Source organism: Rahnella sp. AA, assembly GCF_002834385.1.
Taxonomy (GTDB): domain Bacteria; phylum Pseudomonadota; class Gammaproteobacteria; order Enterobacterales; family Enterobacteriaceae; genus Rahnella.
Genome location: NZ_PITQ01000007.1, coordinates 288,358 through 340,835 on the forward strand (window position 1 = coordinate 288,358; position 52,478 = coordinate 340,835).

At 51.8% G+C, this 52,478-nt stretch carries 60 protein-coding genes, 4 tRNA genes and 1 other annotated feature (1 of these 65 running past the window's edge); of the genes, 33 read left to right on the top strand and 31 right to left on the bottom strand.

All coding sequences use genetic code 11. From position 1 onward, the window contains the following. From ftsB to rpoS, 8 genes are all read left to right on the top strand, one after another. Window positions 1-60, top strand: partial view of a cell division protein FtsB gene (ftsB, locus tag CWS43_RS18035; RefSeq protein WP_101078463.1) — the final stretch only. 261 nt of this gene lie to the left of the window's left edge; the window shows 60 of its 321 coding nt (coding positions 262-321); its start codon lies off the left edge, out of view; its stop codon occupies window positions 58-60. Between the two features lie 2 nt (window positions 61-62). Further along, on the top strand, window positions 63-782 hold the full coding sequence (gene ispD, locus CWS43_RS18040; RefSeq protein WP_101078464.1) for a 2-C-methyl-D-erythritol 4-phosphate cytidylyltransferase: 720 nt from the start codon (window positions 63-65) through the stop codon (window positions 780-782). After that, on the top strand, window positions 782-1,255 hold the full coding sequence (ispF, locus tag CWS43_RS18045) for a 2-C-methyl-D-erythritol 2,4-cyclodiphosphate synthase (protein WP_101078465.1): 474 nt from the start codon (window positions 782-784) through the stop codon (window positions 1,253-1,255). Before ispD ends, ispF begins: the two co-directional genes overlap by 1 nt. Before the next feature lie 22 nt (window positions 1,256-1,277). After that, window positions 1,278-2,324: a tRNA pseudouridine(13) synthase TruD gene (truD, locus tag CWS43_RS18050; RefSeq protein ID WP_198555867.1), complete on the top strand. Its 1,047-nt coding sequence runs from the start codon at window positions 1,278-1,280 to the stop codon at window positions 2,322-2,324. Next, a complete protein-coding gene (surE, locus tag CWS43_RS18055) occupies window positions 2,305-3,069 on the top strand; it encodes a 5'/3'-nucleotidase SurE (RefSeq protein WP_101078466.1) in 765 nt (254 codons plus the stop codon). Before truD ends, surE begins: the two co-directional genes overlap by 20 nt. Beyond that, on the top strand, window positions 3,059-3,685 hold the full coding sequence (locus tag CWS43_RS18060; RefSeq protein ID WP_101078467.1) for a protein-L-isoaspartate(D-aspartate) O-methyltransferase: 627 nt from the start codon (window positions 3,059-3,061) through the stop codon (window positions 3,683-3,685). Before surE ends, CWS43_RS18060 begins: the two co-directional genes overlap by 11 nt. A 241-nt stretch (window positions 3,686-3,926) precedes the next feature. Continuing rightward, the gene (gene nlpD / locus CWS43_RS18065; protein WP_101078468.1) at window positions 3,927-4,946 is read left to right on the top strand and encodes a murein hydrolase activator NlpD; all 1,020 of its coding nucleotides are present in this window, start codon (window positions 3,927-3,929) and stop codon (window positions 4,944-4,946) included. A 51-nt stretch (window positions 4,947-4,997) separates the two neighbouring features. Further along, the gene (rpoS, locus tag CWS43_RS18070) at window positions 4,998-5,984 is read left to right on the top strand and encodes an RNA polymerase sigma factor RpoS (RefSeq protein WP_095923512.1); all 987 of its coding nucleotides are present in this window, start codon (window positions 4,998-5,000) and stop codon (window positions 5,982-5,984) included. A gap of 105 nt (window positions 5,985-6,089) precedes the next feature. On the opposite strand, the gene mutS is transcribed toward rpoS, so the two are convergent. After that, a complete protein-coding gene (gene mutS / locus CWS43_RS18075; protein ID WP_101078529.1) occupies window positions 6,090-8,636 on the bottom strand; it encodes a DNA mismatch repair protein MutS in 2,547 nt (848 codons plus the stop codon). A 264-nt stretch (window positions 8,637-8,900) separates the two neighbouring features. Here mutS and mltB point away from each other — a divergent pair, with 264 nt between their 5' ends. The 14 genes from mltB (at window position 8,901) to luxS (ending at window position 20,391) form a co-directional block, all read left to right on the top strand. Further along, window positions 8,901-10,004, top strand: coding sequence for a lytic murein transglycosylase B (gene mltB, locus CWS43_RS18080; RefSeq protein ID WP_101078469.1), 1,104 nt, complete (start codon window positions 8,901-8,903; stop codon window positions 10,002-10,004). 153 nt (window positions 10,005-10,157) lie between these two features. After that, window positions 10,158-10,652: a nicotinamide-nucleotide amidase gene (gene pncC, locus CWS43_RS18085; protein WP_101078470.1), complete on the top strand. Its 495-nt coding sequence runs from the start codon at window positions 10,158-10,160 to the stop codon at window positions 10,650-10,652. A 107-nt stretch (window positions 10,653-10,759) separates the two neighbouring features. After that, entirely contained in the window at window positions 10,760-11,824 is a 1,065-nt protein-coding gene (recA, locus tag CWS43_RS18090) for a recombinase RecA (protein WP_101078471.1), read from the top strand. A 79-nt stretch (window positions 11,825-11,903) separates the two neighbouring features. Further along, window positions 11,904-12,593 carry a recombination regulator RecX gene (recX, locus tag CWS43_RS18095; RefSeq protein ID WP_101078472.1) on the top strand — a complete coding sequence of 230 codons (690 nt, stop codon included), beginning with the start codon at window positions 11,904-11,906 and terminating at the stop codon, window positions 12,591-12,593. A 138-nt stretch (window positions 12,594-12,731) separates the two neighbouring features. Continuing rightward, the gene (gene alaS, locus CWS43_RS18105) at window positions 12,732-15,359 is read left to right on the top strand and encodes an alanine--tRNA ligase (RefSeq protein WP_101078474.1); all 2,628 of its coding nucleotides are present in this window, start codon (window positions 12,732-12,734) and stop codon (window positions 15,357-15,359) included. Between the two features lie 256 nt (window positions 15,360-15,615). Continuing rightward, the gene (csrA, locus tag CWS43_RS18110) at window positions 15,616-15,801 is read left to right on the top strand and encodes a carbon storage regulator CsrA (RefSeq protein ID WP_013574027.1); all 186 of its coding nucleotides are present in this window, start codon (window positions 15,616-15,618) and stop codon (window positions 15,799-15,801) included. 325 nt (window positions 15,802-16,126) lie between these two features. Continuing rightward, a tRNA-Ser gene (locus tag CWS43_RS18115) sits at window positions 16,127-16,219 on the top strand. An 8-nt stretch (window positions 16,220-16,227) separates the two neighbouring features. Further along, window positions 16,228-16,304: transfer RNA gene (locus CWS43_RS18120), tRNA-Arg, on the top strand. Between the two features lie 110 nt (window positions 16,305-16,414). Further along, window positions 16,415-16,491 (top strand) — tRNA-Arg (locus CWS43_RS18125). Window positions 16,492-16,670: 179 nt separating this feature from the next. Next, window positions 16,671-16,747: transfer RNA gene (locus CWS43_RS18130), tRNA-Arg, on the top strand. Between the two features lie 323 nt (window positions 16,748-17,070). Then, complete coding sequence (gene yqaB / locus CWS43_RS18135; RefSeq protein ID WP_101078475.1) at window positions 17,071-17,637, top strand: fructose-1-phosphate/6-phosphogluconate phosphatase; 567 nt, start codon at window positions 17,071-17,073, stop codon at window positions 17,635-17,637. Then, complete coding sequence (locus CWS43_RS18140; RefSeq protein ID WP_101078476.1) at window positions 17,634-18,062, top strand: YqaA family protein; 429 nt, start codon at window positions 17,634-17,636, stop codon at window positions 18,060-18,062. The genes yqaB and CWS43_RS18140 overlap by 4 nt, the downstream gene beginning before the upstream one ends. A gap of 85 nt (window positions 18,063-18,147) precedes the next feature. Further along, window positions 18,148-19,719: a glutamate--cysteine ligase gene (gshA, locus tag CWS43_RS18145; RefSeq protein ID WP_101078530.1), complete on the top strand. Its 1,572-nt coding sequence runs from the start codon at window positions 18,148-18,150 to the stop codon at window positions 19,717-19,719. Window positions 19,720-19,875: 156 nt separating this feature from the next. Then, the gene (luxS, locus tag CWS43_RS18150) at window positions 19,876-20,391 is read left to right on the top strand and encodes an S-ribosylhomocysteine lyase (protein WP_101078477.1); all 516 of its coding nucleotides are present in this window, start codon (window positions 19,876-19,878) and stop codon (window positions 20,389-20,391) included. A gap of 67 nt (window positions 20,392-20,458) precedes the next feature. On the opposite strand, the gene CWS43_RS18155 is transcribed toward luxS, so the two are convergent. Together CWS43_RS18155 and CWS43_RS18160 are read right to left on the bottom strand one after the other, a co-directional pair. Further along, complete coding sequence (locus CWS43_RS18155; RefSeq protein WP_101078478.1) at window positions 20,459-21,748, bottom strand: HlyC/CorC family transporter; 1,290 nt, start codon at window positions 21,746-21,748, stop codon at window positions 20,459-20,461. A gap of 16 nt (window positions 21,749-21,764) precedes the next feature. Continuing rightward, the gene (locus CWS43_RS18160) at window positions 21,765-22,556 is read right to left on the bottom strand and encodes an inner membrane protein YpjD (RefSeq protein WP_101078479.1); all 792 of its coding nucleotides are present in this window, start codon (window positions 22,554-22,556) and stop codon (window positions 21,765-21,767) included. 164 nt (window positions 22,557-22,720) lie between these two features. On the opposite strand from CWS43_RS18160, the gene ffh reads away from it, so the two are divergent. The 5 genes from ffh (at window position 22,721) to rplS (ending at window position 26,313) form a co-directional block, all read left to right on the top strand. After that, window positions 22,721-24,082, top strand: coding sequence for a signal recognition particle protein (gene ffh, locus CWS43_RS18165; protein WP_101078480.1), 1,362 nt, complete (start codon window positions 22,721-22,723; stop codon window positions 24,080-24,082). Between the two features lie 178 nt (window positions 24,083-24,260). Beyond that, window positions 24,261-24,509, top strand: coding sequence for a 30S ribosomal protein S16 (rpsP, locus tag CWS43_RS18170; protein WP_056772785.1), 249 nt, complete (start codon window positions 24,261-24,263; stop codon window positions 24,507-24,509). Between the two features lie 18 nt (window positions 24,510-24,527). Further along, window positions 24,528-25,076: a ribosome maturation factor RimM gene (gene rimM, locus CWS43_RS18175; protein ID WP_101078481.1), complete on the top strand. Its 549-nt coding sequence runs from the start codon at window positions 24,528-24,530 to the stop codon at window positions 25,074-25,076. Between the two features lie 67 nt (window positions 25,077-25,143). Beyond that, complete coding sequence (trmD, locus tag CWS43_RS18180; RefSeq protein ID WP_101078482.1) at window positions 25,144-25,911, top strand: tRNA (guanosine(37)-N1)-methyltransferase TrmD; 768 nt, start codon at window positions 25,144-25,146, stop codon at window positions 25,909-25,911. A 54-nt stretch (window positions 25,912-25,965) separates the two neighbouring features. After that, window positions 25,966-26,313 carry a 50S ribosomal protein L19 gene (rplS, locus tag CWS43_RS18185; protein WP_013574038.1) on the top strand — a complete coding sequence of 116 codons (348 nt, stop codon included), beginning with the start codon at window positions 25,966-25,968 and terminating at the stop codon, window positions 26,311-26,313. Window positions 26,314-26,594: 281 nt separating this feature from the next. On the opposite strand, the gene CWS43_RS18190 is transcribed toward rplS, so the two are convergent. The 24 genes from CWS43_RS18190 to CWS43_RS18300 form a co-directional block, all read right to left on the bottom strand. Next, on the bottom strand, window positions 26,595-26,987 hold the full coding sequence (locus CWS43_RS18190) for a tail fiber assembly protein (protein ID WP_101078483.1): 393 nt from the start codon (window positions 26,985-26,987) through the stop codon (window positions 26,595-26,597). A gap of 8 nt (window positions 26,988-26,995) precedes the next feature. After that, complete coding sequence (locus CWS43_RS27555; protein WP_232777045.1) at window positions 26,996-27,994, bottom strand: phage tail protein; 999 nt, start codon at window positions 27,992-27,994, stop codon at window positions 26,996-26,998. Then, a complete protein-coding gene (locus CWS43_RS18200; RefSeq protein ID WP_101078484.1) occupies window positions 27,991-28,599 on the bottom strand; it encodes a phage tail protein I in 609 nt (202 codons plus the stop codon). The genes CWS43_RS27555 and CWS43_RS18200 overlap by 4 nt, the downstream gene beginning before the upstream one ends. Then, on the bottom strand, window positions 28,592-29,500 hold the full coding sequence (locus CWS43_RS18205) for a baseplate assembly protein (RefSeq protein ID WP_101078485.1): 909 nt from the start codon (window positions 29,498-29,500) through the stop codon (window positions 28,592-28,594). The genes CWS43_RS18200 and CWS43_RS18205 overlap by 8 nt, the downstream gene beginning before the upstream one ends. Before the next feature lie 2 nt (window positions 29,501-29,502). After that, window positions 29,503-29,706, bottom strand: a complete 204-nt coding sequence (locus CWS43_RS18210; protein ID WP_101078486.1) for an ogr/Delta-like zinc finger family protein — start codon at window positions 29,704-29,706, stop codon at window positions 29,503-29,505. Window positions 29,707-29,777: 71 nt separating this feature from the next. Continuing rightward, a complete protein-coding gene (locus tag CWS43_RS18215) occupies window positions 29,778-30,827 on the bottom strand; it encodes a contractile injection system protein, VgrG/Pvc8 family (protein ID WP_232777047.1) in 1,050 nt (349 codons plus the stop codon). Window positions 30,828-30,874: 47 nt separating this feature from the next. Then, on the bottom strand, window positions 30,875-31,345 hold the full coding sequence (locus tag CWS43_RS18220) for a phage tail protein (RefSeq protein WP_101078488.1): 471 nt from the start codon (window positions 31,343-31,345) through the stop codon (window positions 30,875-30,877). Then, window positions 31,342-32,988, bottom strand: a complete 1,647-nt coding sequence (locus tag CWS43_RS18225) for a phage tail tape measure protein (protein WP_101078489.1) — start codon at window positions 32,986-32,988, stop codon at window positions 31,342-31,344. Before CWS43_RS18225 ends, CWS43_RS18220 begins: the two co-directional genes overlap by 4 nt. Next, window positions 32,981-33,115 (bottom strand): GpE family phage tail protein, encoded by a 135-nt coding sequence (locus CWS43_RS18230; RefSeq protein WP_101078490.1) that lies wholly within the window; start codon window positions 33,113-33,115, stop codon window positions 32,981-32,983. The genes CWS43_RS18225 and CWS43_RS18230 overlap by 8 nt, the downstream gene beginning before the upstream one ends. 20 nt (window positions 33,116-33,135) lie before the next feature. Further along, window positions 33,136-33,423, bottom strand: coding sequence for a phage tail assembly protein (locus CWS43_RS18235; RefSeq protein WP_101078491.1), 288 nt, complete (start codon window positions 33,421-33,423; stop codon window positions 33,136-33,138). A gap of 59 nt (window positions 33,424-33,482) precedes the next feature. Beyond that, window positions 33,483-33,992, bottom strand: a complete 510-nt coding sequence (locus tag CWS43_RS18240) for a phage major tail tube protein (protein WP_101078492.1) — start codon at window positions 33,990-33,992, stop codon at window positions 33,483-33,485. A 14-nt stretch (window positions 33,993-34,006) separates the two neighbouring features. Then, a complete protein-coding gene (locus tag CWS43_RS18245) occupies window positions 34,007-35,176 on the bottom strand; it encodes a phage tail sheath protein (RefSeq protein WP_101078493.1) in 1,170 nt (389 codons plus the stop codon). Between the two features lie 142 nt (window positions 35,177-35,318). Then, window positions 35,319-35,669, bottom strand: coding sequence for a GPW/gp25 family protein (locus CWS43_RS18250; RefSeq protein WP_101078494.1), 351 nt, complete (start codon window positions 35,667-35,669; stop codon window positions 35,319-35,321). Further along, the gene (locus tag CWS43_RS18255; RefSeq protein WP_101078531.1) at window positions 35,666-36,307 is read right to left on the bottom strand and encodes a phage baseplate assembly protein V; all 642 of its coding nucleotides are present in this window, start codon (window positions 36,305-36,307) and stop codon (window positions 35,666-35,668) included. The genes CWS43_RS18250 and CWS43_RS18255 overlap by 4 nt, the downstream gene beginning before the upstream one ends. A 70-nt stretch (window positions 36,308-36,377) precedes the next feature. Beyond that, complete coding sequence (locus CWS43_RS18260) at window positions 36,378-36,842, bottom strand: phage tail protein (protein ID WP_101078495.1); 465 nt, start codon at window positions 36,840-36,842, stop codon at window positions 36,378-36,380. Next, the gene (gene lysC, locus CWS43_RS27560) at window positions 36,805-37,053 is read right to left on the bottom strand and encodes an Rz1-like lysis system protein LysC (RefSeq protein ID WP_232777057.1); all 249 of its coding nucleotides are present in this window, start codon (window positions 37,051-37,053) and stop codon (window positions 36,805-36,807) included. The genes CWS43_RS18260 and lysC overlap by 38 nt, the downstream gene beginning before the upstream one ends. Next, window positions 36,938-37,363: an Rz-like lysis system protein LysB gene (gene lysB, locus CWS43_RS18265; RefSeq protein ID WP_101078496.1), complete on the bottom strand. Its 426-nt coding sequence runs from the start codon at window positions 37,361-37,363 to the stop codon at window positions 36,938-36,940. The genes lysC and lysB overlap by 116 nt, the downstream gene beginning before the upstream one ends. Then, complete coding sequence (locus tag CWS43_RS18270; protein WP_101078497.1) at window positions 37,364-37,873, bottom strand: lysozyme; 510 nt, start codon at window positions 37,871-37,873, stop codon at window positions 37,364-37,366. It lies immediately after the preceding gene. Next, window positions 37,854-38,075 (bottom strand): HP1 family phage holin, encoded by a 222-nt coding sequence (locus CWS43_RS18275; protein ID WP_101078498.1) that lies wholly within the window; start codon window positions 38,073-38,075, stop codon window positions 37,854-37,856. The genes CWS43_RS18270 and CWS43_RS18275 overlap by 20 nt, the downstream gene beginning before the upstream one ends. Beyond that, window positions 38,066-38,269 (bottom strand): tail protein X, encoded by a 204-nt coding sequence (locus CWS43_RS18280; RefSeq protein WP_101078499.1) that lies wholly within the window; start codon window positions 38,267-38,269, stop codon window positions 38,066-38,068. Before CWS43_RS18280 ends, CWS43_RS18275 begins: the two co-directional genes overlap by 10 nt. 211 nt (window positions 38,270-38,480) lie before the next feature. Next, entirely contained in the window at window positions 38,481-38,675 is a 195-nt protein-coding gene (locus tag CWS43_RS18285; RefSeq protein ID WP_101078500.1) for a hypothetical protein, read from the bottom strand. A 98-nt stretch (window positions 38,676-38,773) separates the two neighbouring features. Continuing rightward, a complete protein-coding gene (locus tag CWS43_RS18290) occupies window positions 38,774-40,717 on the bottom strand; it encodes a replication endonuclease (RefSeq protein WP_101078501.1) in 1,944 nt (647 codons plus the stop codon). Between the two features lie 91 nt (window positions 40,718-40,808). Then, entirely contained in the window at window positions 40,809-41,030 is a 222-nt protein-coding gene (locus CWS43_RS18295; protein WP_101078502.1) for a TraR/DksA C4-type zinc finger protein, read from the bottom strand. Further along, a complete protein-coding gene (locus CWS43_RS18300) occupies window positions 41,030-41,305 on the bottom strand; it encodes a DUF5347 family protein (RefSeq protein ID WP_101078503.1) in 276 nt (91 codons plus the stop codon). The genes CWS43_RS18295 and CWS43_RS18300 overlap by 1 nt, the downstream gene beginning before the upstream one ends. A 171-nt stretch (window positions 41,306-41,476) precedes the next feature. On the opposite strand from CWS43_RS18300, the gene CWS43_RS18305 reads away from it, so the two are divergent. From CWS43_RS18305 to tyrA, 3 genes are all read left to right on the top strand, one after another. After that, entirely contained in the window at window positions 41,477-42,067 is a 591-nt protein-coding gene (locus tag CWS43_RS18305; protein WP_101078504.1) for a phage repressor protein CI, read from the top strand. Between the two features lie 284 nt (window positions 42,068-42,351). Next, entirely contained in the window at window positions 42,352-43,428 is a 1,077-nt protein-coding gene (locus CWS43_RS18310) for a 3-deoxy-7-phosphoheptulonate synthase (protein WP_101078505.1), read from the top strand. 6 nt (window positions 43,429-43,434) lie between these two features. Next, window positions 43,435-44,556, top strand: a complete 1,122-nt coding sequence (gene tyrA / locus CWS43_RS18315) for a bifunctional chorismate mutase/prephenate dehydrogenase (protein WP_101078506.1) — start codon at window positions 43,435-43,437, stop codon at window positions 44,554-44,556. A gap of 72 nt (window positions 44,557-44,628) precedes the next feature. Here tyrA and pheA read toward each other — a convergent pair whose 3' ends face one another. The 4 genes from pheA to bamD all read right to left on the bottom strand — a co-directional run bounded on the left by pheA (window position 44,629) and on the right by bamD (window position 47,488). Next, window positions 44,629-45,783 carry a bifunctional chorismate mutase/prephenate dehydratase gene (gene pheA / locus CWS43_RS18320; protein ID WP_101078507.1) on the bottom strand — a complete coding sequence of 385 codons (1,155 nt, stop codon included), beginning with the start codon at window positions 45,781-45,783 and terminating at the stop codon, window positions 44,629-44,631. Window positions 45,784-45,837: 54 nt separating this feature from the next. Next, window positions 45,838-45,962: a sequence feature (Phe leader region), on the bottom strand. Continuing rightward, on the bottom strand, window positions 45,914-45,961 hold the full coding sequence (locus CWS43_RS27800) for a hypothetical protein (protein WP_369794779.1): 48 nt from the start codon (window positions 45,959-45,961) through the stop codon (window positions 45,914-45,916). (Overlaps the previous feature by 48 nt.) A 135-nt stretch (window positions 45,963-46,097) precedes the next feature. After that, window positions 46,098-46,439 carry a ribosome-associated translation inhibitor RaiA gene (gene raiA / locus CWS43_RS18325; RefSeq protein ID WP_101078508.1) on the bottom strand — a complete coding sequence of 114 codons (342 nt, stop codon included), beginning with the start codon at window positions 46,437-46,439 and terminating at the stop codon, window positions 46,098-46,100. Between the two features lie 314 nt (window positions 46,440-46,753). Continuing rightward, window positions 46,754-47,488, bottom strand: a complete 735-nt coding sequence (gene bamD, locus CWS43_RS18330) for an outer membrane protein assembly factor BamD (RefSeq protein WP_101078509.1) — start codon at window positions 47,486-47,488, stop codon at window positions 46,754-46,756. Window positions 47,489-47,618: 130 nt separating this feature from the next. Here bamD and rluD point away from each other — a divergent pair, with 130 nt between their 5' ends. The 3 genes from rluD (at window position 47,619) to clpB (ending at window position 52,037) form a co-directional block, all read left to right on the top strand. Then, window positions 47,619-48,596: a 23S rRNA pseudouridine(1911/1915/1917) synthase RluD gene (gene rluD / locus CWS43_RS18340; RefSeq protein WP_101078510.1), complete on the top strand. Its 978-nt coding sequence runs from the start codon at window positions 47,619-47,621 to the stop codon at window positions 48,594-48,596. Continuing rightward, a complete protein-coding gene (gene yfiH / locus CWS43_RS18345; protein ID WP_101078511.1) occupies window positions 48,596-49,333 on the top strand; it encodes a purine nucleoside phosphorylase YfiH in 738 nt (245 codons plus the stop codon). The genes rluD and yfiH overlap by 1 nt, the downstream gene beginning before the upstream one ends. A 130-nt stretch (window positions 49,334-49,463) precedes the next feature. Beyond that, a complete protein-coding gene (gene clpB / locus CWS43_RS18350) occupies window positions 49,464-52,037 on the top strand; it encodes an ATP-dependent chaperone ClpB (RefSeq protein ID WP_101078512.1) in 2,574 nt (857 codons plus the stop codon). The last annotated feature ends 441 nt before the right edge of the window (window positions 52,038-52,478 follow it).

A 52,478-nucleotide genomic window follows, 5' to 3' on the forward strand; every position in this document is an offset into this window, starting at 1 on the left:
GTGCCTGACAACAAACGTGCGCCGGGCAGCACCGTTTCGCAAAGTAACCTGAATCAATAGCCATGAGCCATACTGCAGTTTCCCTTCCAGAGGTCATTGCCGTGCTACCGGCTGCCGGAATCGGCAGCCGTATGCAGGCAGAATGCCCCAAGCAATATCTGACCATCGGCGGTAAAACGCTGATAGAACACTCGATCCGCGCCTTATTGCACAGCCGCTGCATCACCAAAGTTATTGTGGCGCTCAGCCCGCATGACACACAGTTCCGGCAGTTACCCGTCGCCAGTGATCCGCGGATCCAACTGGTTACCGGCGGAAATGAACGCGCCGAATCTGTGATGGCAGGCCTTGATGCCGCAGGCGATCGCGGCTGGGTACTGGTGCATGATGCTGCGCGTCCTTGCCTGCACCCTGATGATCTCAATAACCTTCTGGCGATTTCTGCGATCAGCAAGATTGGCGGGATCCTCGCCGCCCCGGTTCGCGACACCATGAAACGCGGTGAGCCCGGAGCCCACGCGATCGCCCATACGGTAGATCGTCAGGAACTCTGGCATGCGCTGACGCCGCAATTCTTCCCTCTCGAATTATTGAAAACCTGCCTGCGCCGCGCACTGAACGAAGGCGCTGTGGTCACTGATGAGGCTTCTGCAATGGAATATTGCGGTTTTCATCCTATGCTGATCCCGGCGCGGGCCGATAATATTAAAGTCACCAGACCAGAAGATCTGGCGCTGGCTGAATTCTACTTAACCCGCTTGTATCAGGAGGAGAACGCATAATGCGTATCGGTCACGGTTTTGATGTACATAAGTTTGGCGGCGAAGGCCCGCTGGTGATCGGTGGTGTGCGTATTCCTTATCCGCAGGGGTTGCTGGCGCATTCCGACGGCGACGTTGCACTGCATGCCGCCACCGACGCGCTGCTGGGCGCTGCGGCATTGGGTGATATCGGTAAGCTTTTCCCGGACACTGACCCGGCCTACAAAGGTGCGGACAGCCGTGAACTTCTGCGTGAAGCCTATCGTCGCATTCGTGCGAAAGGCTACAAACTGGGCAACCTTGATATCACGATTATCGCTCAGGCACCGAAAATGGCACCACATATCCCGCAGATGCGCGTATTCCTGGCCGAAGATTTGCAGTGCCATATGGACGACGTCAACGTCAAAGCGACCACAACCGAACAGTTGGGCTTCACCGGCCGTGGCGAAGGTATCGCCTGCGAAGCCGTTGCGCTGCTCATTAAGGAATGATGTTGTGGAAGATTACCGCATGATCGATATGTCCCGTCTCACCTGGTTGCTGGGTGAACCTGCCGCAACCGGCCTGCTGAAAGCCAATCCGGAAGACTTTATCGTCGAAGAGGATTTGGGGTTTGAACCGGATGGTGAGGGTGAGCATCTGTTAGTGCGGATCCGCAAAAATGGCTGCAACACGCAGTTTGTTGCCGAACAGCTGGCGCGTTTTGCCAAAGTGCATCCGCGCGACGTCAGCTACGCCGGGCTTAAAGACCGGCACGCGGTGACAGAACAGTGGTTTTGCCTGCATCTGCCCGGCAAGGCAGATCCTGATTTGAATCAGTTCAATCTTGAAGGTTGCGAAGTGATCCGCGCCTCGCGTCATCGTAAGAAAATGCGCATCGGGACTTTGAAAGGCAATGAATTTACGCTGGTTCTGCGTCAGATAAGCGATATCGACAGTGTGGAGGAACGCCTGGCGAAAATTGTTGCGCAGGGTGTACCGAATTACTTCGGCACGCAGCGCTTTGGCCGTGGCGGCAATAATCTGGTGCAGGCGAAACGCTGGGCAACCAATGAGGCCCGCCCGAAAGAACGCGCCAAACGTAGTTTCTATTTATCCGCCAGCCGCAGTGCGATGTTTAACATCGTCGCCAGCCAGCGTCTGGCAGAAGGCACCGTTCGTCAGGTAATGCTGGGTGATGCGTTACAACTTAGCGGACGCGGCAGCTGGTTTGTGGCGAAAGCAGAAGAGTTTGAATCGCTGCAGCCGCGTGTTGAAAGCGCCGAGCTGCTGGTGACTGCGCCATTACCGGGAGACGGGCCGTTAGGCACGTCAGAAGAGGCCGAAGCCTTTGAGCAGGCTTGTCTGACCGGGCAGGAAGATTTACTTTCGTTGCTAAAACGCGAACGCGTGGAACCTGCGCGTCGTGCCATTATGCTCCAGCCTTTGCAGATGAAATGGCAGCGCTGGGATGACGTCACTCTGGAACTTAAATTCTGGCTACCGGCAGGCAGTTATGCCACCAGCGTAGTGCGTGAACTGATGCATCTGGATGAAATGAATGCGGATATTACTGAGTAACGACGACGGCGTACTGGCTCCCGGCATTCAGGCACTGGCCTGCGCGTTGCGTGAATTTGCGGATGTAAAGCTGGTCGCCCCTGACCGTAACCGCAGCGGGGCGTCAAACGCACTGACGCTGGACGGTCCGTTACGTATTCAGTCCTATCCTAATGGTGATACAGCGGTGATAAACGGCACACCCACCGATTGCGTGTATCTCGGCGTCAATTCACTGATGCGTCCGAAGCCGGATATCGTCGTTTCCGGCATCAATGCAGGCCCGAATCTGGGTGACGATGTGATTTATTCCGGCACCGTCGCTGCAGCAATGGAAGGGCGCCATCTGGGCTTTCCTGCACTGGCGGTTTCACTCGACGGTCATCAGCATTATGACACGGCAGCGGTTATCACCTGCCGGCTGCTCAGGGCGCTGGCGCGTGAACCGCTTCGTACTGGCAAAATTCTGAATGTTAATGTCCCGGACTTACCGCTTTCCGAGATCAAAGGGATCAAGGTGACGCGTTGTGGTAGCCGTCATCCCGCCGAGCAGGTATTTTGTCAGCAGGATCCGCGCGGGCAAGACCTCTACTGGATTGGCCCGCCGGGTGATAAGTTTGATGTCGCACCCGACACCGATTTTGCGGCGGTCGCGCAAGGTTATGTTTCAGTGACGCCACTGCAGGTGGATTTGACCGCCTATGCGGCTCAGGATGTCGTGGTCTCATGGTTAGAGAAAGCCGGAGTGAGCGCGAATGGTGAATAAGCCGATGTATAACCTGCTGGAGCAACTCCGACTGCAGGGCATTCATGATGAAAAACTTTTACATGCCATGGAGTCCGTGCCGCGTGAGCGCTTTGTGGACGAAGCATTTCAGCATAAAGCCTATGAAAACACCGCGTTACCTATTGGCTCTGGTCAGACGATTTCTCAGCCTTATACCGTAGCGAGAATGACCGAATTGCTCTGTCTCACGCCTTCCTCACGGGTTCTGGAGATTGGCACCGGATCGGGTTATCAGACTGCCATTCTGGCGCATCTTGTTGAGCATGTTTTTTCCGTTGAACGCATAAAAGGGTTGCAGTGGCAGGCCAAAAGACGCCTTAAGCAACTTGATTTGCATAACGTCTCTACCCGCCATGGCGATGGCTGGCAGGGTTGGCCTTCGCGCGGCCCGTTTGATGCCATTATTGTCACTGCTGCTCCGCCTGAAATACCTCAAGATTTGCTGCAACAACTCGACGATGGGGGAGTATTAATTCTGCCTGTTGGAGAAGAAAATCAGACACTGCAACGGATCACCCGGCGCGGTGATGAGTTTGTTGCCGAGACTATCGAATCCGTTCGTTTTGTACCGCTGGTGAAAGGCGAACTGGCCTGATTCTTATGGCACGCAGCCACCGCCGGGACTAACCCCTTAAAATTTAAATACAACTGTTATATGGTGCTGTACTGGCGATGTTGATAGCATCCACTACAGTTTTTTATGGCACAGCGCGTTCAGGCGAAGACCTGTATGCATGCGTTGCCTGCCCGCACGGTGTCACCTGACACCAAAAGCGCCAGCTGGCGTGGTGTGCGAGGATAAAGAGTTATTCTGAGATTGCCGTAACGGGGGAAATATGAGCACGGGAAGCCCAATAAAAACACTAAGCCGCATTGCAGTGTGTACATTTATCAGTGCCTGGATGGCGGGTTGTACGAACAATTCAACGACATCTGCACCTATCAGCAGCGTTAATGGCGGTGGAAACAGCGGCAGCAGCAGTCAGAATACTCTGAATTCCCCCCCTCAGATGGCACCTGCCGTGGGGCCCGGCGGGCACATTGTGTACAACCGCAGCTATAACTCGATCCCTAAGGGAAGTTACAGCGGAAGCACCTATCAGGTGAAGCGCGGAGACACCTTATTCTACATTGCGTGGATCACCGGTAATGACTTCCGGGACCTTGCTGCGCGCAATAATATCCCCGCTCCTTACAACCTTGAAGTTGGCCAGACAGTTCAGATAAATAATGTTTCTTCTGTCGCTAGCACGAGCGGTACGACGGCCGTCACAGACGCCACAAATGGCGGTGTTCCTAAAGTCCCAACTGGGGGAATGCTCACAGGTTCAGTGGTTGCATCTCAACCAACTACCACGTATTCTGAATCTTCTGGTAAACAGAATGTAGGCAAGATGTTGCCTTCATCAGGTGCAGTTACCACCACAACACCTGTTGCTGTAGCCAGCGCTCCCGTCGCCACCTCAACAAATAATGGCGGTCCGGTTTCCTCCTGGAAATGGCCGACTGACGGGAAAATTATCGATAATTTCTCAGCTTCTGAAGGGGGAAATAAGGGGATCGATATTGCTGGTTCGCGTGGACAGTCCGTCGTAGCGACCGCCTCAGGGCGCGTAGTTTACGCAGGTAATGCTCTTCGCGGTTACGGTAATCTAATCATCATCAAACACAACGATGATTACCTGAGCGCCTATGCACATAACGATACAATGCTGGTCCGGGAACAACAAGAAGTGCAGGCGGGACAAAAAATAGCGACGATGGGGAGCACCGGAACCAGTTCAGTAAGATTGCATTTTGAAATTCGTTACAAGGGGAAATCCGTAAACCCGCTGCGTTATCTTCCGCAGCGATAAATCGGGGCAGAGCATCGGTTCTGCCCTCGGGACCACGGGTAGGAGCAGCTTATGAGTCAGAATACGCTGAAAGTTAACGAGTTACATGATGATGTAGATTTCGATGAGAACAGCGCTGAAGCCTTTGACGAGAAAGCAATAGTCGAAGAGACTGCCGACAACGACGCTGAAGAAGAGTTGTTGTCGCAGGCTGTAAGCCAACGAGTGCTGGACGCTACTCAACTGTATCTCGGTGAAATCGGTTATTCCCCTCTGCTTACCGCAGAAGAGGAAGTTTATTTTGCACGACGCGCATTGCGGGGAGATGTTCCTTCCCGCCGCCGTATGATTGAAAGTAATCTGCGTTTGGTGGTTAAAATTGCCCGCCGCTACAGTAATCGCGGCCTGGCACTGCTGGATTTGATCGAGGAAGGTAACCTGGGTCTGATCCGTGCGGTTGAAAAATTTGACCCTGAGCGCGGTTTCCGTTTCTCTACCTATGCAACATGGTGGATCCGTCAGACGATTGAACGGGCGATCATGAATCAAACCCGTACAATCCGTTTGCCAATCCACATCGTTAAAGAACTGAACGTTTATCTGCGTACCGCACGCGAACTTGCACATAAACTGGACCATGAACCGAGTGCCGAAGAGATTGCTGAGCAACTCGACAAACCGGTACATGACGTCAGCCGTATGTTACGCCTGAATGAGCGTATTACCTCTGTAGATACCCCGTTGGGCGGTGACTCAGAAAAAGCGCTGTTAGATATTCTGGCGGATGAAAAAGACAACGGCCCGGAAGACACCACGCAAGACGACGATATGAAACAGAGTATCGTGAAGTGGTTATTCGAGTTGAATGCAAAACAGCGTGAAGTTCTGGCGCGTCGTTTCGGCCTGTTAGGTTATGAAGCTGCAACGCTGGAAGATGTGGGCCGTGAGATTGGTCTGACACGTGAACGTGTTCGCCAGATTCAGGTAGAAGGTCTGCGTCGCCTGCGTGAAATTCTGCAGGGGCAAGGGCTGAGCATCGAAGCACTGTTCCGCGAGTAACTCTTCGTCGGAGAAAATTGTTCGACGCAAAGACAGTTCGATATCAAATAAAACGGTGGGTTAATCCCCACCGTTTTTCATTTCTGCCGCCAGCTGGCGCGGCTTCTACACCATGTCTTTCAGACGGTAAATCCATTCCAGCGCCTGACGTGGCGACAGAGAATCTGCATCCAGTGATTCCAGCGCTTCAACCGCAGGCGACACTTCTTCTGCCAGCAGCGTCAGTTGCGGGCCATCCACTTTGCTGGCGGCGGCGTTGTTGGACAACGTTTCCAGCTCTTTCAGTTTCTGGCGGGCACGTTTGATGACGTCACGCGGGACACCGGCCAGCGCCGCGACGGCCAGACCGTAACTTTTGCTGGCTGCGCCATCCTGCACGCTATGCATAAAGGCAATGGTGTCGCCGTGTTCAATAGCATCAAGGTGAACGTTGACCGTGCCTTCCATTTTTTCCGGGAGCGTCGTCAGCTCGAAATAATGGGTGGCGAACAGGGTCATCGCTTTAATACGGCTGGCCAGATTTTCGGCGCACGCCCAGGCGAGGGACAAACCGTCGTAAGTGGATGTACCGCGCCCGATTTCATCCATCAGTACCAGGCTGTTTTCCGTGGCGTTGTGCAGGATGTTCGCAGTTTCGGTCATTTCCACCATAAAGGTTGAACGGCCTGACGCCAGATCATCAGCCGCGCCGACGCGGGTGAAAATGCGGTCTACCGGGCCGATTACCGCAGTATCCGCAGGAACATAGCTGCCGATATGCGCCATCAGGACAATCAGTGCTGCCTGACGCATATAGGTACTTTTACCGCCCATGTTCGGACCGGTAATGATCAGCATCCGGCGTACCGGAGACATATTCAGCGGGTTAGAAATAAACGGCTCTTTTAGTACCTGTTCAACCACCGGATGGCGGCCACCGGTAATGTTGATGCCGGGTTTCTCGCTCATCGTCGGGCAGGTGTAACTGAGCGTGTACGCACGTTCTGCCAGATTGCTCAGAACATCCAGCTCGGCCAGCGCGCTGGCACTTTGCTGTAAATCCGACAGATGCGGTATCAGCAAATCGAACAGCTCTTCGTACAGCGCTTTCTCCAGCGACAGGGCTTTGCCTTTGGAAGTCAGAACCTTATCTTCATACTCTTTCAGTTCAGGAATGATGTAGCGCTCAGCGTTTTTCAGCGTCTGGCGGCGGACGTAGTGGATCGGCACCAGGTGGCTCTGGCCACGACTGACCTGAATGTAATAACCGTGAACACCGTTGAAACCGACCTTCAGCGTATCCAGCCCGAGTTTTTCACGTTCACGGATCTCTAAACGATCCAGATAATCTGTTGCGCCATCGGCCAGCGCACGCCACTCATCCAGCTCCGCGTTGTAGCCTGGCGCAATGACGCCACCATCACGCACCAGCACTGGCGGGCTTTCAATGACGGCGCGTTCGAGCAACTCCACCAGTTCCGTAAAATCGCCGGTTTGCTCCACCAGCGTACTGACGTGCGCGGCGTCGTTATCTTGCAAAACTGCGTGGATTTCCGGCAGTTGCTGTAACGCATGGCGCATGCGGGCGAGATCGCGTGGCCGCGCACTGCGCAGGGCAAGGCGCGCAAGAATGCGTTCGAGATCGCCGACCTGACGCAGAACTGGCTGCAAATCTGCCGTCAGATCCTGCAACGCGCCAATCGCCTGCTGGCGATGAGTCAGCATTTTGATGTCACGGCTTGGCATGTGGATCCAGCGTTTGAGCATGCGACTGCCCATTGGTGTCACGGCCTGATCCAATACTGCCGCCAGCGTGTTTTCTACCCCCCCGGCCAGATTTTGTGTCAGCTCCAGATTACGGCGCGTCGCCGCATCCATAATGATGCCATCTTGCTGGCGTTCCATAGTGACGCCGCGAATATGCGGCAGGGCGGTGCGCTGGGTATCCTTCACATATTGCAGCAGGCAACCCGCAGCACGCAGTGCCTGGGCAGCTTGTTCCACACCAAACCCGCTGAGGTCACGAGTGCCAAACTGAAGATTCAGCTGTTGCTTTGCCGTTTCGAGTTCAAACTCCCACATCGGGCGGCGGCGCAGGCCACGACGGGAAGCGATAAGCGGCATGGCTTCAAAACTTTCCGGATACAGGAGTTCTGCCGGATTTGTCCGTTGCAGTTCGGCGGCCATCGTTTCGAGATCGTCAGGCTGGGCGACACGGAAACGACCGGAGCTGATATCCAGCGTCGCGTAACCGAAACCGCGCCCGTCTTGCCAGATGGCAGCCAGCAGGTTGTCATGGCGTTCACTCAGCAAAGCTTCATCACTGACCGTGCCGGGCGTCACGATACGTACAACCTTGCGCTCAACCGGCCCTTTACTCAGCGCCGGGTCGCCAATCTGTTCAGCAATGGCGACGGATTCGCCCAGTTGCACCAGCTTTGCCAGATAACCTTCAACGGCATGATAAGGCACGCCGGCCATTGGGATGGGCTCGCCTGCGGAAGCGCCGCGTTTGGTCAGGGAAATATCCATCAACTGAGACGCACGTTTTGCATCGTCATAGAACAGTTCGTAGAAGTCGCCCATTCGATAGAACAGCAGAACTTCCGGGTTCTCCGCCTTCAGACGCAAATACTGTTGCATCATTGGGGTGTGGGCATCCAGCCCGGTCATATTGTTTTGTTTTTCATTGATTTGATTCAATTTTAAATCATCCTGTTGGCTCATATCGCCTGGGGAAACGACTTTACAACGGATCCTAACGTGAGTAGAGGTAAAAAACCACGCAGTGTTATGTTCTTGCGTAACGTCGCGCAAATTGACGGGAAATTAACCCCCATGCGGCATCCTTGTAAAGACGGTGATTTTCAGTTTTTTCGGTTCCGATAATGCTCTACCATATCAGCACCTCTTTTATTGCATGGTTACGGATATCCGATGCGCCTCGTGGCAGTCATTCTTCCTCTGGTTCTTATACTTTCTGCATGTAGCAGTAACAAGCCCGCACCCCAACCCGAAGGCCCGCGCAATCCTTTCTCTGATGGAAGAAATGCCAGCGACAATACGGTACCTGGCGGTGGTTTTCTGCTGCAGCCTGAGCATACCGGTGCCGTTCAGACCGGAGATTTCGCTTATGATCCGGCGATGAACCAGTTCGTTGATAAAATGGTTCGTGAGCATGGTTTTGATCGCCAACAGCTGCACGATGTTTTGGCACAGACTAAGCGTCTGGGGTTTGTATTAAGGTTGATGGATCAACAGGCGCCTTCAGGGCCTCCGTCCACGGTACCGAATGGCGCCTGGAACCGTTATCGCAGCAAATTCATCACGCCTGATAATGTTCAGAATGGCGTAGTGTTCTGGAACCAGTATCAGGATGTATTGCAGCGCGCAGAGCAGGTTTATGGTGTGCCGCCAGAAATCATTGTCGGGATTATCGGCGTTGAAACCCGCTGGGGCCGCGTAATGGGTAAAACCCGCATTATTGATGCCCTGGCGACACTGTCATTTGCTTATCCGCGCCGTGCTGATTATTTCTCTGGCGAGCTGGAAACCTTCCTGCTGATGTCGCGCCGTGAAGGGGATGATCCACTGAGCCTGCGTGGCTCTTTCGCAGGTGCAATGGGCTACGGGCAGTTCATGCCATCTGCTTATAAAGATTATGCCGTAGACTTTAACGGCGACGGCCATGCCAATTTGTGGGATCCGGTGGATGCTATCGGTAGCGTAGCTAACTACTTTAAGGCACATGGATGGACGAAAGGCGCGCCAATTGCCGTACCGGCGGCAGGACAGGCACCGCTACTTGAGAATGGTTTCAAGACGAAATACCCGCTTTATACATTGAAAGCCGCAGGGTTAAGCCCGCTAGGCTCGCTGGGTAATTATCAGGAAGCAAGTTTGCTGCGCCTTGATATGGGGACGAATTATCAGTACTGGTATGGATTGCCGAATTTCTACACCATCACCCGCTACAACCACAGCGTGCATTATGCGATGGCGGTATGGCAGTTGGGAGAAGCGGTGAAAGCAGCACGCTAGCCGAATTATTGCGTCACCCGAAGGGCCAATTATGCGGCCCTTCTTTTTTATTCTAATTCTGAATACATCGCGCAAAACGCTTTGATGAGACTCACAGACCAGAAGAGAAATGCTAACATCAGGTTGAATTCAGCTGACCCGCCAGGATGGAATATGGACGAAAAACGTTTACGTGAATTGAGTGTGGAAATTGGTACAGCGCTTAAAGAACAAGGATTGTGGATCACTTGCGCGGAGTCTTGTACCGGCGGATTAATTGCAAAGTCGATTACGGATATTGCGGGTAGCTCCGCCTGGTTTGATCGCGGCTTTGTTACCTATAGCAACGCTTCCAAACATGAATTGCTGGGTGTCTCTGAGGCAACGCTGGAACAGTACGGCGCAGTAAGCGAGCAGGTCGTACATGAAATGGCACAGGGCGTTTTGCATGCGGCAGGGGCAGATATTGCTGTATCGGTTAGCGGCATTGCCGGGCCTGACGGCGGCTCTGAAGAAAAACCCGTGGGAACCGTCTGGTTTGGTTTTGCCGGAAAAGACGGGCGTGTCGTAACAGCAAAACAACAATTCCCGGGCGACCGTGAAGCCGTACGTTTGCAAGCTGCTGTTTTTTCGCTACAAACGGCACTTAGTGAGTTTCTTAAAAATTAGGCTTGATACTGTATGAGCATACAGTATAATTACTGCCAATTACCTGTACATAAATTATATTCAGTGATGCAGGTGGGATGTTCCCCTGTATCAGACGAGGAGTAAAAATGGCTATTGATGAGAACAAGCAAAAGGCGTTAGCTGCAGCACTGGGCCAGATTGAAAAGCAATTCGGTAAAGGCTCCATCATGCGTTTGGGTGAAGATCGCTCTATGGATGTTGAAACGATCTCTACCGGCTCTTTGTCTCTGGATATTGCATTAGGTGCCGGCGGTTTGCCTATGGGGCGTATCGTTGAGATCTATGGCCCGGAATCTTCCGGTAAAACCACGCTGACCCTTCAGGTTATTGCTGCTGCACAGCGTGAAGGTAAAACCTGTGCGTTCATCGATGCAGAACACGCACTGGACCCTATCTATGCTAAAAAGCTGGGTGTGGATATCGATAACCTGCTGTGTTCTCAGCCGGATACCGGTGAGCAGGCGCTTGAAATTTGTGATGCGCTGACCCGTTCAGGCGCGGTTGACGTCATCATCGTTGACTCCGTGGCGGCACTGACGCCGAAAGCTGAAATCGAAGGCGAAATCGGTGACTCTCACATGGGCCTCGCGGCACGTATGATGAGCCAGGCAATGCGCAAACTTGCGGGTAACCTGAAAAACGCTAACACTTTGCTGATTTTCATCAACCAGATCCGTATGAAAATTGGTGTGATGTTCGGTAACCCGGAAACCACGACCGGCGGTAACGCACTGAAGTTCTACGCATCTGTTCGTCTGGACATCCGCCGTATCGGCGCGATCAAAGAGGGTGATGTGGTTGTCGGCAGCGAAACGCGTGTGAAAGTGGTGAAGAACAAAATCGCTGCGCCGTTCAAACAAGCCGAATTCCAGATCATGTACGGCGAAGGCATCAACATTAACGGCGAGCTTATCGATCTCGGTGTTAAGCACAAGCTGATCGAGAAAGCGGGTGCATGGTACAGCTACAACGGTGAGAAGATTGGTCAGGGTAAAGCGAACTCCTGCAATTTCCTGAAAGAAAATCCGAAAGTGGCGGCTGAGCTGGATAAGAAACTGCGTGAAATGTTGCTGAGCGGTACCGGTGAACTGAGCGTTGCTACGACCGCTGAAGACGCTGACGACAACATGGAAACCAGCGAAGAATTTTAATTTCGCGGTTGCCTGAGTTACAGTCGATAAAATGCCAGCCTGGTTTCAGGCTGGCATTTTGCATATCTGAGGGACCCCAATGTCCAGTGAAAAAGCATCCAGTCAAAAAGTCATCGATCTGAAACGACTCCTTGAAGAAGTTGAGCAAAACAGTGAATCCACGCTGTTTGCGCCTGAGAAAAAAGAGGGTGATACCGCTAAAATTAATGTTCTGATGAATCGCGCGATGCGCTTTTTGTCTCAACGAGATCATGGTGAAGCTGAATTACGCAGGAAGCTGCTGACCCCTCCAGTTCCTTTCGTGAAACCTGCGAATAAAAAAAGTAGCTGGTCAGCACGCCGTAAGCCGGAGCAGAATGATTTTGCTGATGAAGTTATCGAGAAAGCAAAACCAGAACCGCGCCCGGTGCCAGAAGAGATTTCAGAAGAACATGTGCAGGCGGTTATCGATTACTGTTACCAGCATCACTGGCTCGACGATGCAAAATTTGCCAGCAGATATATTTCAGGTCGAAGCAAAAAAGGCTACGGCGCGCAGCGTATCCGTTCAGAATTGATGCAAAAAGGGGTCGATAAAGAAACCATCACGGCAGCACTGGAGGCAACCGAGGTTGACTGGTGTGTTTTGGCTCGTGATATAGCAACCAGAAAATTTGGTGAGAATTTGCCGACGGACTGGAAAGAAAAATCAAAAGTTCTGCGTTATTTGCTTTATCGCGGCTTCTTTCAGGAAGAAATACAGTCTATTTATCGTGATTTTGACGATTGACCGCATACGGTATTTTACTTCCCCGCGCAGAAATTTTATCTTATCCGCACTTTTTCGTTCGTGAGCTGTACAGATTGCTGCCATATGCAGCGTTATCCGGCTCAAGAGCCGTTCTTCCAGCATGATTCCGGGATATTTATGAGCAAGAGCACCGCTGAGATCCGTCAAGCGTTTCTCGATTTCTTCCATAGTAAGGGACACAACATTGTTTCAAGCAGTTCGCTTGTCCCGACAAACGATCCGACACTGTTGTTTACCAATGCCGGGATGAACCAATTTAAAGACGTCTTCCTAGGTCTGGATAAACGTGATTACAACCGTGCGACGACGTCTCAGCGTTGTGTCCGCGCAGGCGGTAAGCACAATGACCTCGAAAACGTGGGTTATACCGCACGTCACCACACTTTCTTCGAAATGCTGGGTAATTTCAGCTTCGGTGATTACTTTAAGCATGATGCAATCAACTACGCCTGGGAATTACTGACTGGCGAAAACTGGTTTAACCTGCCAAAGGAAAAGCTGTGGGTTACGGTCTATGAGACTGATGACGAAGCGTTTGAAATCTGGGAAAAGGAAGTCGGTGTTCCGAAAGAACGCATTATCCGTATCGGCGATAACAAAGGCGGCGCTTTCGCTTCCGATAACTTCTGGCAGATGGGTGACACAGGTCCTTGCGGCCCTTGTACCGAAATTTTCTACGATCATGGCGACCATATCTGGGGCGGTCCTCCGGGGTCTGCTGAAGAAGATGGCGATCGCTATATCGAAATCTGGAACCTCGTGTTCATGCAGTTCAACCGTCAGTCTGACGGCACGATGCTGCCATTGCCGAAACCGTCCGTTGATACCGGGATGGGGCTTGAGCGCATCACCGCTGTTATGCAGCATGTGAACTCAAACTATGACATTGATCTGTTCCAGAAACTGATCGCCGCCGTGGCTGAAGTGACGGGCGCGACTGATCTGACCAGCAAATCTCTGCGCGTTATCGCTGACCATATCCGTTCCTGCGCATTCCTGATTGCAGATGGCGTGATCCCATCGAATGAAAACCGTGGCTACGTGCTGCGTCGTATTATTCGTCGTGCGATCCGCCACGGCAACATGCTGGGCGCGAAGGACACCTTCTTCTACAAACTGGTGGCTCCGTTAATTGACGTAATGGGCCCGGCGGCGGCTGAGCTGAAAGAACAGCAAGCTATGGTTGAGCAGTTACTGAAAACCGAAGAAGAGCAGTTTGCCCGTACTCTGGAGCGCGGTCTGGCGCTGCTGGACGACGAGTTGTCTTCTTTGAAAGGCGATACGCTGGATGGCGAAATTGCTTTCCGCCTGTACGACACCTTTGGTTTCCCTCTGGATCTGACTGCGGACGTGTGCCGTGAACGCAATCTGAAAGTCGATGAAGCCGGTTTTGAAAAAGCGATGGAAGTTCAGCGCCGCCGCGCACGCGAGTCCAGCGGTTTCAGCGCGGACTATAACAGCATGGTGCGTGTTGACGGTGTTACGCAGTTCTCTGGTTATGAGCATCTGCAACGTCATTCCAAAGTCGTGGCGCTGTTTATCAATGGCCAGCCAGTGAATGATATTCAGGCGGGCGATAATGCCATCGTCGTTCTGGACGACACGCCATTTTATGGCGAGTCAGGCGGACAAGTTGGCGATAAAGGTATCCTGAAAACGGCTGCCGGCACTTTTGCTGTTTCTGATACCCAAAAATATGGCAAAGCCATTGGTCATCAGGGCTCGCTGAATGCAGGCAAACTGAGCATCGGTGACAGTGTTGAAGCAGAAGTTGATGTTGCACGCCGCGATCGTATTCGCCTTAACCACTCCGCGACTCACCTGCTGCACGCTGCACTGCGTCAGGTGCTGGGCAAGCACGTTGCTCAGAAAGGCTCGCTGGTTAACGATAACTATCTGCGTTTCGACTTCTCTCATTTCGAGGCAATGAAGCCGGAAGAAATCCGTCAGGTCGAAGATCTGGTGAATGCTCAGATCCGCCGTAACCTGCCAATCCAGACCACGATCATGGATCTGGAAGACGCAAAAGAAAAAGGCGCGATGGCGCTGTTTGGTGAGAAATACGAAGACAGCGTTCGTGTGCTGACCATGGGTGATTTCTCCACCGAGCTGTGTGGTGGTACTCATGCCAGCCGTACCGGTGACATCGGTCTGTTCCGTATTCAGAGTGAGTCGGGTACAGCTGCGGGTGTTCGCCGTATTGAAGGGATCACGGGTGAAAACGCCATTAATGCCCTGCATCAGCAGAGTGATTTACTGCAGGATGTAGCGCATCTGGTTAAAGGCGATGTGAACAGTATTACCGATAAAATCCGGACTTTGATTGAACGTTCACGTGTGCTGGAAAAAGAACTTCAGCAAGTGAAAGGTCAGCAAGCAGCACAAGAAAGTGCTTCCTTATCCAGCCAGACGAAAGAAGTGAAAGGCGTTAAGCTATTGGTTCGTCAACTGGATAACGTAGAGCCTAAAATTCTGCGTACGATGGTTGATGATCTGAAAAACCAACTGGGTTCCGTAATTATTGTTCTGGCGACGATTGCTGATGATAAAGTTAGCCTGATTGCGGGTGTCACGAAAGATTTGACTGATCGTGTTAAAGCCGGTGAGTTGATCGCGTCTGTTGCACAGCAGGTGGGTGGCAAAGGCGGTGGTCGCCCCGATATGGCGCAGGCGGGGGGCAGTGACATACAGGCATTACCTGCAGCTCTGGCCGCTGTCGAAGCCTGGGTCGAATCTAAGCTGTAATAAGAAATAAATAGCTAGTCAGGAAAACGCCATAATCTATTGTGCTGTATGGCGTTTTCAGTCTTAATGGCGGGGTAAGCCTCGCGATAAAAGTCGCGACAATGATGATATCGGCTAAACTTAAAGTACTCATGGCTGAAGTTGCAGGCTGCTTACATTTTATGTAAGGGTCATGGCTTACGTTTTACCCGCTTATGATAGATAATGGCCGGGAAACTGAGAGACCCGACTCTTTTAATTATTCAAGGAGCAAAGAATGCTTATTCTAACTCGCCGAGTTGGTGAAACCCTCATGATTGGCGATGAGGTAACTGTTACCGTTTTAGGCGTTAAAGGTAATCAGGTGCGCATTGGTGTGAATGCGCCGAAAGAGGTCTCTGTTCACCGTGAAGAGATTTATCAGCGCATTCAGGCTGAAAAGTCTCAGCAGACGAGTTACTGATTTACGAGGCGTCTCGTCAATGGCGAGGCGCTGAACTTCCTTTGTGTCCGTTTTTCATTTTTCCTCCCCTGTTTTACCGCTTCCCCGGTTTTTATTTTCTTTTTGTGGCCTCCCCCAAACCTGTCATTTTTTTAAAACTAAGCGTTTTTTCTGACCTTTGAGCCCTGTTTTTGTCTTCAAACTGCTCAGGTTGCGCGTGAAATGTCCAAACGGGTGATTGTTAGGAAAAAAGGGTTTGACTTATAAGGGCCAGAAAGTAATATGTGCGCCACGCAGTGCCGATGAGCTTAAACAAAGTTAGTCAGCACACTCGCAAGAGGCGTATGGTGAGGTGGCCGAGAGGCTGAAGGCGCTCCCCTGCTAAGGGAGTATGCGGTCAAAAGCTGCATCCGGGGTTCGAATCCCCGCCTCACCGCCATTTAAAATGCACCCATAGCTCAGCTGGATAGAGTACTCGGCTACGAACCGAGCGGTCGGAAGTTCGAATCTTCCTGGGTGCACCATACTTTCCAGAGCGTATGTTGACTTGCAATCAAATGAGCGTGACGGGCAAAAGCGAAAGCTGATGTAGTACGGAAAAATGGTCAGGTAAATCTGCAGTAAGAATCAAAATGCACCCATAGCTCAGCTGGATAGAGTACTCGGCTACGAACCGAGCGGTCGGAAGTTCGAATCTTCCTGGGTGCACCATATTTTGTGTATGTTGAAGCGACGAGAATCAAATTAAAGCGCACTTAGCATGCAGTAGCACGAAGGATGATAACGTTGCTTAGCAACGGCCCGTAGGGTGAGGCGATAGCCGAATAATCTTCCTGGGTGCACAATTCTTCCTCTTAGTATTTTCCGAAAAAACTCAGCACGACCCCAATGCACCCATAGCTCAGCTGGATAGAGTACTCGGCTACGAACCGAGCGGTCGGAAGTTCGAATCTTCCTGGGTGCACCATATTCAAAACATGTTGCAGCGATTCTGGTCTTATTAGAGTTCTGCGACATGCAGGTAGTACAAAGGAAGATAACGTTGTTTTAGCAACGACCCGAAGGGCGAGGCTCTGCCGAGTAATCTTCCTGGGTGCACCATATTTAGAAAAACCCGCTTCGGCGGGTTTTTTGCTTTCTGCTTTTCCTCTCTGATTTCCCTCCCTTCTTTTTCATTTCCCTGATTTTTCTGACGTGTTCGGATGTGCTGTAGATGCGGACAAAATGCGACTTTCGGCAGACTTTGCGATAAAGTAGTTTTCCTGTTTTTTCGTGGTCATGGAGCATTCGATGTACGATCGATACGAAGGACTAATATTTGATATGGATGGCACCATATTAGATACTGAACCTACGCACCGTAAGGCATGGCATCAGGTGTTGACCAAATACAGTATGCATTATGATGTCGAATCCATGGTCGCTCTGAATGGTTCTCCAACCTGGCGAATTGCCAAATTTGTTATCGACAGCAATAACGTCGAAATGGATCCCCATCTTCTTGCCGCAGAGAAAACCGCTGCCGTGCAGGAAATGTTGCTTGATACCGTGCGCCCTTTGCCATTAATTGATGTCGTGAAGGCTTATCATGGCCGCCGGCCAATGGCGGTGGGGACGGGCAGTGAGCACTGGATGGCGGATGCGTTGTTGCGTCATTTAGGGCTGCGCGATTGTTTTGATGCGATCGTGGGTGCGAATGATGTGCAAAACCATAAGCCGGCCCCAGACACTTTTTTACGCTGCGCTGAGTTAATCGGCGTGCCTCCCGAAAAATGCGTTGTATTTGAAGACGCCGATTTTGGTATCGAGGCGGCCCGGCGCGCTAACATGGCGTTTGTGGACGTGCGTACGCTGTGAGTAGTGCTGTCGCACTGGTTTCATTATTTGGCAGCAGTTTTCTAAGCGCCACATTATTACCCGGAAATTCAGAAGTCTTAATAGTCGCTTTATTGTCAGCTGGCAGTGCAATGCCGGCGGCATTGGTTTTGTCTGCAACTGTTGGCAATACCTTAGGTGGCATAACCAACGTGATCATCGGACGCTTTCTTCCTCAGCTTAAGCCTCAGCGTGGGTTAAACGTTGCGCAGGGTTGGTTGAAACGATTTGGATCAGCAGCATTATTGCTGAGCTGGTTGCCGGTGATAGGCGATGTGTTGTGCGTTTTAGCAGGTTGGCTGCGAATGCCGTGGGGCCAGGTGGTCTTTTTCATGTTTATTGGAAAAGCCGTGCGTTACATCGTTTTGACTGTTGTGACGTTACAGGGGCTTTCATGGTTCGGTTAGATTGGCATCAGTTATCAATTATGGTCACATCTATGCAGATTCAGTATGCTTGCAAATTAATGGTTTCACCGAGCGGGAGGTCAATTTGATCCCGGATGTATCTCAGGCGCTTTCCTGGCTGGAAGCCCATCCTCAGGCATTAAAAGGTATTCGTCGCGGTATCGAGCGTGAAACACTTCGGGTCAATCCCGATGGTTCATTAGCGACAACCGGGCACCCGGAGTCTTTAGGTGCGGCTCTGACGCATCGCTGGATCACGACCGATTTTGCTGAAGCCTTATTAGAATTTATTACTCCCGTCGATGACAATATTGAGCATCTGATGGCGTTTCTGCGTGACATTCACCGTCACGTCGCCCGTGAACTGGGTGATGAACGCATGTGGCCATTCAGCATGCCGTGCTTTATCGAGTCCGGGCAGGATATCGAACTGGCACAATATGGTTCGTCGAACGTCGGGCGGTTCAAAACCTTATATCGTGAGGGGCTGAAGAATCGTTATGGCGCGCTGATGCAGGTGATTTCCGGCATCCATTATAATTTCTCGTTACCGCTGACTTTCTGGCAGGAACGTTTGGGCGTTACGGATATAGAAAGCGGTAAAGAAGCGATTTCTGCGGGCTACTTCAAGCTTATCCGTAACTATTACCGCTTTGGCTGGGTGATCCCGTACCTGTTTGGTGCGTCGCCTGCGATCTGTAAATCTTTCCTGAAAGGGCGTGAAACAGATCTGCCGTTTGAATATACCGACTCCGGGTTGTGCTATCTGCCGTACGCCACCTCGTTGCGTCTGAGTGATTTGGGCTATACCAACAAATCACAGAGCAATCTGGGGATCACGTTTAACGATCTGGAAACGTACGTTCAGGGCGTGAAGAAAGCGATTCGTACCCCTTCTGCGGAATATGCGGAAATGGGTGTGAAGAAAGACGGTAAATACCTGCAACTGAACACCAATGTGTTACAGATTGAGAACGAACTTTATGCGCCAATCCGTCCAAAGCGGGTCACTAAATCAGGTGAAACCCCTTCGGACGCGCTGATGCGCAGCGGGATCGAATACATTGAAGTCCGTTCGCTGGACGTCAATCCGTTCTCCCCTGTGGGCATTGATGCGACCCAGGCGCGTTTCCTCGATCTGTTTTTGGTATGGTGTGCCTTAGCGGACGCACCGGAAATGAACAGTGATGAGCTGCTTTGTACGCGCAAAAACTGGAACCGCGTCATCCTCGAAGGTCGTAAACCGGGTCAGACGATTGGTATTGGTTGCCACGATGAGCGCAAGCCGCTGGTCAGCGTCGGGAATGCGTTGTTTGCTGATTTGAGCCGGGTGGCACAGGTTATGGACGAGCAGAACGGCGATCACCTTTATCAGGACGTGTGCAAAGAACTGGTTGCTGCGTTTGATGATCCTGAACTGACGTATTCTGCGCGGATCCTTAAAGATCTGAAACAGCAGGGCGTCGGCAATCTCGGGTTAGAACTGGCGGAAAAATATCGTCAGATGCTGGTGAGTGAACCGCTGGAAGTCCTGGATGCCAGCGCATTAATGGCTGAGCAGGATGGTTCATGGCAGCGTCAGCGTTCCCTGGAAGCGGGCGATACGCTAAGCTTTGAAGAGTATCTGGCTGCGAATGCAGGCAGTAGCGTTGAGTAGAAAAGAAAAAGGCCACAATCAATGTGGCCAAATAAACATCTCTGTTTACAGGGATGATGATAACAAATGCGCGTCTTTCACTAATTAAGACCCGCACGCTGGGAAAAGGTTTCCTGAGTTCGTAAAAAAATTAATTTATTTAGGAGAGGTGACGATATGCCACTGTTGGATAGCTTTACCGTAGACCATACCCGTATGGCAGCACCTGCTGTTCGCGTCGCAAAAACCATGAAAACCCCGCACGGGGATACCATCACTGTGTTCGATCTGCGCTTCTGCCGCCCGAATATTGAAGTGATGCCTGAACGGGGGATTCACACGCTGGAGCACCTGTTCGCAGGTTTCATGCGTAACCACCTGAACGGCAGCGGTGTTGAGATCATCGATATTTCTCCGATGGGTTGTCGTACCGGTTTCTACATGAGCCTGATTGGTGTGCCGGAAGAGCAACGGGTTGCCGATGCCTGGAAAGCGGCAATGGCAGATGTTCTGAAAGTGAAAGAACAGCGTCAAATCCCTGAGCTGAATGAATATCAGTGCGGTACTTACGAGATGCATTCCCTGAAAGAAGCTCAGGAAATTGCGCAACACATTCTCGATCACGACGTTGTTGTGAACCGTAACGACGATCTGGCTCTGCCAAAAGAAAAACTGTCCGAACTGCACATCTAGTTTTAGCGTGTTGCAGGTAAAAAAAGACGCGTTCATCGCGTCTTTTTTATGCCTGTTATTCAGAGAATTAGCGTTGATTTACGCTGGTTTGCAAGGGCTGTAACGGGCGGATCTGCACCTGTTTGATCATATTGTCCTGCACATCCAGAATCTCAACTTCGTAATCTTCGATGCGTAAGCTTGTGCCAATCGTCGGAATATCTTCCAGTACTTCCAGCAGCATACCGTTCATTGTGCGTGGCCCCTCTGCGGGCAGGTGCCAGTTAAAAGCTTTATTCAGTTCACGAACGTTCGCACTGCCTTCGATTAGTACTGAACCGTCGCTTTGTGGCGTCACTTCTTCCGCCAGCGTAGGAGACATGGACGTTGTGAAATCACCGACGATCTCTTCAAGAATATCTTCGACGGTGACCAGTCCCTGAATGTCACCGTATTCATCGACCACAATGCCCACTTTCTTTTTATTGCGCTGGAATTTCACTAACTGGATGTTCAGCGGCGTACCTTCAGGAATGTAGTAAATCTCATCAGCGGCGCGCAGCAGGTTTTCTTTGGTGAATTCTTTCTTCTCGGTCATCAGGCGGTATGCTTCGCGTAAACGTAACATGCCAATCGCATCGTCGAGAGAGTCCCTGTACAGCACAATACGGCCATGCGGCGAGTGCGTGAGCTGACGGATGATCGACTTCCAGTCGTCGTTAATGTCGATACCGACGATCTCATTGCGCGGTACCATAATGTCATCAACGGACACTTTCTCCAGATCGAGTACGGAAAGCAGCATGTCCTGATTTCGCCGGGAGATATTTGAACGTGATTCGTTCACGATGGTACGTAATTCTTCCTTGCTGACTGCATCACTCAGGCTGGTCGTGGTTTTGACACCAAACATGCGCATCAGTAAACGCGACAGGCTGTTCAGGATCCACACTAACGGCATCATGATTTTTTGCAGCGGGCGCAACAAAATGCTGCTCGGGAAAGCAATGCGCTCAGGATTGAGTGCCGCGAAAGTTTTCGGCAGAACTTCAGCAAACAGCAGAACCACGAAAGTCAGCACGCCAGTGGCAATTGCCACGCCAGCATCGCCGTACAGGCGGATACCCACAATGGTTGCCAGAGCGGAAGCAAGAATGTTGACCAGGTTGTTGCCGATGAGCACGAGGCTGATCAGTTGGTCCGGGCGTTTTAACAGCTTTTCGACGCGACGCGCCGCACGGTTACCCTGTTTGGCCAGGTGACGTAACCGGTAACGGTTGAGTGTCATCATACCGGTTTCGGAGGCTGAAAAATAAGCCGAAACCACCACCATGATGATCAATGTGATGATCAGGGTTGTTGTCGAGACGTGCTCCAACGGGTATTCCTTTTGATTAGTGAACCATGATTTGCTGGATCAGGCGGCTGCCGAAATAGGCAAGTGTCAGTAAGATGGCGCCTGCCATGCTGAACCATACCACGCGGCGGCCACGCCAGCCTTCGTGATAATGACCCCACAGCAGGACGATATAAACGAACCATGCCAGTATCGATAAGACGGCCTTGTCGATATTCTCCGGGCTGAACAGGTTGTTCAGATACAGTAATCCGGTGCACAGCGTCAGCGTCAGTAAAATGACGCCAATCTGGGTGATGTGAAACAATTTACGCTCGATGGTCATCAGCGGAGGCATATCCGCCGTGAACGTCAGCCGTTTGTTCTTCAGCTGATAATCGAGCCAGGCCAGCTGAAGCGCGTACAATGCGGCAATCATCAGCGTGGCGTAAGAGAACAATGCCAGGCCGATGTGAACCAGCAAGCCTTTGCTTTCTTCCAGATGTGTAATGAATTCGCCCGGAAGGAAAGTGACAAACGCCAGGTTGATCAGCGAAAAGCTGTAAACAATCGGCAAAATAAACCAGCCACGGTTGCGTGACGCAACAATGGTCATCACGGTGCCGATAATTAAACTCACGACCGAACCGATGTTCACCAGGCTCAGGTTTTGCCCGGTGCTGACGTCGAAGATACGTTCCTGCAATGCGACGGCGTGACAAATCAGTGCCACGACAACGGAAATCAGCGCTAACCGCCGGTATGCGCTGTTCTTCCGGATAATGCTCGGAATGATCAGTGCGAGGCTGAGCAGATAGGCCAACATGGCGACGAGAGCAAAAACTGACATAGCGTTTCGGTAACATCGAAAAGTGAATGAGAACCGCAGTATAACGTTACCCGCGTCACGCTCCAACCTATCTGAGATGCCAAAGCAGAGATCGTCCGCGCTTCGTGTTATAATCCCGCAATTACGTCGCAAAAGCGGCCTGTCATTACGTTGAGCAAGAGACGATGTTTGAGAATTTAAGCGATCGATTGTCGCGCACACTGCGCAATATCAGCGGCCGCGGGCGGCTGACCGAAGAAAATATCAAAGAGACATTACGTGAAGTACGCATGGCGTTACTGGAAGCGGACGTTGCGCTGCCGGTCGTTCGCGACTTCATCAACCGGGTGAAAGAGAGCGCTGTTGGCCATGAGGTCAATAAGAGCCTGACGCCGGGTCAGGAGTTCGTCAAAATTGTCCAGAAAGAACTGGAAACCGCGATGGGCGAGGCTAACACCGAGCTTAACTTAGCGGCGCAGCCACCGGCTGTCGTTCTGATGGCGGGTTTACAAGGTGCCGGTAAAACTACCAGCGTCGGTAAACTGGCGAAATTCCTGAAAGAGAAGAAAAAGAAAAAAGTGCTGGTGGTCTCCGCCGACGTTTATCGCCCTGCAGCGATCAAACAGCTGGAAACCCTGGCGCAGCAAGTTGAAGTGGATTTCTTCGCATCTGACGCGCAGGAAAAGCCGGTGGATATCGTCACCCGCGCCCTGCAACAGGCAAAACTGAAATTCTACGACGTTCTGATTGTCGATACCGCCGGTCGTTTGCACGTCGACGAAGCGATGATGGACGAAATCAAACAGGTTCATGCCGCGATTAATCCGGTAGAAACATTGTTTGTGGTCGATGCCATGACTGGCCAGGATGCGGCGAATACGGCCAAGGCGTTTAATGAAGCGCTGCCGCTGACCGGTGTGATCCTGACGAAAGTCGACGGTGACGCCCGTGGCGGTGCCGCGCTGTCGATTCGTCACATCACTGGAAAACCGATTAAATTCCTGGGTATGGGTGAGAAAACCGATGCTCTTGAGCCGTTCCACCCTGATCGTATCGCGTCCCGTATTCTGGGCATGGGCGACGTGCTTTCTCTTATCGAAGATATTGAGAGCAAAGTCGACCGCGCACAGGCGGAGAAGCTGGCCAATAAGCTTAAAAAAGGCGACGGCTTTGATCTGACCGACTTCCTCGAGCAGCTCAAGCAAATGCGTAATATGGGCGGCATGGCGAGCATGATGAGCAAATTGCCGGGCGTGGGCCAATTGCCTGATAACGTCAAATCTCAGATGGACGACAAGGTTCTGGTGCGGATGGAAGCGATCATCAACTCGATGACGAAGAAAGAGCGCGCTAAGCCAGAAATTATTAAAGGTTCCCGCAAGCGCCGTATCGCGCTGGGTTCCGGCATGCAGGTGCAGGACGTTAACCGCTTACTCAAGCAGTTCGACGACATGCAGCGCATGATGAAGAAAATGAAGAATGGCGGCATGGCGAAAATGATGCGTGGCATGAAAGGTATGATGCCACCTGGTTTCCCAGGCCGTTAATCTACATCACTGTCTATATATCAGCCACATAGGCGGCTCATGCAAATTGCCGGCTAAGCTATCTACGCTTTAGATTGCTTTTTGCGCCAAAATGAGTAAAATTTTCGGGCTTTTTATATTGCAACCAGACCCCGTTCCCCGATGGGGTCTGGTTGTTTTATTAACTAAAGAGGATGTTATGGTAACAATTCGTTTAGCACGTGGCGGCGCAAAAAAGCGTCCGTTTTATCAAGTAGTAGTGACCGACAGCCGCAACGCTCGTGACGGTCGTTTCATCGAACGCGTAGGTTTCTTCAACCCATTGGCTTCTGGCCAGGCTGAAGCTCTGCGTCTGGATCTGGATCGTGTTGCCCATTGGGTAGATCTGGGTGCAACCGTTTCTGATCGCGTTTCTGCGCTGATCAAAGACGCTAAGAAAGCAGCTTAATCTGTCGCGGTGGTGGCAATGAGCAAGCAATCCAATCCAGTGGTACCCGCTGAGCCGTTAGTTCTTGGCAAAATGGGTTCAACATACGGCATTCGTGGTTGGCTCAGAGTGTTTTCATCCACCGAAGACGCTGAAAGCATCTTCGACTACCAGCCCTGGTTTATCCAGCGTGCCGGTAAGTGGCAAGTTATCGAGCTGGAAGGCTGGAAACGCCACACTCAGGACCTGATTATCAAAGTCAAAGGCGTTGATGACCGGGATGCGGCGAATCTTCTGACCAATTGCGAAATTGTCGTCGATTCAAAGCAGCTACCGCCATTGGAAGACGGTGACTACTACTGGAAAGACCTTTTTGGTTGCCAGGTAGTGACAACTTCCGGTTACGAACTGGGCAAAATCATCGATATGATGGAAACCGGTTCTAACGATGTGATGGTAGTCAAAGCCAACCTGAAAGATGCCTTCGGACTCAAGGAGCGGTTGATTCCGTTCCTCGATGGGCAGGTTATCAAGAAAGTCGATCTCACTACTCGCACTGTTGAAGTAGATTGGGATCCTGGTTTTTGACCTCCGTAACGTTTACTGATGTAAACAACGATGGGTTGGGCGATAAAGCATTCGGAAGGGGTAGGCTATGTGGATTGGTATAATTAGCCTGTTTCCTGAGATGTTCCGCGCAATCACCGATTACGGGGTAACTGGCCGGGCAGTTAAGAATGGCCTGTTGAGCGTAAATTGCTGGAGTCCTCGTGACTTCGCATACGATCGACATCGTACCGTGGATGAGCGCCCTTACGGCGGTGGTCCCGGAATGCTGATGATGGTGCAACCTTTACGGGAAGCCATTCATGCGGCAAAAGCAGCGGCAGGCGAAGGTGTGAAAGTGATTTATCTTTCACCTCAGGGACGCAAACTGGATCAAACCGGTGTGTGTGAACTGGCGGCTCATCAGAAAATTATTCTGGTTTGTGGCCGTTACGAAGGGATTGATGAGCGCGTAATCAAAACCGAAATTGATGAAGAATGGTCAATTGGCGATTATGTTCTCAGCGGTGGAGAGTTACCGGCAATGACTCTGATTGATTCAGTTTCCCGCTTTATACCGGGCGTTCTGGGTCGTCAGGCTTCAGCAGAAGAAGATTCTTTCGCTGACGGATTGCTCGATTGCCCCCACTATACCCGCCCTGAAGTGTTGGAAGGCATGGAGGTTCCGCCAGTTTTGCTGTCGGGAAACCACGCTGATATACGTCGCTGGCGCCTGAAACAGTCGCTGGGTCGAACCTGGCTTAGAAGACCTGAACTTCTGGAAAACCTAGCTCTGACTGACGAGCAAGAGGTGTTGCTGAGAGAGTTCCAAAAGGAACATCGACTCAGTCAACAAGACTATGAAGGGAACGCTTAAGCGTTACGCTGAGCCCTCCCGATATATCAGTTTACCTAGGGTAAGAGACATATTATGAGCAATATCATTAAACAAATCGAACAAGAGCAGATGAAGCAAGACGTACCTGCATTCCGTCCAGGTGATTCCCTGGAAATTAAGGTATGGGTCGTTGAAGGTTCTAAAAAGCGTCTGCAGGCATTCGAGGGCGTGGTTATCGCTATTCGTAACCGCGGTCTGCACTCTGCATTCACTGTTCGCAAAATTTCTAACGGCGAAGGTGTTGAGCGTGTATTCCAGACTCACTCCCCAGTAATCGACAGCATTACTGTTAAACGTCGTGGTGCCGTTCGTAAAGCTAAACTGTACTACCTGCGTGAGCGTACTGGTAAGTCTGCTCGTATCAAAGAGCGTCTTAACTAAGGTATCGCTAACGCGACATCTAATAGTTAATATAGAACAAGGGGTTAGCCATAGGCTAACCCCTTTTTTGTATTAATGACGACAAATTGACTACGCGGCAGAGCGCTGACTGCCTGGTTAGAGGTAATCCGGGAAGCATTATTAATTTCAATGGTGTGCACGTAGCGATGATTAGCCAATCAGTTATCACATGTTGGAACAGTCAGGCTTAGCACTGCGTGGAAGTAAACCTGCCAGATATGACGGTGCCTGATACAAAAAAGCCCCTTACGGGGCAGTAGTCAGGCGGGGATTTCAGGCCAGATAATCTCCGACTCACTGGCGGTATTCACGGCTTTCAGCGTTTTGATATAGGTTTGCCAGGTGATGAGCGTTGCCTTATCGTCGTCGGTGATTATCCCGAGCATCAGATCCGTTCTCAGCGTTTTAGTGGCATCATCGGCCATAGCCAGAAGTGCCACGCGCTGGGATTCGGCAATCTCCTGTAGTTCTTCCTGCGACCAGGTGCGGGCAACCAGCACGGGATAGCCTTTTTCATCGGGCGTCAGCACCTGCCCGGAACGGCCACCCTCAAGCAACGCCTGATACGTTTCCTCCGTGATGCTCACGCAATCCTCCGGCAGCCAGGGGGATTCCGGCAGGTAATAAGAGTTGGTAGACGCTGCATAAAACATAATAAGCCTCACAATAATCCGACGGAGAGATAGTTAATACGCGTAGAGACGATGGCATTAATTGCCCGGCACGCGATACGCGATGAAGTTGCAGAACCTGTTCTCAACTCAACGGACGGGACTACGCCAGGTTTAGCTGAATCATCGTAAAATGTAACTAAATTACGAAAAACCATGCTGAGAGTTACGGGTAATACGGCTTCAACTTCATAAGTCGCGGGTGTTGTGCTGCTAGATATATTGCTGATATCTCCCCACTGAATAACCACCGTGCGTTTCACGCCGCCCACAATCACCGGCAGCTTGATATGACCAATGGCAGTCAAGCCACCCCCCCCCACTCCCGCCAGAACAATATCACTCAGCCCCAGACTGGCATTAAATTTGACCTTATCGTTAATGTCAGCCCCGTTCTGGTCTTTTGCCAGTTTACCGGCGAGGGCCGTTGCTACGGCTTCAGCAAGCGCATATTGATCGTGAGGATTAATCTCCGCCAGATGTTTTGCCATGGATTCATCAGTGTATGCCTTTACCTCAATCACCTTATCGTCAACATACTGACGGGTTGCCAGCACCACCGCCGGATCGATTTTCAGCGTCACCGCGTCGGTGCTGTTGATGATTAAAATCATGCGCACGGTCTGCGTGCGGCCACTGCCTTCGGCTAACAGCGGTTTATAGGTTTCTGGGCAGTTAGCCACGGCGATCAACGTGTTGTCACTGTCGTACAACCCAATTTCACGGATCCAGAATCCGCCCTCGTTTTCGGGAATGATTTGTTCCGCAATAATCTGGCTGCTGTTGGCTGCGTCCACGCTCAGGGCATTGAGCAGGGCGCGGCGTTTTTCACCGACCAGCGTGGTCTGCGTGCCGGTGGGTGTGGGCAGTGTTCCGCCGCCGTCGCCGACGCCCATCTGGGTGATTTGTACTTTCGTACCGAGTGCGGCGGCGTTTGCCAGCTTTGCCGCCCCCTGACTGGTCAGCAGGGCAAAGTATTTGGTTGTCACGGGTTAATCCTCACTGTGTCGATTAGGTGAACCGCCGCACCGGCGTAACCGCTGCCGGAGACGGTGATATTTTCAGGGGTGTACGGGTAGACGGTCAGTTGGTCGCCGCTGTAGCTTGCGGCGGCCACAGGTAAGGTACCGCTGACATCCAGGTTGATGGACAGGCCAATGAGATGGCGGCTGCACGGTTTGGCATCGTCAATCAGGCGTTCCAGCTCCTGATACATTTCATCGGTGATGCCGGTTTCCAGCACGCCGACGTCCAGGCGAAACGTGCCAGGGGTGTCGTTGGTTTTCCACCATTCGCTCACGCGGATGAGATAGCCGAGGGGCTCCACCACGCGTCGCAGCGCGCCAATCGTGCCCTTATGGCGGTGGACAAAATATGCCGCCCGTACCACGTTTCGTTTGGTTAACTCCGGCCAGCTTTCATCCCACCGGTCAACCGACCATGCCCATGCCAGATAAGGCAGCAGCGGCAGCGGGCAGTTATCCGGGTTCCAGAGCTGACGCAGCGGCACCGGCAGCGCGTCAATCGCGGCGCACGCCTGCGCGGCGGCCACTTCCAGCGCTGAGGATCCGACCGGCAGCAGACGGCTACTCATCGGTGCCCCCCAGGGTTATCTGATAACCCGTGCAGTAAGCTGCCTGGGTTTTATCAAGGACAACATCCACCGCAGGTGCGGCCAGCTCTACCCGCTGCACGCCCTCAACATGCAGGGCGGCATAAAGGGCAGATTTGCGGATGTCGCGCCCCAGGCGTGACTGTGCGGTGATGTAGGTTTGCAGTTTCGCCTCAGATGCAGCGCGGATCGGTTCGGCTTCCGGCCCCGGATACAGGTAAAGCGTGGCATCAACGGTGTAATCCACCACGGATGCCGACTGCACCAGTACGCGGTCAGCCACCGGGCGCACGTTTTCATCGTTGAGCGCCGCTTCAACAATCGCCAGCAGCTCCGCACTGGCTTCGCCGTTGTTCTCGCGGGACAACACGGTGAGGGTGACATTGGCCGGTGACGGGCTGATAGCCGAGGCATCAGCCACGCGCCCGTCGGCGCTGCGGGCGTGATACTCATAAGCACCCGTCGGCCCCGCTACGCTCAGCCCTTCAAACGCCTGCGGAATGCGCCCGCGATAATCGACGTCAGCTTCCATCACTGCTGCCGTCGGGGGCATAGTGGAGTCATCGGCGGCGGTAATGGTCAGGCGATCGACGTTGCCGTTTGCCCCGAGCTGATCCAGGTCTGCGCCGGTGGCATAGGCCACCATCACCGCTTCGGCGGCCTCATTGATACGCTGACGCAGGATCATTTCGCGGTAGGCATTTTCCTCCAGCAGTTTCACAATCGGTTCAGATTCGAGCGTCAGCGTGCGGGCAATCGCGGCCTGCTGGTCCTGCGGGTACTGCGATACCAGCGTGGCTTTGCGCTCCGCCAGCAGGGTTTCGAAATCAATGACCTCCACCACATCGGGGGCGGGTAACTGGCTCAGATCGATAGTCGCCATAATCAGCTCACGGGTAAGGTTAAGGAAAGGGCGGCAGACGTGTCTTTACGGGTGCCGGTTATAATGCGGGCAACGGATTCGTGCGTGGCAAAAGTGCAGCTGCATTCGATATTCTGGCACTGGTGATAGCGTTCTTTCGTTGATTCACTCAGATAACGGCTTGAACGTGTATGGGCGACTTTTCCACAAAGCGGGCAATGCATCATAAAAACCTCCTGCATGACTGGTAAGCAACAAGGTGATTATGAAACCCATAACTTGCAAAAGCAAGTTAATATTACGAAATTGAAGATTGGTATGTGATGTCTGCAATATAAACATTCAAAGTCAATGTGGTAGTGAAACCATTCTCATTGATTTCATGCACTGCCGAGCCAATGGTCCAACGCTGGCTATCAATAGCCTCTTTAAAACCCTGCACGTTGACGGGGGTTTGCGTACTGAGATCTGCACGTCCTAATGCCAGCCGGATAGTGAAAGAAAATGCATCACTTTGAATTTGGTTGAAGACAGAGTCCGCCGCGCGTTTTGCCGTTTCTTCATCGGGGAAGATTTTTGCAAGCTGCAGGATGCTGCTTCCTGAACCTGCCGTATAGCTCGTTGTTGCGGCATCTTTGCCCTGAGCCGTTTCTCGCTTGATCGCGACATTGTTGGTGGTCGCTGTTTTGACGTCATGCCATTGGGCCGTGACACCATCATAAGCTTTCTTATCGATCAGTTTATAAACGTGTTTGTCGCCGTCGCTGCGAACGATAGTTTTCCAGGGAATCGCCTGACCTGATGCCGTGCGCCCTGTCCCGGCGTTAAAAAACAAGATTGCCCCGTTTTTTACCGTGGCCTGCGCGCCATAGCTTTGCGCCAGCCGCGTGAGGAAGTAACCATCGGACTCATTCGTTTGGTCAATGTGTGTAATCTTAATACTATCAATCTGTTCCGGGATAACCGGCAGGGCTAACTGATTTCGTGCGGAGATGATTCGGATAATCGCACCGAGGGTGTAATCATCATAAGACTGGCTCCGTTTGGTTTCGAAGGAACCGCGAAAATCAGCGCTGCGGGCAGTAACTTCAATGGTGTCTGGTGAACCAGAATAAACAACGGTGTCTACGGTGAAATAACCGCAGTCATAAAGTGCCTGCTTTGACCATCCCAAATGCAGATGCAAAACGGTGCCCCTGGCGGGCATCTGCACCTGCCCATCACTGTCGTCGAACTTTAGCGTCAGCATATCGGCGGCGAAACCGCTGTTATCCGTCATCGATAAACTCATGATGCGATCAGAGATATTTTCTTCCAGCACCTTATTTTTTATCGCCAGCGTAAACACCGGTGTGAGGCGTGCGCCAGCAGGCAATTGCAAATTTGTCAGCATGGTCAGGCTCCGGTGGCGAAGTTACGAATGGCAGAACTGGCCTGGTTGTACAGCCCTTCGGCCTGCGTGAGTAAGTCGCCAAACATCGCGGCCTGGGATTCATCGACGCGGGTCAGACTGAGGGTGAACGTGATACTTCGCGCCTGACCATTGGAATTAAACTGAGCGCTGTCGTTTGACAGGGTTTTGATAATAAACATGCCATAAATGGTTCCGCTGCCCTCGATAAGCGGCCACGCACGGCCTGACTCGGCCATCGCTTGCAAGGTTTGCAGATAACTTATTCCGCCTGTGACTTCAGGCAGCAATTGTCCTTTGATTGATATTGTTTCCTCGCCCAGCCCGATAAACTGCGAGACAGGCCGCTGCCCGAACCGTGCGTTCGTCCCCAGGCCGTAATTCATCGTATGAGTTGTATTCTGGTAGGGCAGTGTGCTCAATTTGAAAACGAATAAACCCAGCGACATCATCATGGGTAAACCCCTCCGTTGCTAAACTGGCTATATTGGTTGTTAGTGCTGTTCCATTCCCGGTCATTCAAAGTGCGGGTAATAAAATCCTGAATTTGCTGGTGATCGGTTTCCGGCGTGGCGGTAAAACTGACGTTGACGGTGGTTGCCCGGTTGTCCGTCAGATTATTGGCGACGCTGTTTTTTGCAGGTTGGTAAAGGCTCAGGGCACCGCCCGTTGGGGATAAACTGTTGTCAAAAGACGGAGGCGGATTCGGGTTGTCTGACGATTGGCCGTCGTCACTGCTGAAGATATTTAAGACAGAATCAACGCCTTTTCGCGCCCAGTTAAAGACTTCGCCGATCTGGGTAACAGCCTTGTTCAGTGTGACAAAAATTTCGCCGATAGCGGCACCGACTTCTTTACCTATATTGCTGTAGCCGCTCAGGGAATCCTGGCTGAATTTGATCGGTGTGAACAAATCGGTGATCCACCCCAAAGCCATTCTGAAAGGTGCAAATGCCTCACTGACTGGCCCCAGGACGGAACTGAAGCCTTCGATCATCCCCCCGATAAAAGCACTGATCGGCTCCCAGAGTTTCACGACGGCAATCCCAATTCCGGCAATCAGCGCGATAACCGGTAAAAGCGGTAACCCGATCGCCGTGAATGCGGCTGCGATCATGCCACCGGTGCCGGTGAACAGTGTGCCCAGCAGTCCTGCTCCCGCCATCAGCATATTGAGGCCGCTGAGAACGGGGGCGATCACCATGCCGAGCGATCCCAGCCCGCCGATAATGCCGGTGATCCCCAATGCCAGCCCAAGCAGGGAACTGACTAATTGGGGATTATCCGTGACCCAGGTATTGAGCGTGGCGAGCCAGCCAGTCGCTGCTTGTGTAAGTGTTCGCAGGGCGGAACTTTGCCCGTCGAACAGGTTGATACGGATAGTGTCCCAGGTGGCAAAAAGCTTCGTAATATCACCATTGAGATTGTCACCTTTAACGGTGACGGCCATCAGGGTCGCTGGCGTTCCCCCCTCCAGTTCAGCGGGTGTTTGGGCGAGCACCTGATCGGCATTCATCCCGCTTTTCGCTAACGCTTGTTGTTTTGCGACAACGTCGGCCGGTGAGTGGCCCGAAGCCGCCATTGACAGGCTTTGCTGGCGCAGCGCCGCAACGCGTGGATCGTCATTTTTCAGGCCGAGAACGGACTGTATTTCAGAAAGACGGCCTTCCAGATCAGCGCCCGGCTTGAGGAAATTTTTGGCCAGATCTAATTTGGGCTGGGCAAAAGACAACGCAGAAGAACTGGCATCTTTCAGTTGGCTGATTTTTTGTTCACGATTTTTGTATTGCTGCCCGATTTCCAGCCCTTTCTGTTCAATCAGCACCGGGCGCTGTTGCCGGATTTCCGTCTGAGACGTGGTACTGAGCGTTTTTTTTACGTCGTGGTAAGCCTGCTTTTCTGCTGTTTTATCCGGAGAAAACACTGACTCCTGAATCCTGAAGGAGGCTTCAGTGATATCTTGCGTCATCACGCTGAATAAATTTTTTTGGGGGACGGTCGTAAACTTCTGCCAGATATTATCTGTCGCTTCGCGTAGCGGCCCTAATTCTTCATTTATTTTTCCCAGCGTCGTGGGCAACTCTTCGAGATTACTCATCTGTTTTTACTCCGCTGCGTTGCAATGCCTTAGATCGCCAGTTCATCAGGTCGGTAAGTGACATGCCGTCCATTTCGGACGGCGGCCAGTGAAATATCACCGCGATATCGGCCATCAGGTCATCCACGGTGAGGCGTGGCGCAATAGCTACACCACCGGTTTCGGCGATAAAAAACCAATCACCTTGCCTGCCAGCGCGATCAGATCAGGCAGTTCCAGGCGTGAGCACTCTTCTTTGGTGAGATTGGGGTAAGTGATGCGCGGCAAAATGGTAATCAGCGCATCGACATCGGCGTTCGCCAGTGCGGCGAGGCCAATACCGCGCAGGCTGCCCGCTGTCGGTTTGGTCACCTGAATTTCAGTGATTTCTGTTTCGCCACGTTTAAGCGGAACATCCAGAATCACGGTGTTTTCTTTGTTTTCAATCGGGTTCATGCGTTTTCCTGTTAATCGAAAATGAAGCCGGCACGTTTCTGCCGGCTCAGGGAAGGGAATTACAGGCCGAGTGCGGTGCGGTGTTCTGACAGGCGATCAACGCCGTTGACGATTTCGACCATGTTCACGGTGTCGATCTCAATGAGCTCTTTGCCGTCGATAGTCAGTTTGAAGTAGGTGCATTGGGTCGTGACTTTGGTTTCGGTATCTTCACCCTGTTTGTACTCGCCGAAATCAAATTCTTTGTGGCGGCCACGCATCATCACTTCTACTGCTGATACATCACCGGTGTCATCGCGTTGCAGGGAACCGGCAAAACGCAGCGGAATATCCGATGTGCTTCCCCATTGCTGTAAAACCAGCTCGTCCAGGCCTCCGATGGACCATTCCAGCGTCAGAGCATCGTCATCCAGGCCAAAATCTACCGCGACGGATCCGCTCATGCCGCCGCCGCGATAGTTCTCCAGCTTGCGGGTGAGTTTTGGCAGCGTCAGTGAAGAGACCAGCCCGAGGTAGCTGTTCCCGTCATTAAACAGGTTCAGGTATTTCAATTTTTTAGGAAGTGCCATGAGTCATTGTCTCCTTAGCTGTTTACGGACGCGGCAAAGTTCACCAAATAGGAGTCGGTGATACGCTGGCGCAGGGTCAGGTCTTCCAGAGGCGGAACCGGCGTGTAGTCGTAATCGATATACAGCTTGCCAGCCTTCAGGGTGTCCGCCGTATTCGCCGTTTCGTCGTACCAGCAATCGCCATCGATGATGTAACCGGCTGATTTCATTTCACGCATTTTGGCTTTGATACCATCGATCATGTCGCGCACCAGCGTCGGGGTCATCGGTTTATCAACGGCCCACATATGGGCTTCCGCCATCGTGTCGGCCAATACCTGGGCAGTACGGGTGTAGTTTTCGAACAGGAACAATGTGTCGTCGCTGCAAGTGCGGTTACCCCAGAAACGGAAACCGTCCTTGCGCACCAGCGTCGTTACACAGGCTTCGTTCAGCAAATCGGCATCGGTGCCGGTCGCCTGCAGATCCCAAAATACGCTGGCAGAAAGGCCGGTAACACCGTTAACGCCAACGTTAGACAGGGTTTTGTGCCAGCCGGTGTCCTGGTCAATTTTGGCACGCAGGCCCAAAGCGCGGGCGGTGGCATACGCAACATCAGACTGACTGGTGGTGGTATTCCAGTTCACAAAGTCCGGCCAGATCAGCATCAGCTCACGCTGGCTGAAGTTGTCGCGGTATTTGATCGCATCAGAAATGGTTTTGGCACCGTAAACGCCGACATAGCCAAAAGCGCGTAACTGCTGACAAACGCCCGCCAGCGCAGTGGCCACCGCCTGATTATCCAGGCCCGGGACACCCAAGATACGTGGCTTCACACCCAGTTCAGCTTGTGCAGAAAGCAGGGCTTTCATGCCGGTGTAGCGGCCATTGGCATCCGAACCCCCAATGATATTGCTGGTTGTTGCATCCTCATCCGCACCGGCGGCGACACGTACCACAACGGTGACCGGTTTACACTGATCGGCAATCGCCAGCAGTGCTGCCTGCAAAGTCCCGGTTGTGCCCGCTTTGCCGCTGGCGGCCAGAACGTCAGTGATCAGAACTGGCGTATTAAGTGGGAAGGTAGCGGTATCTGCGTCTTCTGCGGTGCAGACCATGCCGATAATTGCTGTTGAAACGGTAGAAATAACGCGGGTGCCATCGTTGATTTCGACGACACGTACGCCGTGATGATAATCAGCCATCAGGTTGACTCTCTCTGTTGTGGGTGGTGAAGCAAGGATGCCGGTTCACAACCCAAAGCGCATTTGATCAGGGGCGTGAGGGGAATGGCACAACAGAAGGGAAATATTGGCGAAACAAAATGATAGAAACGTTGCCATCGCATCAGCTCACCGGAATATTCAGGGAAAAATCAGTCGCCGTATCGCTTCGGCTTCCTGTCAGTTCAACCACCATCTTTCCGGTGTAATCGGTTTCGAAAGTGATTGCCGACAATGAAATCCGGGGTTCCCATTGCAGCAGCGCGGTGTAGCAAATCGCCATCATTTGCAGGCGTAAGGCCCCGTTTTGAGGCTGGTCAATCAATACCGAAAGCAGCGAGCCGTAGCTACGTCGCATAACTCTGGAGCCGACCGGCGTGTTCAAAATGTCGCTGACAGACTGGCGGATATGGTCGAGATCTTCGATCGCCACGCCGCTGATTCTGTTCATTCCCAGGTATTTTGGATTACTCATTGCGGGACTCCTGTCTGGCCGCTGCCAGTTTGAACACCGCTGTGGCGGTGAGTATGCACAACGATGCCGTTTGATGTCAGGCTGCCACCGCTGTGGGTTAAATTGCCCGTCAGCGTGCCGCCCTGTTTGACCTCGAGCGAACCGGTGGTCAGTTTGCTGGTGCAAACGACTTCCGGCGTATCCAGTGTGATACGCGTGCTGGCGGTGCAGCGGATTTCCGGTGCGGTGACATCGACCTGTTCCGACGCGTCGATCACCGCCGTTTTGATACCGCTGACTTTCAGGGTGCTGTTCGCCGGTTCGTACTCGAAAATTGCGCCGTCCGGGAATGCCAGATGGATAGCGTCCGCCGAAGCTGAAGGTGCGGGGGAGGCATCGGAAAATAGCGCCGGTAACACGAATGCCGTATTCAGCTCGCCGCCCAGCGAAAGCAATAAAACCTGTTCTCCGACTGAGGGGGCCCACCAGCTGCGCGTGCGACCCGCCCGGTGAGTCATCCACGGTAGCCAGGCAGTCACGTTGCTGCCGGTGGCGACGCGGCAACGTGCGTTGGCAAGATCCAGCTCCGATACCTTGCCAATGCGAACAATATTGCCAACCAGCCGCATAACTTCGTTGAGTTGAAGAGTTGTATTCATGGAATAAAACATGCCTTTTCATAGGGGAGGACAACCGGTGAACGTCAGCCTTCGGTTGTCACAATAGGGGCTATACCGTCCAGCTACTGATCAGTTCTCCGTTGAGGTAAACCTGGCGCGGTAGCGCAACGTTTTCCGGCAGCGGCGGTTCAGGCAGATGGGTGATAGTGCGGACACTCTCCTGATCGACAACCTGTACGCGTTCGGTCAGTTGCAGCGTGATTGCCAGGCTTTTCTCCTGCTGCGTGAAGATAAAATCGCTCAGACGATGAAGGTTGTTGCTGAGGATTTCGGGCTGATTAACCCTGAGCCAGTCGAGAATGATGACGACTATCTGATCCACCAGCGTTTCGCTGAGCGCCGTCTCGTCACTGACAGTCAACGTCAGCGGATAGCGGTACTCAAAAGAAAGCGAAGGCGCGGACGTCGCCACGACATTGCCGGCCCCGGTCGTCATGACCAGTTTTTCCGGTGAGGTCATAAATAATGGGATCTGCTCAGTCAGCCGCTGGCGAAGTTGAACCGGTTTTTGCATGTTGTGCCTCCTGACACTTTTTGATGGCGTCAATCTGTAAACCGCAGTTCAGCAAGGCGGATTCCAGTTGAAGAATATCAGCGCTCAGCCCGGCATTAGTATCGGGGTGGCTGGGCGGTATCGGACATGAGCTGACTGCCGGACAACCAACGTAAATAATCGCTGGCGGAGCTGAAGGCGGGGCGGTCGTGCAGCCGGCTAACGTCAGCAGGCAACACAGCATCAGCCCACGCGCGGGATTGCGGGTTGTCATGAAGGCTCCTTTGTCGTTGTTGTTCGCGCGATTGCATCGCCTGCTGAGCCGTGCTCAGATCCTGGCGAAGTGCCAGTTCGGCCTGTTCGCGCTGGCGCATTTGTTGATTAAGTTCCGCAATGAGCGTTTCCCGTTGCTGTAGCTGTACTTCCAGCAGGTTGTACTGCTGTTTTGATTTATTGAGGTCGTGCTGCAGTGAATAGTTTGAGAGTAAAAGGATGCCGGTGAGCAACGCCGCGGTGGCGAGAAGTACCACGAGTACACGCACTTAGGCTCCTTTCAGGCATTCGGCCTGTTCCGCATTGCGTCTGCGCTCAAGCCCGCTGTTGCGTTCACCATTAACAAACACCCAGCGGGGTAACTGCTCACAAGCCTGCCGCCATTGCTGTTTATTGATGAAAAATGCCAGTGTCGATTTACAGGCAGCACCGGTACCCACGTTGAAGCTGAAGGACACCACGGCATCGAAAACCGGCTGCGGCATTGCTACGGGCATGCATTTCTTAACAGCGCGTTCGGTTCGCTGGATATCCTGTAAAAGATTTTCAGCCGCCTGACGTTCGGTGAGAGTCTGTGCCGGTTTTACACCGGCGGTATGACCGATCCCGCTGGTCCAGACACCCGCACTGCATTGATAAGGTTGCAGCTGGCAGCCTTCAAAGTCGGTGATCAGACGTAAGCCTGCCTGCGAAACCTGCAACGACATGTATCCCGGCAGCATTGCCATCAGGCCCAGCACGATGGCAACACTGCAGCGTTTAAGAGTTGAGGTTTTCATAGGTTTCTTTGCTCAGACCGCTGTGGGCCAGCAACTGATAACTTTTTCGCCGGTAATACCAGTTGACCAGAAAGGTGCCGATACCCACACCGGATCCGATCAGGAAAGCCACGTCTTGCGATGTCAGACCAGCCAGCCAGGTCAGTGAGGTGGCAATGAAGTAGGCACAGGTCGAGCTGATGCGTTCTGTATTCAGTCCCATAATTTGAGGGCTTCCTGAACCGGTTGTTCTGCAATATCGGGCATTTCAACCGCCGTACCATGGGGCAGGAGCGGGCCCAAATCTGCGATGCCAATATTTGCGGCATAGACTTTTTCCACGACAACGGCTGTGCGGTTGTAATAACGCCAGCACATTGAATCAAGGGTATCGCCCTGTTCTGCATAAACTTTCATGGGTGTTCTCCGCAAGTGAGTGAGATCGTCAGGAGGTGAGATCAGTCTGCGGAACTGGCGGTGTGACGGCAATCTGGAAGGGTTGTTAACTGACTGACACAACAGTGACTTTGGAAAGGCGTGGAGGAAATTGCGGGGCGCTTAGTCCGGGTAGAAACCGAAAGGGTAAGCGCCAGTGATGTTGACTCATATCACCCGCAGGATCTGGCCATCAGTGAGTATCGTCTGTGCTCCCGTTGTAATACAGGGCATCGGCATGTTCATCTGTCAGCGCCTGGCTGGCCAGCTCAGAGATCAGTGACATCACGACCAAAAATTCTTGTGGATTGCATTGTGCTGTCTGCGAAATGTCCGCGATCAATTGTATCCTGGACAGCGTTAGCTGTTGTTTAGTCAGGTTTTCCATTTTCACCTCTTACCAGATACTGTGTTTATATACAGTATTCTTTAATTGATCTAATACGTCAACACTCAGGACATTTTAAAAAATATAATTCATTGAATTTATGTATAAATTTTTATTTCCCTGGTTTTTGTATCTATGGGCGGTTTTTGAGCGCCCGCTGGCGATCCACAGTTATTGACAGAACTCCAAGGTGAGCAGCAGGGCGGTTTTACGCGGTCGGGCTGCCGGCAACGGACAATTCGCCACTGTTCTGTGTGCGTCAGAAAAATATGAGAAGCACCGAGATGTGGTGCGTAAATACCAATGACTTTGTTACGGGGTTCATCGTAAGCATTCCGTTCTTCACTCAGTTCACGTGCCACGCGGACTGTTTGCTCTTTCCTGCGGGCATGTATCCCGCCTTGTGCGAGAATGTAACTGGCGAAATCCCCCCGATCGGCGGCTGAGCGAACGTCTTCCACCCGATGATCAAACTGGTCTGCCAGGTTCTGGCTTCTGATCCGGCGACATTCGCGCCAGGCACCGACTGAAGGAATCCCTATGGCGTGAAATTGCGGGATTCGCCATGTTGATGCCCAGGCCGTGACGGCAGCAGCGACATCTGTCAGAAGACGTCCTGAATCAAAATCGGTTTCGCCATCCAGCGCGTAGCCATCAATATTTTTCGCCACGTATTTAGCGATATAACCGGCAGCGCCACCGCGGTTAAGCGGCTTACAATGAAAACGCGATTCAGCGGCGCCAGCTTCGTCCGGATCTTCTTCAAGCGCATATTTGCGCATGACATCAACCACTTTCTGTCGTTGAGCTCGTGGTGTAAACAGCATCATATGCCAGTGCGGCGTACCGTCGTGATGAGGTTCTACGACACGCACGCCGTAAACTTTCAGGCTCCGGTCTTTAAAGGTCGTGCGGATTTTTGCCCAGACGGCGACCAGATAGCGTTGCGCATCTTTTGGCGTAAGGGCGTGCTGATCCCACTTCTGATTAAAAAACGGGGCTGAGTGCGCACCGGTTGTCCGAAGAGGATGATATTTAGAGGGGGTTGTTAAGGTGATAAATAATCCGCAATCCTGGTGCTGGTTAGCCACTTCCTCAACACCAGCGATAAGCGTCATCAGCTCCATCCGGCGGAGTTTGGGATTAGACAGGCTGGCTAATACGGTGTCCAGCAAACGGAGTCTTTCACCAGATTCCACATTTTCCAGGTCGCATTGTTTCAGATAATTGAGCGCGGACAACCGGCGGGACATGACATCCCGTATGGCATTTTTGCTGGCATAAGGAGAGACAGAACGGCTTACGTAGCCACAGGCGATCATCAGCGCCTCACGCCACAGGCGTTGCTGCGAACGCAGTCGCCTTTCCCACCATTCACCGCTGACCAGGCGTGAAATACTGGCAACGACAGCTTCTGCCGTTATCCGACCTTTTTCCCAGGCATTCACGTAAAGAGGTTGAACATGGCATGAGCGCACCATCGCGGCGAGATTGCCGTATATCTCACTCTGCGTTTTGTCATTGAGCAGAATGCCCGGATCTTCAGGTGTATTTTTCAGCCATCGCTCACACTGATATTCATAGGCATCCTGCATATGAACCGCCAGTTTATTGGCCAGGCGCCTCAGGTTATCATCATTGAGATCAGGCAAGCGGTTAAACATTTCCTCTTCAGCAAGTAGCTTTTGCGAGATCTGAAGGTTGAGTTGGTATCGTGCGCTAACCTGCCGGATGCGCGGCCACAGACGTTGCATGAATACCGTCATCAGAAAATGAAAAGCAGCACGAACACCTTTGGTTTCCAGAAGATAGTCATAACGCTGGTGCAAGGGTGCACGCAGACAACGTGGCAAAGTCGCTATCAGTGAAAGGGCGGATTGCTGGCGCTGGCAGAAGTCGCGGGTCAGCGGTTTTTCGCGCGGATCGGACAGCGCAGGGCGTGGAGCATTCCACCACCACTGACCGTTGAATGATGTTGCGCTTTTACGGCGAAAATCAGGCGGCGGCGAAGGGGCTGCCCGGCCCCTGATATTATCTGGCATAGTTATTATTCCGGAAAAATAGAATAGAATGTTTTTCCAGAAATTTTTTATTTCCAGAATTTTTTCTGCGGTTAATTTTTCAAAAAATTAATTATACAGGGTGATAATTTTTTCTTTTAAGCTCGTTAATTTCCTGACATTCAATACAACGCTGCACGCCGGGAATAATCTTTCTGCGTTGCTCAGGGATCGCCGTATCACAATCCTGGCAAAAGAGCGCTGAAGCGTGGCCTGGTGCTCTGGTTGCCCGCGATATCTGTGCTTCAAGAATTTTGAGCTGATATTCCTGCGATTCATCTATCCAGTCAGCCATCAGTTAAGCTCTCCATTAAATAATGTCGTGAAATGGCGGAGTGATAATAATGCCTGTATAATTTTCAATTGTTCCTCTGATTCTAATTCCGAATATTTAAGTAAAGTATGGCGGCGTTTAAGGCCCGCATGAAAACATAAGGTGATTTTCCATTTTTCCGCTGCCTGATCGAAAATAATCGCGACTTTATTATTACTGTCAGAAAAATAGGTTTCTTTCAGGTGCGCTATCTGGCGAAGACCCGTCTGGCGCTGCTGCTCTGTTCCTAAAAACATTGCGTCTCCTCATTTCACAAACCGGGTACGCGCACTGAGATTGCATTGCAGATTCTCCACGGCGGCGTAAATTTGGTATCATGGCTGTCAGTCGGTACATTACACAATCAATCTAAGCTTGCATTTGCAAGTTGTCAAGATGATATTTACAAGTTCAGGGGTTTTCGCCAGATGCAATTAGATGAACTCGAAGGTGGAAAAGCCGTTCTGACGCGCATGCTTCAGGCTTACGGCTTTAGCATGCAGAAAGAACTGGGTGATCTGTATGGTTTATCATCTGGAACGATAAGTACCTGGGTAAGAAGAAATTATTTCCCCGGCGATGTGGTTGTTGCCTGTGCGCTGGACACCGGTGTTTCATTACGCTGGCTGGCAACGGGTAAAGGCACCATGCAGGATGTGAATGCTTCAGGTTCCTCGGGTGCCGAAAGCGTTGGCCAGCTTAAAAAATTGAGATTGCGCGGTGGTGTGCTCGAAGAAGAAGGCTTCTGGATTGTGGATCCTTCATTGCTGGATGGTTCGTTGTCACAACCCGCTTATATCGTTAAAGGCAATCACTCGTGGATCATTGATTTAGGCAGCACAATTCCGGGCAACGGGCGCTGGCTTCTGAATATCGATGGTGATGTCGATGTCTATGATGTGGCGCGTATCCCGGGTAACCGCATCAAAGTGACGCGTCAGGAGAGCCATTTCGAATGCGGCGTGGAAGAAGTCACGGCATTAGGGCAGGTTTTTATTACGCTGGATCGCAATCTGTAATTCTTCACCCTCAGCAATCCGCCCGGATGCTGAGGGAAATCACGCAAACTTCCCCTTATCTTTCTGACTCCCCTTTATCCTTTCATACTGTGTGTAATTTCTACGGTACAGCAGGCTCAACCCTGAAAGAATTAATGTAAATATAACTTTCCATATTTTGGTTTAATGGCTAGTAATGGTAATTTTAAGTTTACAACTAAGGCTTGATAAGTTTACGCGCTGTGTTAAGGTTGTCCGCAGATGCCTCAATGGCAGCCCATTTTCCTGATAAGCGGAACACCATCATGCAAAAAGATGCCCTGAATAACGTTCATATCACCGCTGAACAAATTTTGATCACACCCGAAGAGCTGAAAAATCGCTTTCCTTTGAGCGTCAGTGATGAAAACAGCATTTCCGAAGCCCGTAAAACCATCGCTGATATTGTGCATGGTCGTGATCCTCGTCTGCTGGTGGTGTGTGGCCCGTGTTCAATTCATGACGTTGACGCGGCGCTCGATTACGCACGTCACCTGAAAACGCTGGCAGCGGAGCTGAGTGATCGTCTGTACATCGTTATGCGTGTTTACTTCGAAAAACCACGCACGACCGTGGGCTGGAAAGGTCTGATCAACGATCCGCATATGGATGGCACTTTTGATGTCGAAGCCGGTTTCCAAATTGCCCGTGATTTGCTGCTGCAATTGGTAGGGTTGGGCTTACCGCTGGCCACTGAAGCGTTGGATCCAAACAGCCCGCAATACTTAGGCGATCTGTTCAGCTGGTCGGCAATCGGTGCGCGCACGACGGAATCGCAGACTCACCGCGAAATGGCATCGGGATTATCCATGCCGGTTGGTTTCAAAAACGGTACCGACGGCAGCCTGGGCACGGCAATCAACGCGATGCGAGCAGCAGAAATGGCGCACCGTTTTGTCGGCATCAATCAGGCCGGGCAGGTTTGTCTGCTGCAGACTCAGGGGAATCCGGACGGTCATGTGATTTTGCGCGGCGGCAAAACGCCAAACTACAGCGCACAAGATGTTCAGGCCTGTGAAAAACAGATGAGCGACGCGGGACTCCATCCTTCCTTGATGATAGATTGCAGTCACGGTAACTCAAACAAAGACTATCGTCGCCAGCCCGTTGTGGCTCAGTCCGTGATTGATCAGATTAAGGCCGGGAACCGCTCTATTACGGGCCTGATGCTGGAAAGTCATCTGAACGAAGGTAGCCAGTCTTCTGAACAACCACGTTCAGCAATGAAATACGGTGTATCGGTGACCGATGCCTGTATCAACTGGGAAACCACGGAAAACCTGTTACGCACCATGCATCAGGAACTGGGTGACGCACTGGCGGCACGAATCGCAGGAGAGTAAGTTTTTATGGTGGCAGAACTTAACGCGTTGCGCGATCAGATCGACGACGTCGATAAAGCGTTGTTGGATCTCTTATCACGGCGTCTGGCGCTGGTGGCAGAAGTCGGGGAAGTCAAAAGCCGTTATGGTTTGCCGATTTATGTGCCTGAACGGGAAGCCGCAATGCTGGCCTCCCGCCGTCAGGAAGCGCAGAACCTCGGGGTTCCGCCGGATCTGATTGAAGATGTATTGCGCCGCGTAATGCGTGAGTCCTACTCAAGCGAAAACGATAAAGGCTTCAAAACGTTGCATCCGGCGCTACGTCCGGTGGTGATTATCGGCGGAAACGGGCAGATGGGGCGTTTATTTACCCGCCTGCTGGAGTTGTCCGGTTATCAGGTCAAGGTTCTGGAGCAGGAAGACTGGCCACAGGCGGAAACATTACTGGCGGATGCCGGTATGGTGATTGTCAGTGTGCCGATTCACCTGACCGAAGAGGTGATTGCGCGTCTGCCAAAACTGCCTGATGACTGTATTTTGGTGGATCTGGCGTCGGTGAAAAACCGTCCGCTTCAGGCTATGCTGGCAGTACACGAAGGCCCGGTTCTTGGCCTGCACCCGATGTTTGGCCCGGATGTCAGCAGCCTGGCAAAACAGGTTGTAGTGTATTGCGATGGCCGCGAACCGCAGGCGTACCAGTGGTTACTGGAGCAGTTGCAGGTGTGGGGGGCGCGGTTGCATAAAATCAGTGCGGTTGAACACGATCAGAACATGGCCTTTATTCAGGCGTTGCGCCACTTTGCGACGTTCGCGTATGGCTTACACCTGTCGGAAGAGAATGTTCAGATTGAGCAATTGCTGGCGCTGTCTTCGCCGATTTACCGCCTTGAGCTGGCGATGGTCGGGCGACTGTTTGCGCAGGATCCTCAGCTTTATGCAGACATTATTATGTCTTCCGAAAGCAATCTGGCTCTGATCAAGCGTTACTATCAGCGTTTTGGTGATGCGCTGGCGCTGCTGGAAAGCGGTGATAAAGACGCGTTTATCAGCAAATTCAGAAAGGTTGAGCACTGGTTTGGCGATTATGCGCCACGCTTCCTGAAAGAAAGCGGTGCGTTATTGCGACAGGCGAACGACAACCGTAAGTAACGGCTGATTCAGTTAAAAAGAAGGGCGCCGCATCATGATGCAGCGCCCTTTTATTTTGGTTCAAATAACCGTTCAGAGATCGACAGACACGACGTTTTCGCTGGGATAACAGCCGAGCACTTTCAGGGAACGTGTGATCGGGGCCAGATCCTTCAGCGCTTTTTTCATCTCTTCCGAACGCAGGTTGGCCTGCACATCGATATAAAACATCTCTTCCCACGGATTGCCGTTAATCGGGCGAGATTCCAGTTTCGTCATGATGATGCCCTGATCGCGCAGGACCAGCAGCGCATTCACCAGCGCACCTGCCTGCTGACCGGTCGCCATGATCAGCGTGGTTTTGGCAGGAACCTGATCGGTCACTTCAATTGCTTTGCGTGCCAGAATAATGAAGCGGGTGATGTTTTCCTTCTGATTCGCCAGATTGTGTTCAAGAACTTGCAGTTTATACAGCGCGCCACCGGCTTCGCTGCCGAGTGCGGCAACGTGCGGGGAATTTGCGGCGGCCACTTTTTCCATGGCAGCAGCGGTGCTTTCGCAATATTCAATTTTCCAGTGCGGGAAGCGGTTGATGAACTGGCTGCATTGCTGGAACGGCTGAGGATGGCTGTAAACCGTCTGGATCTGCGAAAGGTCCGTATCGGTCGCGACCAGAACGCAGTGATCGATAGGGTTAGTCAGTTCGCCGACAATCGACAAGCTGGTGTGTTGCAGCAAATCGTAAACGTCATTGATTGAGCCGGAACTGGTGTTTTCGATAGGCAACACCGCGTAATCCGCCTGACCGGTTTCCACCTGCGAGAAGATATCCTGGAATTTCTGGCAGCCGCATTCGATGAACTGATCGAAATGACGGGCAGCAAACTGACGGGCGGCGAGGTGAGAATAAGAGCCTTTTGGGCCAAGAAACGCGATACGCGCGGAGTCAGAACTGGTTTTATTCAGGTGCTGCTGAAGAAGTGCCTGCTGTGTCAGAACGGAATCTTCGATAATCAGCTGGTAAACACGGGTAATGTAATGCCCGTCCAGCCCCTGTTTTTTCCCTTCCTGAATCAGTGCATTAATCAGTTCTATCTCGCGCTCTTTATCGCGAATAGGGCGGTGAGAGTGCATCTTGGATTGCGCGACTTCAATCGCCATCGAACGTCGTTCTGCCAGCAGGGCCAGCAGTTTCAGATCTAATGCACTGATGCGCTCGCGCAGTGCCAGTAATGAATTCTCAGTCATGTTATTACCCTTTTTGATGTTCTTTCTTTCAGCAAAATTGTGTGAAACGCAGGTATAAAAAAAGCCCCCTTTTCAGGAGGCTTTGTTGTTCGTCTTCGCATTCATTCTTTCGCGACGAAACGCCTCCCAATCAGGGGAAGGTAAAAAAGAATGCGAAGAAAAACAGACGGGTATTCATGTATGTGTTGTTTCCATAAAGTTGAACTGAGTCTTAAAGTAACCGCTGGGTTTTCCCCGTGTCAATAAGGATTTCTTTCAGGTACAAAAAACGCGCTCCTGAGAGCGCGTTGTGAACTGCCTTTCGGATAACCCGGTTATTCCTCTTCCTGCACCGGTTCCAGATTGAGTTCTTTGACGCCGGATTCTGCACGGCGGGCTTCGCCCTTATGCTGCGCTTTGTTGAGCTGGCGCTCAAGTTTGGCGGTCATTTCATTAAGAGCAGCATACATATCATCATGTGTGGCACTTGCAACCAGTGTTCCATTCGGTGTACTGATGGTCGCATCGGCGACAAATCCCTGAGGTCCTTTCGACAGGATTACGTGCGGGTTAATGAGCTGAGTTTGCCATTTATCCAGTTTTTTCAGACGGCCTTCGATGTGTTCACGAATCGCGGCGGTGATGTCCATTTGTTTACTGGTAATGTTGACTGTCATATGACTTACCTCTCTTTTTCCGTCTCCGATGAATCCAACATACCAGTCTTTTTTGTGAAATGCGTGCTCAAATCCACGGTTTTTTGTCACTTTTTGTCAACTTTGAAGATTCTGTGACCCAGGGTAATTTATGGCGGGAAAGGTCTTGAGACTTGCTGCCGGAGCAGGCATGATTGATGGGATCAGTACGCTATTGTTTCGGTTTTTTCCTGTATTTTACCGCGCAATTTTTTATCCTTTCTGTTTTCACTCCCCCAAAAAAGAGCCAAAAAAAACGGCAGCCTGAGCTACCGTTTGTGTACGGACATGTAAAATTACGCTGCGCTATTGGCGGCAATAATTTTCGCTACTTTATCAGCCTGGTTGTTCAGCTGCAGTTCGCGATAAGCACTTTCCATCATCGGCAGCGCATCATGCGTTGCTTTTGTATCCGGGTAGTCTTTCAGCATTTGCTCTACACGGTTAACGACAGCGACGTAAGCACCACGTTTAGTGTAGTATTGCACCACTGACAGCTCGTATTTCGCTAAACGATCTTTCAGGAAGACCAAACGTTTCGTCGCATCAGTGGCGTACTGGCTGTTCGGATACGAGTGGATCAACTGACTGAAATCACGGAATGCTGCACGTGCATGCTGTGGATCGCGGTCTGAACGATCAACACCAAAGAATCCTTGCAGTGCACTGTCATCCAACGCCATATCTGTTAAGCCACGCATATACATGACGTAGTCGATATTTGGATGGGTTGGGTTCAGACGCATAAAGCGATCAATAGAAGCCTGAGCCATTGGCAAGTCAGCAGACTTGTAATAGGCATAAATCAGATCTAACTGAACTTGCTGCGAGTAAGGCCCAAACGGATAGCGGTTATCCAGCGCTTCTAATTGCGCAATAGCGCCTTTAAAGTTACCGTCCTGCAGCTTTTGCTGGGCAGTGGCATAAAGGACGTTAGGCGGGTTATCGGGAACCGTTTCTTTGGAACTGGAGCAACCGACCAGCGCCAGGCTCAACGTGGCTGCTGCCACCAGATATTTCACACGCGTCATGACGTTTTGATTATCCTCAGGTGTTATTCTGGGAGACTGTCCGTTAAGCTCCCGACAAAGACCAGCTACAATAGCACATTATTTTAAACGGCATCGCCGTGAAAACCCAACGTTAACCAAGAAGCTGCATATGGCACAACAAGTACAACTCACCGCAACGGTGGCCGAATCTCAACTCGGTCAACGGTTAGATCAGGCTTTGGCCGAATTGTTCCCTGATTATTCAAGATCTCGCATAAAAGATTGGATCCTTGAAGACAGGGTCACGGTCAATGGCAAAAAAGTGACCAAACCAAAAGAAAAAGTGTTGGGTGGCGAGGCTATCGCAATCGATGCGCAAATTGAAGAAGAAGCGCGTTGGCTGCCACAAGATATCGCACTTGATATCGTGTATGAAGATAACGATATTTTAGTCATCAATAAACCCCGTGATCTGGTTGTTCATCCAGGTGCAGGGAATCCTGATGGCACGGTGCTGAATGCGCTGCTGCATTACTACCCGGCCATTATCGATGTTCCACGTTGTGGCATTGTTCACCGTCTCGATAAAGATACCACCGGCTTGATGGTGGTTGCGAAGTCGGTTCCTGCACAAACGCATTTGGTGACTGCACTTCAGGCTCGTGAAATTACGCGTGAATATGAAGCGGTTGCGATTGGTACAATGACGGCAGGCGGCACAGTGAATGAGCCGATTGCGCGCCATTCCACCAAGCGTACGCACATGGCGGTTCATCCGACGGGTAAACCGGCGACAACGCACTATCGCATCATGGAGCATTTCCGTGCTCACACGCGTTTGCGTTTGCGTCTGGAATCTGGCCGTACGCACCAGATTCGTGTGCATATGGCACATATTAACCATCCCCTGTTGGGTGATCAGCTTTATGGTGGACGCCCGCGCCTGCCAAAAGGTGCCTCCGAATCGTTCATTAATATGCTGCGTGGATTCGATCGTCAGGCTCTTCACGCAACTATGCTGCGCCTTTATCATCCGGTATCAGGTATTCAGATGGAATGGCATGCTCCCATTCCTCAGGATATGGTCGACCTGATCAATGCGCTGAAAGCGGATACCGAAGAATTCAAGGATCAGATGAACTGGTAATGAGCCTGCTTATTCAGCCTCAGTGGCCGCAACCGGCAACGGTGCGGTCATGCGCGACTACCCGTGAAGGCGGCATCAGCTTGCCGCCTTATGGTTCGCTTAATCTCGGCAACCATGTCGGGGATTCCCCTGAACATGTTGTGGCCAATCGTCAGCATCTGGCTGAACTCGCCGGTTTACCTGCTGCGCCGCATTGGCTGGAGCAGGTTCATGGGACCGATGTGGTTCAGCTGACGCGGCAAACGCCTTCACTTCCTGCTTTAATTGCTGATGCGGCTTATTCCTGTGAGCCGGGCGTGGTATGCGCCGCAATGACGGCTGACTGCCTGCCGGTGCTTTTTTGTAATCAGGCGGGTGATGAAGTGGCCGCAGCGCATGCGGGCTGGCGCGGATTGTGTGCAGGTGTGTTGGAAAATACGGTATCCCGTTTTGTATCCAGCCCGGACAAAATCATGGCCTGGCTCGGGCCAGCCATCGGGCCGTCGTGTTTTGAAGTCGGCGGGGAAGTTCGTGACGCTTTTGTCGCCTTGGATCCGGCATCTTCAGTTGCTTTCACCCCTGCAGGCTCTAAATTTATGGCTGATATCTACCAGTTAGGCCGTTTGCGTTTACAGGCCGTGGGCGTAAGCGCCATCTACGGCGGTGAATATTGCACTGTGACAGACAGCGACAAATTTTACTCTTATCGGCGCGACGGGGTTACCGGACGGCTGGCAAGTTTAATTTGGCTGATATAACCTACCGAATCAAGACGATCCATCGCGCATAACAGCAGTCCTCCGAATATACTGCCAAGATAACCTTGAAAATGTGAGGGTTGACCTCATCTAATCTCCAGTAGCAATTTTGTTCAGTATTGGAGGTGTTATGCGTCTGGATCGTCTTACCAGCAAATTCCAGCTTGCCCTCGCGGATGCTCAGTCTCTCGCGCTTGGGCGCGACAATCAATTTATCGAACCCGTCCATCTCATGAGTGCTTTGCTCACTCAAGAAGGCGGAACCGTGCGTCCTTTATTAACAGCAGCCGGGGTTGATACCCAGAAACTGCGCACGGATGTTGATCAGACTTTGGGGCGTCTGCCGCAAGTTGAAGGTACCGGTGGTGATGTTCAACCATCCCATGAACTGGTACGTGTTTTAAATCTTTGTGACAAATTGGCGCAGCAACGCGCTGATACTTTTATATCTTCAGAGCTCTTCGTTCTGGCCGTTATGAAAGATCGCGGCTCTTTAACAGACCTGTTGAAAGCCAGCGGTGCAACGGCTGAGAAGATTACTGCAGCTATCGATCAAATGCGTGGAGGTGAGAAAGTGGATGACCAGAATGCCGAAGACCAGCGTCAGGCATTGAAGAAATTCACTATCGATCTGACCGAGCGTGCCGAACAGGGCAAACTGGACCCGGTCATCGGTCGTGATGAGGAAATTCGCCGGACTATTCAGGTTCTGCAGCGTCGTACCAAAAACAACCCGGTTCTTATCGGTGAACCTGGCGTCGGTAAAACAGCAATTGCTGAAGGCTTGGCACAGCGCATTATTAACGGTGAAGTGCCGGAAGGTCTGAAAAATAAACGCGTGCTTTCATTAGATATGGGCGCGCTTGTGGCTGGTGCGAAATATCGTGGTGAATTTGAAGAACGTCTGAAAGGCCTGTTGAGCGATCTGGCAAAACAGGAAGGGAACGTCATTCTGTTCATCGACGAATTGCACACAATGGTCGGTGCAGGTAAAGCCGACGGTGCGATGGATGCCGGCAACATGCTGAAACCGGCGCTGGCGCGTGGTGAACTTCACTGTGTGGGGGCGACGACGTTAAATGAATACCGCCAGTTCATCGAAAAAGATGCTGCGTTAGAGCGTCGTTTCCAGAAAGTGTTTGTGGCCGAACCTTCTGTCGAAGACACGATTGCGATTTTGCGTGGGCTCAAAGAACGCTACGAACTGCATCACCATGTGCAAATTACCGATCCGGCGATCGTCGCGGCTGCTACTTTGTCGCACCGTTACATTTCGGACCGTCAGTTGCCGGATAAAGCAATCGACCTTATAGATGAAGCGGCATCCAGCATTCGTATGCAAATGGACTCTAAACCTGAGTCTCTGGATCGTCTCGACCGCCGTATCATCCAGCTTAAACTGGAACAGCAGGCGCTGAAGAAAGAGTCTGACGATGCCAGTGTTAAGCGTCTTGAAATGCTGGAAACCGAACTGAGTCAGAAAGAGCGTGAATATTCTGAGCTTGAAGAAGAGTGGAAAGCAGAAAAAGCGTCACTGACCGGTACGCAGAATATTAAAGCCGAACTTGAGCAGGCCAAGATTACGCTTGAGCAGGCTCGACGTGTAGGTGACTTGGGCCGGATGTCAGAATTGCAGTACGGGAAAATTCCTGAACTGGAAAAACAGCTGGCTGCGGCGACCCAGGCCGAAGGCAAAACCATGAAGCTGCTGCGCAACCGCGTAACAGATGTGGAAATCGCCGACGTACTGGCGCGCTGGACCGGGATTCCGGTGGCACGCATGCTGGAAAGTGAACGTGAAAAACTGCTGCGGATGGAAGAAGAGCTGCATAACCGGGTGATCGGTCAGAACGAAGCGGTGGAAGCGGTATCGAATGCTATCCGTCGTAGCCGTGCCGGGTTGTCAGATCCAAACCGTCCGATCGGGTCATTCCTGTTCCTCGGGCCGACCGGTGTCGGTAAAACGGAACTGTGTAAGGCGCTGGCGACATTCCTGTTTAACAGTGATGACGCGATGGTCCGTATCGATATGTCAGAGTTTATGGAGAAGCACTCGGTGTCACGTCTGGTCGGTGCGCCTCCGGGCTATGTCGGTTATGAAGAAGGCGGCTACCTGACCGAAGCTGTGCGTCGCCGTCCTTATTCCGTCATCTTATTAGATGAAGTGGAAAAAGCGCATCCGGATGTCTTCAACATCTTATTGCAGGTGTTGGACGATGGTCGTCTGACCGACGGGCAGGGCAGAACGGTCGACTTCCGTAATACGGTAGTGATCATGACTTCTAACCTGGGCTCCGACATTATCCAGCAGCATTTTGGTGAAGCCAGCTATGCGCAGATGAAAGAATCCGTCATGGAAGTGGTGACACACAGCTTCCGTCCGGAATTCATCAACCGTATAGATGAAGTTGTTGTGTTCCATCCACTGGGTCATGCGCATATCAAGAATATCGCGAAGATTCAGTTGGAGCGTTTGTATAAACGTCTGGAAGAACACGGCTATTCAGCAACGCTGACCGATGCCGCGCTTGAACTGCTTGGCAATACCGGGTTTGACCCTGTTTATGGTGCGCGTCCATTGAAACGTGCCATCCAGCAGGAGATTGAAAACCCGCTGGCGCAGCAAATCTTGTCAGGTAAGCTGATTCCAGGTAAGCCAATTACTGTTGATGTGGAAGATGATCACATTGTCGCAAGACAGTAATCCGTAGTGTAGAAAGCCAATTACGGGCTCCAAAGCGATTTGGAGCCCGTTTTTTATTCATTCATTGAGCGTAATTAACGCATTCGATGTTTTTCTGAACGGTTGATAAAATAATTGAAATTAGGGGTTGCGGCCTGCTGAGAACTCCCTATAATGCCGCTCCATCGACAGGGAACAACGTGAACAACATCACGAAGTAACCGGGTCGGAAAGATTAAAAACAGCGGCAACCGGATGAAATAAACGGTTGACACTGAATGAGGAAAGCGTAATATACGCCACCTCGAGTTAGCAAGCGAAAGCGCGTAACTCACTGCTCTTTAACAATTTATCAGACAATCTGTGTGGGCACTCACAAGACGATATCAGCCACTTCGGTGGCAAAAAATATCAAGTCTTAAAGAGTGACCAAGCAGTAATTCATTTAGGTGACTTGTTCAC

Coding starts and splice junctions, on each gene's coding strand:
- trmD (WP_101078482.1), top strand. CDS start 25,144: ATGTGGATTGGTATAATTAGCCTGTTTCCTGAGATGTTCCGCGCAATC.
- nlpD (WP_101078468.1), top strand. CDS start 3,927: ATGAGCACGGGAAGCCCAATAAAAACACTAAGCCGCATTGCAGTGTGT.
- CWS43_RS18225 (WP_101078489.1), bottom strand. CDS start 32,988: ATGAGTAATCTCGAAGAGTTGCCCACGACGCTGGGAAAAATAAATGAA.
- CWS43_RS18300 (WP_101078503.1), bottom strand. CDS start 41,305: ATGTTTTTAGGAACAGAGCAGCAGCGCCAGACGGGTCTTCGCCAGATA.
- luxS (WP_101078477.1), top strand. CDS start 19,876: ATGCCACTGTTGGATAGCTTTACCGTAGACCATACCCGTATGGCAGCA.
- pncC (WP_101078470.1), top strand. CDS start 10,158: ATGGACGAAAAACGTTTACGTGAATTGAGTGTGGAAATTGGTACAGCG.
- CWS43_RS18250 (WP_101078494.1), bottom strand. CDS start 35,669: ATGAGTAATCCAAAATACCTGGGAATGAACAGAATCAGCGGCGTGGCG.
- CWS43_RS18260 (WP_101078495.1), bottom strand. CDS start 36,842: ATGCAAAAACCGGTTCAACTTCGCCAGCGGCTGACTGAGCAGATCCCA.
- tyrA (WP_101078506.1), top strand. CDS start 43,435: ATGGTGGCAGAACTTAACGCGTTGCGCGATCAGATCGACGACGTCGAT.
- CWS43_RS18280 (WP_101078499.1), bottom strand. CDS start 38,269: ATGAAAGTTTATGCAGAACAGGGCGATACCCTTGATTCAATGTGCTGG.
- CWS43_RS18235 (WP_101078491.1), bottom strand. CDS start 33,423: ATGAACCCGATTGAAAACAAAGAAAACACCGTGATTCTGGATGTTCCG.
- CWS43_RS18205 (WP_101078485.1), bottom strand. CDS start 29,500: ATGGCGACTATCGATCTGAGCCAGTTACCCGCCCCCGATGTGGTGGAG.
- CWS43_RS18220 (WP_101078488.1), bottom strand. CDS start 31,345: ATGATGATGTCGCTGGGTTTATTCGTTTTCAAATTGAGCACACTGCCC.
- CWS43_RS18160 (WP_101078479.1), bottom strand. CDS start 22,556: ATGTCAGTTTTTGCTCTCGTCGCCATGTTGGCCTATCTGCTCAGCCTC.
- CWS43_RS18275 (WP_101078498.1), bottom strand. CDS start 38,075: ATGGGACTGAATACAGAACGCATCAGCTCGACCTGTGCCTACTTCATT.
- mltB (WP_101078469.1), top strand. CDS start 8,901: ATGCGCCTCGTGGCAGTCATTCTTCCTCTGGTTCTTATACTTTCTGCA.
- yqaB (WP_101078475.1), top strand. CDS start 17,071: ATGTACGATCGATACGAAGGACTAATATTTGATATGGATGGCACCATA.
- rpoS (WP_095923512.1), top strand. CDS start 4,998: ATGAGTCAGAATACGCTGAAAGTTAACGAGTTACATGATGATGTAGAT.
- yfiH (WP_101078511.1), top strand. CDS start 48,596: ATGAGCCTGCTTATTCAGCCTCAGTGGCCGCAACCGGCAACGGTGCGG.
- mutS (WP_101078529.1), bottom strand. CDS start 8,636: ATGACCGGGCTGGATGCCCACACCCCAATGATGCAACAGTATTTGCGT.
- CWS43_RS18190 (WP_101078483.1), bottom strand. CDS start 26,987: ATGTTTTATGCAGCGTCTACCAACTCTTATTACCTGCCGGAATCCCCC.
- ispD (WP_101078464.1), top strand. CDS start 63: ATGAGCCATACTGCAGTTTCCCTTCCAGAGGTCATTGCCGTGCTACCG.
- CWS43_RS18285 (WP_101078500.1), bottom strand. CDS start 38,675: ATGGAAAACCTGACTAAACAACAGCTAACGCTGTCCAGGATACAATTG.
- CWS43_RS18295 (WP_101078502.1), bottom strand. CDS start 41,030: ATGGCTGACTGGATAGATGAATCGCAGGAATATCAGCTCAAAATTCTT.
- pheA (WP_101078507.1), bottom strand. CDS start 45,783: ATGACTGAGAATTCATTACTGGCACTGCGCGAGCGCATCAGTGCATTA.
- rplS (WP_013574038.1), top strand. CDS start 25,966: ATGAGCAATATCATTAAACAAATCGAACAAGAGCAGATGAAGCAAGAC.
- CWS43_RS18240 (WP_101078492.1), bottom strand. CDS start 33,992: ATGGCACTTCCTAAAAAATTGAAATACCTGAACCTGTTTAATGACGGG.
- CWS43_RS18305 (WP_101078504.1), top strand. CDS start 41,477: ATGCAATTAGATGAACTCGAAGGTGGAAAAGCCGTTCTGACGCGCATG.
- CWS43_RS18245 (WP_101078493.1), bottom strand. CDS start 35,176: ATGGCTGATTATCATCACGGCGTACGTGTCGTCGAAATCAACGATGGC.
- bamD (WP_101078509.1), bottom strand. CDS start 47,488: ATGACGCGTGTGAAATATCTGGTGGCAGCAGCCACGTTGAGCCTGGCG.
- CWS43_RS18060 (WP_101078467.1), top strand. CDS start 3,059: ATGGTGAATAAGCCGATGTATAACCTGCTGGAGCAACTCCGACTGCAG.
- ffh (WP_101078480.1), top strand. CDS start 22,721: ATGTTTGAGAATTTAAGCGATCGATTGTCGCGCACACTGCGCAATATC.
- ispF (WP_101078465.1), top strand. CDS start 782: ATGCGTATCGGTCACGGTTTTGATGTACATAAGTTTGGCGGCGAAGGC.
- rluD (WP_101078510.1), top strand. CDS start 47,619: ATGGCACAACAAGTACAACTCACCGCAACGGTGGCCGAATCTCAACTC.
- csrA (WP_013574027.1), top strand. CDS start 15,616: ATGCTTATTCTAACTCGCCGAGTTGGTGAAACCCTCATGATTGGCGAT.
- recA (WP_101078471.1), top strand. CDS start 10,760: ATGGCTATTGATGAGAACAAGCAAAAGGCGTTAGCTGCAGCACTGGGC.
- rpsP (WP_056772785.1), top strand. CDS start 24,261: ATGGTAACAATTCGTTTAGCACGTGGCGGCGCAAAAAAGCGTCCGTTT.
- CWS43_RS18290 (WP_101078501.1), bottom strand. CDS start 40,717: ATGCCAGATAATATCAGGGGCCGGGCAGCCCCTTCGCCGCCGCCTGAT.
- surE (WP_101078466.1), top strand. CDS start 2,305: ATGCGGATATTACTGAGTAACGACGACGGCGTACTGGCTCCCGGCATT.
- CWS43_RS18200 (WP_101078484.1), bottom strand. CDS start 28,599: ATGAGTAGCCGTCTGCTGCCGGTCGGATCCTCAGCGCTGGAAGTGGCC.
- rimM (WP_101078481.1), top strand. CDS start 24,528: ATGAGCAAGCAATCCAATCCAGTGGTACCCGCTGAGCCGTTAGTTCTT.
- raiA (WP_101078508.1), bottom strand. CDS start 46,439: ATGACAGTCAACATTACCAGTAAACAAATGGACATCACCGCCGCGATT.
- CWS43_RS18310 (WP_101078505.1), top strand. CDS start 42,352: ATGCAAAAAGATGCCCTGAATAACGTTCATATCACCGCTGAACAAATT.
- alaS (WP_101078474.1), top strand. CDS start 12,732: ATGAGCAAGAGCACCGCTGAGATCCGTCAAGCGTTTCTCGATTTCTTC.
- recX (WP_101078472.1), top strand. CDS start 11,904: ATGTCCAGTGAAAAAGCATCCAGTCAAAAAGTCATCGATCTGAAACGA.
- CWS43_RS18255 (WP_101078531.1), bottom strand. CDS start 36,307: ATGAATACAACTCTTCAACTCAACGAAGTTATGCGGCTGGTTGGCAAT.
- clpB (WP_101078512.1), top strand. CDS start 49,464: ATGCGTCTGGATCGTCTTACCAGCAAATTCCAGCTTGCCCTCGCGGAT.
- CWS43_RS18210 (WP_101078486.1), bottom strand. CDS start 29,706: ATGATGCATTGCCCGCTTTGTGGAAAAGTCGCCCATACACGTTCAAGC.
- CWS43_RS18270 (WP_101078497.1), bottom strand. CDS start 37,873: ATGAAAACCTCAACTCTTAAACGCTGCAGTGTTGCCATCGTGCTGGGC.